At 62.1% G+C, this 57,671-nt stretch carries 49 protein-coding genes, 1 tRNA gene and 3 pseudogenes; 25 read left to right on the forward strand and 28 right to left on the reverse strand.

The annotated features are described in order from the left end of the window. Window positions 1-278 precede the first annotated feature (278 nt). A complete protein-coding gene (locus ACCO56_RS24895; RefSeq protein WP_433643585.1) occupies window positions 279-1,058 on the reverse strand; it encodes a transporter substrate-binding domain-containing protein in 780 nt (259 codons plus the stop codon). A 30-nt stretch (window positions 1,059-1,088) separates the two neighbouring features. Next, window positions 1,089-1,901, reverse strand: coding sequence for an ABC transporter ATP-binding protein (locus ACCO56_RS24900; RefSeq protein ID WP_433643586.1), 813 nt, complete (start codon window positions 1,899-1,901; stop codon window positions 1,089-1,091). 237 nt (window positions 1,902-2,138) lie between these two features. Between ACCO56_RS24900 and ACCO56_RS24905 the strand changes: the two genes are divergently transcribed. The 7 genes from ACCO56_RS24905 (at window position 2,139) to ACCO56_RS24935 (ending at window position 10,103) form a co-directional block, all read left to right on the forward strand. Next, window positions 2,139-2,987 carry a dimethylarginine dimethylaminohydrolase family protein gene (locus tag ACCO56_RS24905; protein WP_433643785.1) on the forward strand — a complete coding sequence of 283 codons (849 nt, stop codon included), beginning with the start codon at window positions 2,139-2,141 and terminating at the stop codon, window positions 2,985-2,987. Window positions 2,988-2,992: 5 nt separating this feature from the next. After that, entirely contained in the window at window positions 2,993-4,567 is a 1,575-nt protein-coding gene (locus tag ACCO56_RS24910) for a 5-guanidino-2-oxopentanoate decarboxylase (RefSeq protein ID WP_433643786.1), read from the forward strand. Between the two features lie 175 nt (window positions 4,568-4,742). Further along, a complete protein-coding gene (locus ACCO56_RS24915; RefSeq protein WP_433643587.1) occupies window positions 4,743-6,029 on the forward strand; it encodes a mechanosensitive ion channel family protein in 1,287 nt (428 codons plus the stop codon). Window positions 6,030-6,221: 192 nt separating this feature from the next. Continuing rightward, a complete protein-coding gene (locus ACCO56_RS24920; protein ID WP_433643588.1) occupies window positions 6,222-7,199 on the forward strand; it encodes a complex I NDUFA9 subunit family protein in 978 nt (325 codons plus the stop codon). Window positions 7,200-7,558: 359 nt separating this feature from the next. Beyond that, on the forward strand, window positions 7,559-8,638 hold the full coding sequence (locus ACCO56_RS24925) for a methionine ABC transporter ATP-binding protein (protein ID WP_433643589.1): 1,080 nt from the start codon (window positions 7,559-7,561) through the stop codon (window positions 8,636-8,638). Continuing rightward, complete coding sequence (locus ACCO56_RS24930) at window positions 8,628-9,293, forward strand: methionine ABC transporter permease (RefSeq protein WP_433643590.1); 666 nt, start codon at window positions 8,628-8,630, stop codon at window positions 9,291-9,293. Before ACCO56_RS24925 ends, ACCO56_RS24930 begins: the two co-directional genes overlap by 11 nt. Before the next feature lie 30 nt (window positions 9,294-9,323). Continuing rightward, window positions 9,324-10,103 carry a MetQ/NlpA family ABC transporter substrate-binding protein gene (locus ACCO56_RS24935; protein WP_433643591.1) on the forward strand — a complete coding sequence of 260 codons (780 nt, stop codon included), beginning with the start codon at window positions 9,324-9,326 and terminating at the stop codon, window positions 10,101-10,103. Between the two features lie 751 nt (window positions 10,104-10,854). Here ACCO56_RS24935 and ACCO56_RS24940 read toward each other — a convergent pair. Continuing rightward, window positions 10,855-11,661 (reverse strand): undecaprenyl-diphosphate phosphatase, encoded by an 807-nt coding sequence (locus ACCO56_RS24940; RefSeq protein WP_433643592.1) that lies wholly within the window; start codon window positions 11,659-11,661, stop codon window positions 10,855-10,857. A gap of 162 nt (window positions 11,662-11,823) precedes the next feature. On the opposite strand from ACCO56_RS24940, the gene ACCO56_RS24945 reads away from it, so the two are divergent. The 14 genes from ACCO56_RS24945 (at window position 11,824) to ACCO56_RS25010 (ending at window position 25,324) form a co-directional block, all read left to right on the forward strand. Continuing rightward, on the forward strand, window positions 11,824-12,516 hold the full coding sequence (locus ACCO56_RS24945) for a glutathione S-transferase family protein (RefSeq protein WP_433643593.1): 693 nt from the start codon (window positions 11,824-11,826) through the stop codon (window positions 12,514-12,516). Further along, on the forward strand, window positions 12,497-13,669 hold the full coding sequence (queG, locus tag ACCO56_RS24950) for a tRNA epoxyqueuosine(34) reductase QueG (protein ID WP_433643594.1): 1,173 nt from the start codon (window positions 12,497-12,499) through the stop codon (window positions 13,667-13,669). The genes ACCO56_RS24945 and queG overlap by 20 nt, the downstream gene beginning before the upstream one ends. Then, window positions 13,666-14,580, forward strand: a complete 915-nt coding sequence (locus ACCO56_RS24955) for an SDR family oxidoreductase (protein ID WP_433643595.1) — start codon at window positions 13,666-13,668, stop codon at window positions 14,578-14,580. Before queG ends, ACCO56_RS24955 begins: the two co-directional genes overlap by 4 nt. A 93-nt stretch (window positions 14,581-14,673) precedes the next feature. Further along, on the forward strand, window positions 14,674-15,729 hold the full coding sequence (mepA, locus tag ACCO56_RS24960) for a penicillin-insensitive murein endopeptidase (protein WP_433643597.1): 1,056 nt from the start codon (window positions 14,674-14,676) through the stop codon (window positions 15,727-15,729). A 117-nt stretch (window positions 15,730-15,846) separates the two neighbouring features. Next, on the forward strand, window positions 15,847-16,272 hold the full coding sequence (locus tag ACCO56_RS24965; RefSeq protein ID WP_433643598.1) for a methylglyoxal synthase: 426 nt from the start codon (window positions 15,847-15,849) through the stop codon (window positions 16,270-16,272). After that, on the forward strand, window positions 16,256-17,284 hold the full coding sequence (locus tag ACCO56_RS24970; RefSeq protein WP_433643599.1) for a glucokinase: 1,029 nt from the start codon (window positions 16,256-16,258) through the stop codon (window positions 17,282-17,284). The genes ACCO56_RS24965 and ACCO56_RS24970 overlap by 17 nt, the downstream gene beginning before the upstream one ends. 232 nt (window positions 17,285-17,516) lie before the next feature. Then, the gene (locus tag ACCO56_RS24975) at window positions 17,517-19,361 is read left to right on the forward strand and encodes an ABC transporter ATP-binding protein (protein WP_433643600.1); all 1,845 of its coding nucleotides are present in this window, start codon (window positions 17,517-17,519) and stop codon (window positions 19,359-19,361) included. A 5-nt stretch (window positions 19,362-19,366) separates the two neighbouring features. Further along, entirely contained in the window at window positions 19,367-20,170 is an 804-nt protein-coding gene (gene dapB, locus ACCO56_RS24980; RefSeq protein ID WP_433643787.1) for a 4-hydroxy-tetrahydrodipicolinate reductase, read from the forward strand. Between the two features lie 38 nt (window positions 20,171-20,208). Next, window positions 20,209-20,826 (forward strand): 2,3-bisphosphoglycerate-dependent phosphoglycerate mutase, encoded by a 618-nt coding sequence (locus ACCO56_RS24985; protein ID WP_433643601.1) that lies wholly within the window; start codon window positions 20,209-20,211, stop codon window positions 20,824-20,826. Window positions 20,827-20,922: 96 nt separating this feature from the next. Next, window positions 20,923-21,007: transfer RNA gene (locus tag ACCO56_RS24990), tRNA-Leu, on the forward strand. A 342-nt stretch (window positions 21,008-21,349) separates the two neighbouring features. Next, window positions 21,350-22,453 (forward strand): helix-turn-helix transcriptional regulator, encoded by a 1,104-nt coding sequence (locus tag ACCO56_RS24995; protein WP_433643602.1) that lies wholly within the window; start codon window positions 21,350-21,352, stop codon window positions 22,451-22,453. Between the two features lie 537 nt (window positions 22,454-22,990). Further along, a complete protein-coding gene (locus ACCO56_RS25000) occupies window positions 22,991-23,410 on the forward strand; it encodes a VOC family protein (protein ID WP_433643603.1) in 420 nt (139 codons plus the stop codon). Between the two features lie 86 nt (window positions 23,411-23,496). Beyond that, complete coding sequence (locus ACCO56_RS25005; protein WP_433643604.1) at window positions 23,497-24,699, forward strand: acyl-CoA dehydrogenase family protein; 1,203 nt, start codon at window positions 23,497-23,499, stop codon at window positions 24,697-24,699. A 274-nt stretch (window positions 24,700-24,973) separates the two neighbouring features. Next, window positions 24,974-25,324, forward strand: a complete 351-nt coding sequence (locus ACCO56_RS25010; protein ID WP_433643605.1) for a septal ring lytic transglycosylase RlpA family protein — start codon at window positions 24,974-24,976, stop codon at window positions 25,322-25,324. Window positions 25,325-25,327: 3 nt separating this feature from the next. Here the strand turns inward: ACCO56_RS25010 and ACCO56_RS25015 are convergent, their stop codons facing one another. The 4 genes from ACCO56_RS25015 to ACCO56_RS25030 all read right to left on the reverse strand — a co-directional run bounded on the left by ACCO56_RS25015 (window position 25,328) and on the right by ACCO56_RS25030 (window position 29,596). Then, window positions 25,328-26,383: a D-alanine:D-lactate ligase-like protein gene (locus ACCO56_RS25015; protein ID WP_433643606.1), complete on the reverse strand. Its 1,056-nt coding sequence runs from the start codon at window positions 26,381-26,383 to the stop codon at window positions 25,328-25,330. 9 nt (window positions 26,384-26,392) lie between these two features. Next, window positions 26,393-27,274 (reverse strand): SMP-30/gluconolactonase/LRE family protein, encoded by an 882-nt coding sequence (locus tag ACCO56_RS25020; protein WP_433643607.1) that lies wholly within the window; start codon window positions 27,272-27,274, stop codon window positions 26,393-26,395. After that, complete coding sequence (locus ACCO56_RS25025; RefSeq protein ID WP_433643608.1) at window positions 27,274-28,041, reverse strand: SDR family NAD(P)-dependent oxidoreductase; 768 nt, start codon at window positions 28,039-28,041, stop codon at window positions 27,274-27,276. Before ACCO56_RS25025 ends, ACCO56_RS25020 begins: the two co-directional genes overlap by 1 nt. Window positions 28,042-28,246: 205 nt before the next feature. Further along, a complete protein-coding gene (locus ACCO56_RS25030; protein WP_433643609.1) occupies window positions 28,247-29,596 on the reverse strand; it encodes a putative bifunctional diguanylate cyclase/phosphodiesterase in 1,350 nt (449 codons plus the stop codon). Window positions 29,597-29,869: 273 nt separating this feature from the next. On the opposite strand from ACCO56_RS25030, the gene gshB reads away from it, so the two are divergent. Beyond that, on the forward strand, window positions 29,870-30,811 hold the full coding sequence (gshB, locus tag ACCO56_RS25035; RefSeq protein ID WP_433643610.1) for a glutathione synthase: 942 nt from the start codon (window positions 29,870-29,872) through the stop codon (window positions 30,809-30,811). A 925-nt stretch (window positions 30,812-31,736) separates the two neighbouring features. Here the strand turns inward: gshB and ACCO56_RS25040 are convergent. From ACCO56_RS25040 to ACCO56_RS25070, 7 genes and pseudogenes are all read right to left on the reverse strand, one after another. After that, window positions 31,737-31,919, reverse strand: a pseudogene (locus ACCO56_RS25040) (IS6 family transposase); the annotation flags it as partial. Between the two features lie 100 nt (window positions 31,920-32,019). Next, on the reverse strand, window positions 32,020-32,895 hold the full coding sequence (locus tag ACCO56_RS25045) for a class I SAM-dependent methyltransferase (protein WP_433643611.1): 876 nt from the start codon (window positions 32,893-32,895) through the stop codon (window positions 32,020-32,022). Between the two features lie 10 nt (window positions 32,896-32,905). Then, window positions 32,906-34,111 (reverse strand): polysaccharide pyruvyl transferase family protein, encoded by a 1,206-nt coding sequence (locus tag ACCO56_RS25050; protein ID WP_433643612.1) that lies wholly within the window; start codon window positions 34,109-34,111, stop codon window positions 32,906-32,908. Continuing rightward, a complete protein-coding gene (locus ACCO56_RS25055) occupies window positions 34,108-34,836 on the reverse strand; it encodes a cytidylyltransferase domain-containing protein (RefSeq protein ID WP_433643613.1) in 729 nt (242 codons plus the stop codon). Before ACCO56_RS25055 ends, ACCO56_RS25050 begins: the two co-directional genes overlap by 4 nt. Next, window positions 34,833-37,106 carry an N-acetylneuraminate synthase family protein gene (locus ACCO56_RS25060; RefSeq protein WP_433643614.1) on the reverse strand — a complete coding sequence of 758 codons (2,274 nt, stop codon included), beginning with the start codon at window positions 37,104-37,106 and terminating at the stop codon, window positions 34,833-34,835. Before ACCO56_RS25060 ends, ACCO56_RS25055 begins: the two co-directional genes overlap by 4 nt. A 202-nt stretch (window positions 37,107-37,308) precedes the next feature. Beyond that, the gene (locus tag ACCO56_RS25065) at window positions 37,309-37,923 is read right to left on the reverse strand and encodes an N-acetylneuraminate synthase family protein (protein ID WP_433643615.1); all 615 of its coding nucleotides are present in this window, start codon (window positions 37,921-37,923) and stop codon (window positions 37,309-37,311) included. Next, on the reverse strand, window positions 37,904-39,853 hold the full coding sequence (locus ACCO56_RS25070) for a tetratricopeptide repeat protein (protein ID WP_433643616.1): 1,950 nt from the start codon (window positions 39,851-39,853) through the stop codon (window positions 37,904-37,906). The genes ACCO56_RS25065 and ACCO56_RS25070 overlap by 20 nt, the downstream gene beginning before the upstream one ends. Before the next feature lie 490 nt (window positions 39,854-40,343). Between ACCO56_RS25070 and ACCO56_RS25075 the strand changes: the two are divergent. Continuing rightward, a pseudogene (locus ACCO56_RS25075) lies at window positions 40,344-40,988 on the forward strand (magnesium chelatase domain-containing protein); the annotation flags it as partial. A 387-nt stretch (window positions 40,989-41,375) separates the two neighbouring features. On the opposite strand, the gene ACCO56_RS25080 reads toward ACCO56_RS25075, so the two are convergent. Beyond that, window positions 41,376-41,678, reverse strand: coding sequence for a hypothetical protein (locus tag ACCO56_RS25080; RefSeq protein WP_433643617.1), 303 nt, complete (start codon window positions 41,676-41,678; stop codon window positions 41,376-41,378). A 293-nt stretch (window positions 41,679-41,971) separates the two neighbouring features. Further along, window positions 41,972-42,205: a hypothetical protein gene (locus ACCO56_RS25085; protein ID WP_433643618.1), complete on the reverse strand. Its 234-nt coding sequence runs from the start codon at window positions 42,203-42,205 to the stop codon at window positions 41,972-41,974. Between the two features lie 220 nt (window positions 42,206-42,425). Between ACCO56_RS25085 and ACCO56_RS25090 the strand changes: the two genes are divergently transcribed. Beyond that, the gene (locus tag ACCO56_RS25090) at window positions 42,426-42,644 is read left to right on the forward strand and encodes a hypothetical protein (protein ID WP_433643619.1); all 219 of its coding nucleotides are present in this window, start codon (window positions 42,426-42,428) and stop codon (window positions 42,642-42,644) included. A 152-nt stretch (window positions 42,645-42,796) separates the two neighbouring features. On the opposite strand, the gene ACCO56_RS25095 is transcribed toward ACCO56_RS25090, so the two are convergent. The 4 genes from ACCO56_RS25095 to ACCO56_RS25110 all read right to left on the reverse strand — a co-directional run bounded on the left by ACCO56_RS25095 (window position 42,797) and on the right by ACCO56_RS25110 (window position 48,170). After that, window positions 42,797-43,219: a hypothetical protein gene (locus ACCO56_RS25095; protein WP_433643620.1), complete on the reverse strand. Its 423-nt coding sequence runs from the start codon at window positions 43,217-43,219 to the stop codon at window positions 42,797-42,799. Between the two features lie 508 nt (window positions 43,220-43,727). Continuing rightward, window positions 43,728-44,447, reverse strand: a complete 720-nt coding sequence (locus ACCO56_RS25100) for a hypothetical protein (protein WP_433643621.1) — start codon at window positions 44,445-44,447, stop codon at window positions 43,728-43,730. 793 nt (window positions 44,448-45,240) lie between these two features. Beyond that, entirely contained in the window at window positions 45,241-45,534 is a 294-nt protein-coding gene (locus ACCO56_RS25105; RefSeq protein WP_433643622.1) for a hypothetical protein, read from the reverse strand. Window positions 45,535-46,613: 1,079 nt separating this feature from the next. Continuing rightward, window positions 46,614-48,170, reverse strand: coding sequence for a recombinase family protein (locus ACCO56_RS25110; protein ID WP_433643623.1), 1,557 nt, complete (start codon window positions 48,168-48,170; stop codon window positions 46,614-46,616). Between the two features lie 47 nt (window positions 48,171-48,217). On the opposite strand from ACCO56_RS25110, the pseudogene ACCO56_RS25115 reads away from it, so the two are divergent. Further along, window positions 48,218-49,114, forward strand: a pseudogene (locus tag ACCO56_RS25115) (YifB family Mg chelatase-like AAA ATPase); the annotation flags it as partial. A gap of 34 nt (window positions 49,115-49,148) precedes the next feature. Here the strand turns inward: ACCO56_RS25115 and ACCO56_RS25120 are convergent. The 8 genes from ACCO56_RS25120 to dnaK form a co-directional block, all read right to left on the reverse strand. Further along, window positions 49,149-49,754, reverse strand: coding sequence for a transglutaminase-like cysteine peptidase (locus ACCO56_RS25120; RefSeq protein WP_433643624.1), 606 nt, complete (start codon window positions 49,752-49,754; stop codon window positions 49,149-49,151). Between the two features lie 536 nt (window positions 49,755-50,290). Then, window positions 50,291-51,571 carry a polyhydroxyalkanoate depolymerase gene (locus ACCO56_RS25125; protein WP_433643788.1) on the reverse strand — a complete coding sequence of 427 codons (1,281 nt, stop codon included), beginning with the start codon at window positions 51,569-51,571 and terminating at the stop codon, window positions 50,291-50,293. A gap of 217 nt (window positions 51,572-51,788) precedes the next feature. Then, window positions 51,789-52,082 carry a DUF1330 domain-containing protein gene (locus tag ACCO56_RS25130; RefSeq protein WP_433643625.1) on the reverse strand — a complete coding sequence of 98 codons (294 nt, stop codon included), beginning with the start codon at window positions 52,080-52,082 and terminating at the stop codon, window positions 51,789-51,791. Window positions 52,083-52,111: 29 nt separating this feature from the next. After that, window positions 52,112-52,810, reverse strand: a complete 699-nt coding sequence (gene pyrF, locus ACCO56_RS25135; RefSeq protein WP_433643626.1) for an orotidine-5'-phosphate decarboxylase — start codon at window positions 52,808-52,810, stop codon at window positions 52,112-52,114. Window positions 52,811-52,909: 99 nt separating this feature from the next. Continuing rightward, entirely contained in the window at window positions 52,910-53,503 is a 594-nt protein-coding gene (locus ACCO56_RS25140) for an NADPH-dependent FMN reductase (protein WP_433643628.1), read from the reverse strand. Window positions 53,504-53,566: 63 nt separating this feature from the next. Beyond that, window positions 53,567-54,184, reverse strand: a complete 618-nt coding sequence (pmtA, locus tag ACCO56_RS25145) for a phospholipid N-methyltransferase PmtA (RefSeq protein WP_433643629.1) — start codon at window positions 54,182-54,184, stop codon at window positions 53,567-53,569. 106 nt (window positions 54,185-54,290) lie between these two features. After that, window positions 54,291-55,418, reverse strand: a complete 1,128-nt coding sequence (gene dnaJ / locus ACCO56_RS25150) for a molecular chaperone DnaJ (RefSeq protein WP_433643630.1) — start codon at window positions 55,416-55,418, stop codon at window positions 54,291-54,293. 195 nt (window positions 55,419-55,613) lie between these two features. Continuing rightward, window positions 55,614-57,530 carry a molecular chaperone DnaK gene (gene dnaK / locus ACCO56_RS25155; protein WP_433643631.1) on the reverse strand — a complete coding sequence of 639 codons (1,917 nt, stop codon included), beginning with the start codon at window positions 57,528-57,530 and terminating at the stop codon, window positions 55,614-55,616. Between the last annotated feature and the right edge of the window lie 141 nt (window positions 57,531-57,671).

Raw genomic sequence — 57,671 nt, forward strand, 5'->3', positions numbered from 1 at the left:
GAGAGCGCTGCCGAGCGGGTATCGCCAGTCGCCAAGCATGGACGATTGGCGAAAGTGGAGATGCCAGCGGTCTTCGCCCCGCTTGCGGGGAGAAGTGGCCGGCAGGCCGATGAGGGGCTTGCAAAATTATCAACCCTTACGATCCCCGGTATAATTCGGGAGCGTCGGACCCGAAACGGGTCCCCCTTGCAGATCCGACGCTCCGGAGGGCCCAAGCCCTGCCCTCCTCCCCTCTTGACGGTGCTGCGCCGACGGCATCGAGACGAAAATCCGCAGCGTCAGCTTCCATAGATATCGAAGTCGAAATACTTCTTGGTGATCTCGTCATATGTGCCATTGGCGCGCAGCGCCTTGATCGCGGCGTTTATCTTCTCCTTGAGGGCTGTGTCCTCCTTGCGCAGACCGACGCCGATGCCCGGCCCCATGACTTCCACATCCTCAGCCACGACACCTTTCAGGTCGCAGCATTGCTTGCCCTGGTCGGACTTCAGAAAGGCGTCGAGCGCGATCGCGTCCGCCTGGACGGCATCGAGGCGGCCTGCGGCAAGATCCTGGTTGGCCTCGTCCTGGGTCTGATATTCCTTGATCTCGGCAGCATCCTTGAAGTGCTTCTTGGCGTAGGCCGAATGGATGGTCGAAACCTGAACGCCGACCACCTTGTCCTTGAGGTCTTCTGGTGTCGCCCCGAACGTCATGTCCTTGGGACCGATGATTGCAGCCGGCGTATTGTAGTACTTGTCGGAGAAGTCGATCGTCTTCTTGCGCTCCTCGGTGATCGACATGGAATTTATGATCACGTCGATCTTCTTGGTGGTCAGAGCCGGGATGATGCCGTCCCAGGCCGTGAAGGTGAGAGTGCATTCGAGCTTTGCTTCGGCGCAGAGCGCGTTGATGAAGTCGATTTCCCAGCCGACCCAGTTGCCGGAGGCGTCCGGCGCTTCGAACGGGGGATAGGGCTCCGGCGCCATGCCGACCTTGATCGGCTCGGCGCTCGCCGACGCGGCGCCCGCCAGGGCGATGACGACCGCTGCGATTGAGGTCTTCACGATCTTTCTCATTGTTCTCTCCCCTTGCATAAGCCCGACCCGTCAGTTCACGTTGCGCAGGAACTGTTTGAGCCGTTCCGACTTCGGCGCGCCGAAGACCGTTTCCGGCGGCCCCTCCTCCTCGACCAGGCCGTTGTAGAGATAGACCACATGGGTCGCGACTTCGCGTGCGAACTTCATTTCGTGGGTGACGAGGATCATGGTGCGCCCTTCGATGGCCAGGTCGGCGATCACCTTCAGGACCTCGCCGACCAGCTCGGGGTCGAGCGCCGATGTCGGCTCGTCGAAAAGCATGACCCGCGGCTTGATGGCCAGCGCCCTTGCGATCGCGCCGCGCTGCTGCTGCCCGCCCGAGAGGAAGGCGGGATAGACGTCACGCTTTTCCGAAAGACCGACCCGTTCGAGCAGTCTTTCGGCTTCGGCGATCGCCTCGGCACGCGGCACCCCCAGCACATGGACGGGCACCTCGACGACGTTTTCGATCAATGTCATGTGCGTCCAGAGATTGAAGCTCTGGAATACCATGCCGAGCCGCGAACGGATGCGCTCGATCTGCCGACGGTCGGCCGGCATGCTGTTGCCCTGGCTGTCGGCCTTCAGCCTGATCTCCTCGCCATTGACCCGGATGACACCGCTCGTCGGGTTCTCCAGGCAGTTGATGCAGCGCAACAGCGTGGACTTGCCCGAGCCCGAGCCGCCTATGATGGCTACGATGTCGCCGTCGCGTGCGAAAAGCGACACGCCTTTCAGCACGTGCAACTGACCGAACTTCTTATGGAGGTTCTCGATGTGGATCGCTTCGGCGGCGGCGCCCGACGCATCGCGCGTGGCTGGCAGGGCACCGGGAACCGTCATGCAGGGCCCGCCTGTCGAAGCCCGCGTTTGGCCATGATGGCCAGCGATTCGTGGAATTCTTTGCTCATGAACCTGCCATGCCTTGGAAATCCATTCGGCAGAATGAACCGCCGGATCGGCGGCCGTCAACCCTCGGTTCCGCCACTTGCGGCTGTTTCGCCGAAATGTTTAGAGATGTCAGACCATGAACGACGGGAGGTGTGCGTGGAGCCTGGCCGGACATTCGGTTCTCAATCCATGGCGGCGGCGCTGCGGCGCGTCTTCATGCGCTCGCCCAAAGGCGCCATGCTCGGCGCCGATCCCGAGAAATGGCACTACGGCGAGGGGTTCGACCCCGAACGCGCGACGCGCCAGCACGAGGCGCTGGCCGACCTCGTCCAAGCTTCCGGCGCCGAAATCGCGTGGCTTCCCGACGAAGAGGACGGGCTGTCGGATTCGGTCTTCACCCATGACCCCTCGATCGTAAGCGACCGCGGCGCCATCATCCTTTCGATGGGCAAGGCGCTGCGGCGCGAGGAACCCGCGTTGCACGAAGCCGCCTATCGGCGGCTCGGCGTTCCAATCGTCGGCCGTATCCAGCCGCCCGGCATGGTCGAAGGCGGCGACTGCGTCTGGATCGACAGCACGACGCTTGCAGTGGGGCGCGGCGTGCGCACCAACCAGGCCGGCATCCAGCAGCTCGCCAACATCTTGGGTCCCGATGGCATCGCCGTCTACGGCTTCGACCTGCCGCTCTGGCATGGCGAGGAGGCCTGCCTGCATCTCATGTCGGTGATCAGCCCGCTCGCCGAGGATCTGGCGCTGGTCCACATGCCGCTGCTGCCGACCGCCTTTTACCAGATGCTGAAATCGCGAGGCACCACACTGGTCGTCGGCGACACAGACGAGTTCCATTGGTCCAACGGCCTCAGCCTCAATGTGCTGCCGACTGCCCCGCGCCAGGTGATCGCCGTGGCCGGCTTCCCGAAGACCAAGGCCGCCATGGAAGCGGCCGGCTGTACGGTCAGGACCTTCGAGGCCGACGCGCTTTGCATCGCCTGCGAAGGCGGGCCGACATGCCTGACGCGTCCCATTCTGAGGCGCTGACGGACATGGCGACAGTCGGGGAAACGCTCATCTCCCTGCTCGAGGCCCATGGCGTCGATGTCGTCTTCGGCATTCCCGGCGTTCATACGGTCGAGCTCTATCGCGGGCTGGCGCGATCGCGCATTCGCCATGTGACGCCACGCCACGAGCAGGGCGCGGGCTTCATGGCCGACGGTTATGCTCGCGCGTCGGGAAAGCCCGGCGTTGCCTTCGTCATCACCGGCCCTGGTCTTACCAACGCCATCACGGCAATGGCCCAGGCCCGCGCCGACTCTGTCCCGATGCTGGTGATCTCGGGCGTCAATGCCTTGCCGACCCTCGGCAAGGGGCTCGGCTTCCTGCATGAGCTGCCCGACCAGCGCGGCATGATGGAGAAGGTGGCGCTCTTCTCGCATCGCATGGAAGATCCGGCCGAGCTGCCGGAAGTCCTCCACCGAGCCTTCACGATCTTCGCGGCGGAGCGTCCTGGCCCGATCCATATCGAGATCCCGCTCGACATGATGGGCAGGCATTGTCCTCCGCTCGCGGCGCGTCCCGTCGAGGAGATGCCTCCCTCCCCTGACGAGGCGCAGCTTTCCGAGATCGCGGCGCGAGCCGGAGAGGCCAGCCGCCCGCTGATCCTGGCGGGCGGCGGAGCGCGGCGCGCCGGTGCACAGCTCCTGCGCGTCACCGAGAAGCTGGATGCCCCCGTGGTGACCACGGCCAATGCGCGCGGCCTTCTCCACGACCATCCGCTCGGCGTCCATGCCAGCCCAAGCCTCTTCGCCGTTCGCGAATTGATGGCCGGTTCCGACTTCGTGCTCGCCGCCGGAACGGAGTTCGGCCCGACCGACTACGATATGTACGCCAATGGCGGCTTCGTCCTGCCCGCGAATCTCGCGCGCATCGACATCGACCAGGCACAGCTCGATCGCCGGCCGGCAGCGCTTTCGATCCGAGCCGACTGCGCGGCCGCTCTCGACCTGCTGGCGGAGAAGCTGCCCGCCAGCAATCATCGCGACGGGGCGGCGCGCGCGGCCGCCGCCCGCGCCGCTGCTTTCGCCGAGATCGGCGAGGAGATGCGGGGCCAGCTCGCAGCCGTGGAGATGATTCGCGACACCTTGCCCGGCGCGTTGATCGTCGGCGATTCCACCCAGCCGATCTACGCGGCCAACCTTTACTACGACCACGACCGCCCCGGCGGATGGTTCAACGCCGCCACGGGCTTCGGCGCGCTGGGCTTCGGACCGCCCGCGGCCATCGGGGCGGCCATTGCCGAGCCGGAAGCCACGGTCGTCTGCCTGTCCGGCGACGGCGGTTTCCAGTTCACCCTGACAGAGCTCGGCGCGGCGCTCGACGCCGGCGCCAGGGTGATCTTCGTCGTCTGGAACAATCACGGTTATCGCGAGATCGAGACCTCGATGCGCGAGGCCGGCGTGGAGCCTGTCGGCGTCTCCCCGGCGCCTCCGGATTTCATCGGTATCGCCGCTGCCTATCGCATGCCTGCCGAGCGGCTGACGAGGATCGATGGCCTGCCGGCGGCGTTGCGTCATGCCCACTCTACCGGCAGAGCCGCATTGATCGAGATCCTGGTTTCCTGAAAACTGCCCCGCCAGCCGCCCATATCGATCATCTTCATGTTCATCGCTGCATGAGCCGACACATCCGAGTCGGGAAACTTCAGGGAGGCAGACCCGGCCAGGGAAAGACCCGCAAACTGGACACATCTGCGCAGATTTCCTAGTTTCCGCGTTTTGCCGAAAATGGGAAAACGGTTTGTCGGAATTCTTCATCACATATCCATGGGCGGAAACATTGGTGGCCCTTGGCGGGCTTTGCCTCTCCGCCTTCGTCGCGAACTTCGTCGTCAAAGCCATTCTTCTCAGGGTTCTGGACAGGATTGTCGAGAAGACTGCGTTCGGACGGGATGAGGAACTGAAGCGTCATGGCGTGGTCGCGCGTCTGGCCAACATCGTGCCTGCGCTGGTCATCTCGTCCGGCATACTCGCCGTTCCCGGGCTTCCCGAAAGCGCTATCACCATAGTCAGAAACGTCGCCATCGCCTTCATCATCCTGACTCTGGCGCTGGCCGCCAATGCAGCCCTGAGCGTTGTCGATACGCTTTATCATCGACGCGCCGAAGCGCGTATCCGCCCCATAAAGGGTTATATTCAGGTCTCGAAGCTGGCGATCTATATCCTTGCCGCGGTTCTCATCATCGCCACGCTGCTCGACCGCTCCCCGCTCATTCTGCTGTCCGGTGTGGGCGCGATGGCCGCAGTCCTCATCCTGGTGTTTCAGGACACGTTGCTCTCCCTAGTCGCCAGCATGCAGATCGCCTCGTCCAACATGGTGCGCGTCGGCGACTGGATCGAAATGCCCAATCTCGACGCGAATGGAGATGTGGTCGAAATCGCACTCTACACCGTCAAGGTGCGGAATTTCGATAAGACCATTACGACCGTGCCGATCCGCAAGCTGATTTCGGAGCCGATGAAGAATTATCGCGGCATGCAGGAATCCGGCGGCAGGCGCATCAAGCGCGCACTCTTCATCGATCAAAATACCATCCATTTCGTGACGGCCGAAGAACACCGCCGCCTCTCCTCCATCGGCTTGCTGGCCGACTATCTCCCCAAAAAGGAAAAGGAAATCGCGGAATGGAACTCACGGCTGGGGGAGAGGGCCAACTATCCCGCCAATACCCGCCGCGTTACGAATATCGGCACGTTCAGGGCCTATGTGGAAACCTATCTGCGACAACATCCGGGCGTCCATCCCGGCATGACGCTCCTGGTGCGCCAGATGGACCCGACACCCAACGGATTGCCGCTTGAAATATATTGTTTCGCCAACACGACCGTCTGGGCGGCATACGAACAAATCCAGTCGGATATATTCGACCACCTTTACGCGATCCTGCCAGAGTTTGGCCTCCAGACTTTCCAGAATCCAAGCGGCAACGATTTCGGCAAGCTTACCGATATCGCAGCGGCGAAACTTGCATTGCGAGAACTTCGATCGCCGGAACAAACTCCTGCTCTGAAATCTCTGGCAACGTAATCGGACTCGGCTTGGATTGCTCGGTTCGGTCGGCCGGTGTCCGCGACCTGCCTTCACCACGTCGCACATGCGCTTCAGAAGGTGGATACGGCCGGTTCAGCCGCAAATACCGGGCGGGCTGGGGGCAGAAGCATTTGCCTTCCCCGCAAAACCGACTATGAAGCGGGCGACCAGCCCATTTCGGAGCCAGCCATGACAGAAATCCTCGAAACCCCGAAGCTCATCACGGTTTTCGGCGGCTCGGGTTTTGTCGGACGCCATGTCGTGCGCGCGCTTGCCAAGCGCGGCTACCGCATCCGCGTCGCCTGCCGCAGGCCCGATCTCGCCGGTCATGTCCAGCCGCTCGGCAATGTCGGCCAGATCCAGCCGGTCCAAGCCAATGTGCGGGTGCGCTGGTCGGTCGACCGGGCGGTCGAGGGCGCTAGTCATGTCGTCAATCTGGTCGCGATCCTGCATGAGGGGGGACGCCAGCGTTTCCCGACCGTTCACGAATTCGGTGCGCGCGCCGTCGCCGAGGCTGCTCGCGCGCAGGGTGCCGGCCTGACGCATGTTTCGGCGCTGGGCGCTTCGGCTAGTTCGTCCTCGCTTTATGCCCGCACCAAGGCAGCCGGCGAGAGAGCCGTGCTCGACACGGTTCCGGAAGCCGTCGTCTACCGTCCCTCGATCATCTTCGGCCCGGAGGACGCCTTCTACAATCGTTTCGCCAACATGGCCCGCTTCTCGCCCTTCCTTCCCCTGATCGGCGGCGGCACGACACGGTTCCAACCGGTCTATGTCGGAGACGTGGCCGAGGCGATCGCCCGGTCCGTTGACGGCGCCGTCAAGGGCGGCTCGATCTACGAGCTCGGCGGGCCGCAGGTGAAGACGTTCCGTGAATGCATGGAAGAAATGCTGGAGGTCATCGATCGCCGCCGCCTGCTCGTGTCGCTCCCGTGGTGGGCCGCCGAGCTGCAGGCATCGCTGCTGGGCATGCTGCCCAACCCGCCGCTCACGCGCGACCAGGTGGAGTTGCTAAAGGGTGACAACGTGGTTTCGCAGGAAGCGCAATCGGACGGTCGCACCTTCTCCGCGCTCGGCATCCAGCCGGAATCGACGGCTGCGATCCTGCCGACCTATCTGTGGGGCTATCGCCCGGCCGGCCAGTTCACGCGCATGGACAGCGCCGCCTGATCTCTGCTGTCAATCGGGCGGCATCGGCAAGTCGCGGCTCCGGCCGTGATCCGAGGAGACGATTTCCGATAAGAAGAGTAGAGTTTTACGCCGAAGCGCGCCGCTCGGAAAAAACATACCTGTGAAACCGGTAATCGACCCGCCATAAGAAGCGCGGATTGCGCGACATGGCGGAAATGGCGTCGAACCCGACCGGTTACCAGATGATAGAGAGCTGCTCCCTGTTCCGAGTGCGTTGTCGAATGTAGGTCCGACCAGACGCATGCCGTTCCCTCCATGATCGGGAACAGATTTCGAACAGCCGAGAGCACCATGTACCCATATACCGTCGTAACTCCTGGTCCAGGGGCGATCGCGCAATGACCGTCCCTCGTTCAGCATCTGCGAAAAATGATGCGTCCGTTGCCTTCGAAGGGGTTTCCAAGCATTTTGCCGCATCTGGCGAGAGCGCGACCTTCACCGCCCTGAACAATGTCAGCCTGACGGTCAGCCGTGGCTCGATCACCGGCATCATCGGGCGCTCCGGCGCCGGCAAGTCCACGCTGATCAGGCTGGTGAACGGCCTGGAAAAACCCTCGAGCGGCAAAGTGCTGGTCGACGGCATCGATGTCGGCTCGCTTGACGAGGCCGGGTTGCGGAGCCTCCGGCGCTCGGTCGGCATGATCTTTCAGCATTTCAATCTCCTTTCGTCGCGCACCGTCTTCGACAATGTGGCGCTGCCCCTCGAAATCGCCGGCATGGATCGCCACGCGATCGAAGCGCGCGTGCGGCCGCTCCTCGATCTCGTCGGTCTGAGCGAAAAGCGGGACCGCTATCCGGCGGAGCTGTCCGGCGGACAGAAACAACGCATCGGCATTGCCCGGGCACTCGCGACGGAACCGAAGCTGCTGCTTTCGGACGAGGCGACGTCGGCACTCGACCCTGAAACGACGCAGTCGATTCTCGAACTGCTGAAGCGGATCAACGCCGAATTGGGACTGACGGTCCTGCTCATCACCCATGAGATGGAAGTGGTGAAAGCCGTCACGACGGATGTCGCCGTGATCGACCGAGGCGAGATCGTCGAGCGTGGCCACACCTTCGACGTCTTTACCCATCCGCGCCACGAAACGACGCGGGCGCTCCTGTCCGGCCTGCCGGGTTCAAGGCTGCCCGATGCGGTGGCGAGGGCTCTGAAGCCCGGACCCGTCGCCGGTGGCCGCGCGGTCGTGCGGCTCACCTTTGTCGGCCCGACGGCGGAACGACCGCTGGTTTCCCAGCTCATCAAGTCGCTCGGCGCGGACGTCAACATCATTGCCGGTACGATCGACGAGATCGCCGGCAGGCCCTATGGCTCGCTCGTCGTCGCCTATGGCGCCGATGCCGAAACACTCGGGAAGGCCGAGCGCTTTTTCCGGGAAAACGGGCTGGTCACGGAGGTGCTCGGCTATGTCGCCTGATCTTCTGCTCCTCATCGGCAAGGCCACGCTCGATACCCTGCGCATGGTGGCGATTGCGGGCCTCATCGGCTCGCTGGTCGGCCTGCCGATCGGTGTTTTCCTCGCGACCAGCGGCAAGGGCGAACTCTTTCCCGCGCCCACCGCCAACCGCCTTGTCGGGCTCGTGGTGAATGCCGCTCGCTCGACTCCATTCATCATTCTCGTCGTCGCGATCATTCCGTTCACACGCCTCGTCACCGGCACGTCGATCGGAACGAAGGCGGCGATCGTTCCCTTGACCGTCGCCACCATTCCGTTCTTCGCGCGTCTGGTCGAAGCGGCGATCCGCGACATCGACAAGGGCTTGATCGAAGCGGCGCGCGCGATGGGCGCCACGCCGATGCAGATCGTCTTCAAGGTACTGCTCGCCGAAGCCCGGCCGGCGCTGACGCTGGCGCTCACCATGACCATCGTCAGCCTGATCGGCTATTCCGCAATGGTCGGCGCCGTCGGCGGCGGCGGTCTCGGCGACCTTGGCATCCGCTACGGCTATCAGCGCTTCATGCCCGACGTGATGCTCGTCGTCGTGGTGGTGCTCATCGTACTTGTGCAACTCGTGCAGGGCGCCGGCGACCGCCTGGCGCGACGGTTCGACAAGCGCAACCGCAAGACCTGAATTTTTCCTCCCGAGACCAAGGAGTCCCAAATGAAAAACATCCTATTCGCAGCGGCATTCGCAGCCCTCTCAGCGGCCGGCACGGCCCATGCCGAAACCATCAAGGTCGGCGTCACCCCCGGCCCGCATGCGCAGATCATGGAAAAGGTCAGGGAAGTGGCCGCCCCCAAGGGCCTCGAGATCGAGATCCTCGAATTCTCCGACTATGTGGTTCCCAACCAGGCGCTTGCCGATGGCGAGCTCAACGCCAACTCCTTCCAGCACAAGCCCTATCTCGACAATCAGGTCGCCGACCGAGGCTTCGACATCGTCAGCGTCGCCTATACGGTCAACTTCCCGATGGGCGTCTATTCGCGGAAGGCGAAGAGCCTGGACGAACTGCCGGAGGGCGCGACGGTGGCGATCCCGAACGACCCCACCAATGGCGGCCGGGCGCTGCTGATCCTCGCCGACAAGGGCCTGATCAAGCTCAAGGAGGGCGCCGGCCTCAAGGCCGGGCCGGCCGACGTCGCTGAAAATCCGAAGAACCTGACCTTCGCCGAGCTCGACGCCGCGCAGCTCCCGCGTTCGCTGGACGACGTGGATGCGGCGGTCATCAACACCAACTACGCGCTCGAAGCAGGTTTCGATCCCGCCACGGACCCGATCGCCCGCGAGGGCGAAAAGGCGCCTTATATCAACATCCTGGCAGTCAACAGCAAGGACAAGGACGCCGCCTGGACCAAGACGCTGGTCGAAGCCTATCACAGCGAAGCGGTCAAGGCATTCATTGACGAGACCTTCAAGGGCTCCGTCATTCCGGCCTGGTGAGGTCATGTCCCACCTGCGCGGACAGCGATTGACGGTTCGACAAGCCCCTCATCCGCCTGCCGGCACCTTCTCCCCGTAAAGAACGGGGAGAAGACCGATGTCGTCTCCGCTTTCGCCAATCGCCAACGGATGGCGACTGGCGAAACCAAAGCGGCCGTCGTATCTCTCCCCGCTCGCGGCTCTCGCATTCACACATCTTGGGAGGACACCTTGGTTGGTAAAATACATCGTGCAACCCATGGAAAGCTCAAAGAGCGGGATGGTGCCGGTGTCGATTCGGTCATTTCGTTCGTTCTGCACCGTTGGGTGGGTTGCTCAACCGTAACGGAATGGATCCTCGGATCAGCTCGCCCGCTGGCGCGGGCTCCCGTCCGAGGATGACGATTGCGTTGAAGGCCTGCCCCAAATCTCCAACATTGGCGATCGGCATCGCCATAGAAGCTTCGTCATCCTCGGGCCGGCGCCGAGCGAAGCGAAGGCGACGTGACCCGTGGATCCATTCCGTTACGGTTGGGCAACCCACCCAACGGTGCAGAACGAAGTGGCCGAACGGCAGTGACAGCAGCCATCATCCGATCCTACCGTACCGCCCGAGATGTGTGAATCCGATAGCCGTTTTTTACGGGGAGAGATGTCCGGCAGGACAGTGAGGGGCAACTCGCTGCTGCCAGCAGCCTAACCTTTTAGCTTCGCCGTCTTCTGGTCACGAAGCGGCGGGAGAAGGCATCAAGCGGGCAGCAGGCCGCCTTCCTCACCCCCAGATGTAAAGCGCGGCCAGACCCACCGCGCCGACGATGAGGCGCCACCAGCCGAACAGCGCGTAGCCGTGACGCGAGACGTAGTCGAGCAGATAGCGCACGACGATGACCGCCATGATGAAGGCCGCGATGAAGCCGGTCGTGATGATGGGCAGGTCGGCCGATGTCAGTACGGCGCGGTTCTTGAAGAGGTCGTAGGCGAATGCCCCGGCCATGGTCGGCATGGCGAGATAGAAGGAAAATTCCGCCGCCGAGCGTTTGTCGGCCCCGAAAAGCAGCCCTCCCACGATGGTCGAACCGGAGCGGGACGTACCGGGGATCATGGCAAGGCATTGGAAGAGGCCAATGCCGAGATAGACAGGCAGCGGGAAATCCATCACGTCGTGGTATTTCGGCTTGAGCGCCAACCGGTCGACCCAGAGGAGCACGATACCGCCGAGGATCAGCATGATGCAGATCAGTTTCGGCGTCTCGAACAGCACCGTCTTGATGAAATCATGCGCTAGGGCGCCGATCACGGCGGCGGGCAGAAAAGCGACGAGGATGCCGAGCACGAAACGCTGCGCCAGCCCGCTGCGCGGCAGGTCGGCCGCGAGCTTCAGAAGCTTCGACGCATAAACGCTGAGGATCGCCAGGATCGCGCCGAGCTGGATCAGCACCTCGAAGGCCTTGCCGGTCGATTGAAAGCCGAGAAAATGCCCGGCCAGCAATATATGCCCCGTCGAGGAGACCGGGATGAATTCGGTCAGTCCTTCGAGCAGGCCAAGCATGAGCGCGTCGACGATGGTCTGATTTTCCATTACTCACCCTGGAGAACACACCCTTGGGAAGGCGGAACGTTTGCTTGTCATGGCGACGAAGTGTCCCTATAGCTCGGAACGCCTCGACGGCTGGCGTGAATCGCGGCCAAGACTTACGGGCCCGGTCATCGATTGGCTAGAGCCCGTCGAAAATAACGGACCATGCTGACGCTTTTTCATCAACCCCTGTTCGCCTCCTGCCGTTTCGTACGCCTTTCCTTCGGCGAGTATGGCGAGGAGCTGGCGCTCATCGAGGAGAAGCCCTGGGCCAGGCGCAAGGAGTTCCTGACGCTCAACCCGGCCGGCACCTTGCCCGTGCTCCTGGCCGAAGGCGACGTGCCGATCGTCGGCGCTGGCGTGATCGCGGAATATCTGGACGAGACGCGCGGCGTGCTCAAGCGCGAGAGGCGGCTGCTCGCCGAGGATCCGATGGAGCGGGCCGAGATCCGCCGCATCGTCGACTGGTATCTGGTCAAGACGGAAAGCGAGGTCGCCCGGCACCTGGTGCGCGAGCGCGTGCTGAAGCCGCATATGCCCAACACGCAGGGCGGCGGCTCGCCCGATTCAGGCGCGATCCGCGCCGCGCGCTCCAACATCCGCCAGCATATGAAATACACGAACTGGCTGGCCGGCACGCGCAACTGGCTGGCCGGTCCGCGCCTGACCTATGCCGACCTCGCCGCCGCCGCCAGCCTCTCCGTCCTCGACTATCTCGGTGAGATCGACTGGACCGACTATCGCGCCGCGCGCGACTGGTACACGCGTATCAAGTCGCGGCCTTCGTTCCGGCCGCTGCTCGCCGACAGGGTGCGCGGCCTTTCCCCGGTGTCCCACTATGCGGACCTCGATTTCTGACGACAGGAATCGTCGCGGGAAGCTCCGCGATTTCATCGCGTCGGAAGCGCGACGCGCCGGCTTCGACGCGATCGCGGTCACACGGCCGGATTCCATCCCCCGGGCGCCGGCCCGCCTCAAGGAATTCGTCGCGAACGGACAGCACGGCTCCATGAGCTGGATCGCCGAGACTCTGGAACGGCGCGCCAAACCCTCGGTGCTCTGGCCGGAGGTGCGTTCGATCGTCGTGCTCGCCATGAACTACGGCCCCGGCCTCGATCCTCGCGCCCTCCAGTCCAGACGCGATCGCGCCGCCATTTCCGTCTATGCGCGCAATCGCGACTATCACGACGTGATCAAGGGCCGGCTCAAGGAGATCGCCGGCAAGATCGTCGCCCGCGCCGGCGGCGACGTGAAGGTCTTCGTCGACACCGCCCCCGTCATGGAAAAGCCGCTGGCCGAGGCCGCCGGGCTCGGCTGGCAAGGCAAGCACACCAACCTCGTCAATCGCGATTTCGGGTCCTGGCTTTTCCTCGGCACGATCTTCACCACGGCCGAGCTCGAGCCGGATGACCCCGAGCCTGACCGCTGCGGCTCCTGCCGCGCCTGCTTGGACGCCTGCCCGACCAGCGCCTTCCCCGCGCCCTACCGGCTCGATGCGCGCCGCTGCATCTCCTACCTGACCATCGAGAACAAGGGGCCTATTCCCGTCGAGTTCCGCGAGGCGATCGGCAACCGCATCTATGGCTGCGACGATTGTCTCGCCGCCTGTCCATGGAACAAGTTCGCCAAGGCCGCGTCGGAAGCGAAGCTCGCCGCGCGAGAAGACCTCAAGGCACCTGGGATCGCCGACCTCCTGGTGCTCGACGACGCGGCGTTCCGGGCGCTCTTTTCCGGCTCGCCTGTCAAGCGCATCGGCCGCGACCGCTTCATCCGCAATGTCCTGATCGCGGCGGCAAATTCCGGCGATGCTTCGCTCGCCGCGCGCTGCGAAGCGCTGATTGAGGACCAGGCGCCGCTGGTGCGTGGGGCAGCCGTCTGGGCGCTATCCAGGCTCGTGCCGGAAGACAGGCTGACTGCCGTCGCCGCGCGACGGCTGCCGGACGAGACCGACGCCGGCGTTCGCGGCGAATGGGAGATCGTGCTGAGAAGAAAGGCACCGGAACCGGCATGACGAAGAACATCTTCATTTTCGGCGCCGGTTATTCCGGCCGGGCCTTCGGAGCGATGAAGCCGGCTGAGACGGCGATCGCCGGCACCACGCGCTCCCCTGCCCGCTTCGAGACCCTGCGCCGATCCGGCATCGCGCCCCACCTCTTCGACGGCAAGTCGCTAACGCCGGAGGTCGCCGACGCGCTGGCCGAGGTGACGCATCTCGTCGTTTCCGCCGCCCCCGACGACAACGGCGACCCGGTCCTCGCAGCGGCGGCGGAAGCGATCCGGACCGGAATGCCCAATGTCGAATGGATCGGCTATCTCTCGACGGTCGGCGTTTATGGCGACCATGGCGGAGCCTGGGTCGACGAGACAAGCGAGTGCCGGCCTGTTTCCGGGCGATCTCGGGCAAGGCTCGCAGCGGAGAATGCTTGGGCCGCGCTGGGCGCGGAGACCGGCCTGCCTGTCGCCGTGCTTCGCCTTTCCGGCATTTACGGCCCTGGCCGCAACGCCTTCGTCAATCTGGAGGAAGGCTCGGCCAAGCGCCTGATCAAGGCAGAACAAGTCTTCAACCGTATCCATGTCGAGGATATAGCGGGCGTCTTGTGGCACCTGATCGGGGCCGACAGAGGCGGCGTGTTCAACGTCACCGACGATGAGCCGGCTCCGCCGCAGGATGTCGTGACATACGCCGCGGAACTGATGGGCGCCGAACCGCCGCCTGAGATTCCTTTCGAGACCGCCCAACTTTCGCCCATGGCGCGGTCATTCTATGGCGAGAACAAACGCGTCTCGAACGCCAGGATCAAGGCCGCGGGGTACCGGTTCCGCTTTCCCCATTATCGTGCGGCCTTCGAAATCATGTGGCGCGAGTCGCGCTGGAAAGGCGAAGGGGCGGCCGACGCGCGCAGCCCCATTCGTCGGGGGTAAGCCTGCCTCTCCTCGGCCGGCCTTAACCTTTAGGTAACCAGCAGGCGGGAGACTCTCCTCGCCTGTCGCGCCGGCGGAGAACGGGGAATGATCATGCTGCAGAAAATCCGGCGATTCGCGGCCTACGCCTTCGTCGCCCTTGGCGCGACCATCCTTGTGCCGGCCGAATCCACCGCGGAAGAACTCGCAAAGAACCTGTTCGGTAGCCAGAAGCTGCCGGCCGCCACGGCCGCCCGCTCCTACGGCTTCTACAGCAAGGGTTGTTTTTCCGGCGGTGTCGCCATTGCAACGGACGGCCCGACCTGGCAGGCGATGCGCCTCTCGCGCAATCGCCGCTGGGGCCATCCCGTCATGATCAACCTCATCGAGAAACTGTCGCGCGAGGCGACCGCGGATGGCTGGCCCGGCCTGCTCGTCGGCGACATCTCGCAGCCCCGCGGCGGCCCGATGCTTACCGGCCACGCCTCGCACCAGATCGGCCTCGACGCCGATATCTGGCTGACCCCGATGCCCGACCGCCGCTTGTCGGCCAGTCAACGCGAGAATATGAGCGCGACCTCGATGATCCGGAAAGGCGGGCTGACGGTCGACGAGCGTGTCTGGACATCCGCTCATGCGCGGCTCCTGAAACGCGCAGCGAGCTATCCCGAGGTGGAGCGCATCCTCGTCCATCCCGGCATCAAGAAGAAGCTCTGCGATACTGTGAAGGGCGACCGCTCCTGGCTGCGCAAGGTCCGTCCCTTCTGGGGGCACGATTATCATTTCCATATCCGCATCGGCTGCCAGCCGGGATCGTCCGGCTGCAAGACGCAGGCGACCGTTCCACCGGGCGACGGCTGCGACAAGTCGCTCGCCTGGTGGTTCACCGAGGAGCCATGGCGTCCCAACAAGAATCCGGACGCGCCAAAGGCGCGCGACCTCATGACGATGGCGAGCCTGCCCAGGGAATGCCGCGCGGTGCTGGGGGCTCCAGAGCCCGTCTCGGAAGCGGCGGTGACTGTCGGCGGCAGCGGCACGGCGGTCGCCACGGCTCCGACGACGAATGACGGAGCCGGTCTGATCGATCCGTCGGCACCCCCCATTTCCGCCAGTGCCTATGCGGCGACGCCCGACACCGGCATCCCGCTGCCGAGGCCCCGCCCGAATTGATCGGGCGGCATCGGCCGGATGCTCGGTCCGATGCCGCGCGTCGATCCCCGGGGACTTTCCTTGCAAGAGCGGCTTGGTTATAGGCTTCAACCGATTTAATCGGTTCAGCATCTCGGCATGGCCCATCGCTTTCGCCTCGCATTGATCGCACATGACGAAAAGAAGGACGACATGGTGGCCTTCGCGGTGGCCCATGCCGCTTTCCTCGAGGGCTGCGACATCGTCCCCACCGGGACGACCGGCGCTCGCGTTGCGGAAGCCTGCCCGCGCCTTTCGGTCAAGCGCCTGAAAAGCGGGCCTCTCGGCGGGGACCAGCAGATCGGGGCGCTGATTGCCGAGGGCGAGGTGGACGCCCTGATTTTCTTCGTCGATCCCTTGACGCCGATGCCTCATGACGTTGATGTCAAGGCCTTGATGCGACTGGCAATCGTTTACAATGTGCCGACCGCCCTCAATCGGGCGACGGCGGAACTGATTTTGGCAGAAGCGGCCGAAACCACCGGCCGTTCGAAAGGAACCGGCAAGAATGCCGAGCGCACATGACGACGAAACGACCCTGAAGTTCCCGATCCTGATCGGCGATATCGGCGGTACCAATGCGCGCTTCGCCATATTGGTCGATTCCTATGCGGAGCCCAAGGAATTCCCGATCGTGCGGACGGCCGACTTCGCCACGATCGACGACGCCATCCAGGCATCGATCCTCGATCGCACCTCGGTGCAGCCGCGTACGGCCGTGCTGGCCGTGGCGGGGCCGGTGGATGGGGACGAAATCGCACTCACCAACTGCGACTGGGTCGTGCGCCCGAAAGTGATGTTCGAGACGCTCGGCCTGAGCGACATCATCGTGCTCAACGATTTCGAGGCCCAGGCGCTCGCCGTGGTAGCGCTTGGCGACGAGCACATGGAGAAGATCGGCCCCGGCGAGCCCGAGGCCTCGGGCAGCCGCGTGGTGCTCGGCCCCGGCACGGGCCTTGGCGTGGCCGGGCTGATTCACGCCTGCCACCGCTGGATCCCCGTTCCCGGCGAAGGCGGACACATGGACATCGGCCCGCGCACGCCGCGTGATCATCAGATCTTCCCGCACATCGAGCCGATCGAGGGCCGCATCTCGGGCGAGCAGATCCTGTGCGGGCGCGGCCTTGTCAATGTCTACAACGCCATCGCCAAGGTCGAGAGCCAGACGCCCCGCTTCACCGCCCCGGCGGAGATCACCGGCGCCGCGCTGGAGCGCTCGGACCGGCTGGCTGAGGAGTCTCTCGAATTCTTCGTCACCTGCCTCGGCCGGACGGCGGGCGACCTGGCGCTGGTGTTCAAGAGCCGCGGCGGCGTCTATCTCACCGGCGGCATCGCCCAGAAGATCGTTCCTGCCCTGAAGGCCGGGAATTTCCGGGCAGCTTTCGAGGACAAAGCCCCGCACCGCGAGTTGCTCCGCTCCATGCCGGTCTATGTCATCACCCACCCGCTCGCCGCGCTCGCCGGCCTTGCCGCCTATGCGCGCACCCCTTCCCGTTTCGGGGTCGAAACGCACGGCCGGCGGTGGACGAAGGCATAATTCGGTGCGCCTGGCCCGGGGCTTCGATGATTGACCGTTTGCGCCGCAGACAGCCGCGGCCGATGCCGTCCATGCCAAGATCGTTGGTGTAAAGGATCGAGCGACATTTGGCATAAGCCCATTTTCCCACCACGATTGTTGTCTTCATGCCATAGGCAACCGGCCCCGATGACGTTAAGAGGTGCCGGACATTGGCGGGGCTCCCGTCGAGAGGCAGAGTGACGGCAAAGAGTTGAGTTCCATCGATAGCAAGGGCAAGCGGTCAGAGCCCGGCGAGATCGTCGCCGTCATCCGGCGCGTGCTGTCGGAAAACGGCCGCGACTATCTTCGCGACTACGTGCTGGCCATTTTTTTCCTGCTGGCGATCGCCGCGACCACGGCCTTCAGCGCCTGGATCATGCGCGACGTGATCGACGAGCTGTTCTATCGCCAGCGCTTCTATCTCATCCCGGTGATCTGCGGCGCCATCATCGTCGCCTTTACGATCCGCGGCCTGGCCACCTACGGCCAGGCCGTCATCCTGGCCAAGATTGGCAACAATCTGGTCGCCCGTTATCAGCGCCGCATCTTCGACCACCTGATGAAGCTCGGCATCAATTTCTTCACCGATACGCGCTCCGGCCAGCTCGCCGCCCAAATCAACCAGAACGTCTCCGGCATCCGCGACCTGCTCAGCATGACGCTGACCGCGATCGCCCGCGACGCCGTTTCACTGGTTGGCCTCGTCGCCGTGATGATCATGCAGGACCCCGTTCTGTCACTCGCGGCGTTGATCATCGCCCCACCGCTCATCTATTCGGTCAATTACATCATGCGCCGGCTGCGCCGGGTGACCCGCGAATCCGTCGAGATCAATTCGCGGCTGATCGGTGCCATGCAGGAGGCGACGCAGGGCATCGCCATCGTGAAGGCCTTCACGATGGAGGAGCAGCTCTCCAGGAAGATCGCCGACCTGGTGGAAAGCGCCGAGGGGCGGGCCAACAAGATCGCCCGCGTCTCGGAGCGCGTCAGCCCGATCGCCGAGGTCCTGGCCGGCTTCGCCATCGCCGGCGTCATTGCCTATGCCGGCTATCGCGCGGCCTACGCACAGCAGCCGCCTGGCGCCGTCTTCGCTTTCATCACTGCCCTGCTCCTGGCTTATGATCCGGCCAGGCGGCTGGCGCGCGTGCAGGTCAATCTCGAGCGCTCGCTGGTCAATGCCCGCATGATCTACGAGATCCTCGACATCGAGCCGCGACAGCGCGACAGGCTCGACGCCACGGAACTCGTGGTCGAAAGGGGCGACATACGTTTCGAAGACGTGACCTTCGGCTACAACAAGGGCCTGCCGGTGCTGCACAAGGTCAGTTTCCTGGCCGAGGCCGGCAAGACGACGGCAATCGTCGGAGGCTCGGGCGCCGGCAAATCCACACTGGTGGCGCTGCTCCAGCGCTTCTACGACGTCGACGACGGCCGCATCGCCATCGACGGCCAGGACATCGCGATGGTCACCAAGCGGTCGCTGCGTCGCTCGATCGCCTATGTCTCCCAGCAGCCCTACCTGTTCGAAGGCACAATCCGCGACAATATCCGTTACGGCCGGGCCGACGCCACCGACGAGGAGATCGAGGCCGCGGCAAAGCTCGCCCAGGCCGACGGCTTCATACGTCAGCAGCCGCACGGCTACGACACTCTGGTCGGCGAAAACGGGGTGACCCTCTCGGGCGGGCAGAGGCAGCGCCTGTCGATCGCGCGCGCCATCGTGCGCCAGGCGCCGATCCTGCTGCTCGACGAGGCGACATCGGCGCTCGACAACGAATCGGAGGCCCTCGTCCAGGAAGCGTTGACCGAGGTGATGAAGGGCCGCACGACGATCGTCATCGCGCACCGCCTTTCCACCGTCATCAACGCCGATCATATCGTGGTGCTGGAACACGGCAGGCTTGTCGAGGAAGGCACGCACCGCTCGCTGCTGGCGGATCGGCACAGCGTCTATGCCCGTTTCCACCGGCTACAGGGTGAGACCGGGCTGAGCCTCGTCGACGACGTCAAGCAGTTGCAGTCCGAAAAGAAACACCATGTCGGGAGCAAGTCATGAGCAGCATGGGTCTTGTCGTGGTCGGGGCCGCCGGGCGCATGGGTCAGGCGCTGATCCGCGCCATCCATGAAACGACCGGCGCCCATCTCGCCGGCGCGATCGAGCGGCAGGGTTCCCCGCATATGGGCAAGGATGCCGGGATGCTCGCCGGCGTCGGGCCGCTCGACGTGGCGATTTCCGACGACCCGCTTCCGGTCTTCGCCAAGGCTGACGGCGTGCTCGATTTCACCGCGCCGGCGGCGAGCGTGGAGTTCGCCGGCTATGCCGCGCAGGCCCATATCGTGCATGTCATCGGGACGACCGGCTGTTCCGCCGAGGACGACACCAGGATCGCGGCGGCGGCTCGCCATGCCAGGATCGTCAAGTCCGGCAATATGAGCCTGGGCGTCAATCTCCTTGCGGTTCTGGTCGAGCAGGCGGCGCGGGCGCTGGGGCCGGAGGACTTCGACATCGAGATCCTCGAGATGCATCACAAGCACAAGGTCGACGCGCCCTCCGGCACGGCCATCCTGCTCGGCGAGGCCGCCGCGGCGGGCCGAGAGATCGACTTGGCGCCTCATAGCGTGCGCGTGCGCGACGGCCATACCGGGCCAAGGCCGGCCGGCGCCATTGGTGTCGCCACGCTGCGCGGCGGCAGCGTCGTCGGTGATCACTCGGTCATCCTGGCCGGCCCCGGCGAACGCATCGTGCTGTCGCATCATGCCGAGGATCGCTCGCTCTTCGCGCGCGGCGCCGTCAAGGCCGCGCTGTGGGCCTGGGACAAGAAGTCGGGCCTCTATTCGATGCGCGACGTGCTCGGTCTTTCCTGACCTCACCCAGCTTCATCGCCACACCCGAAAGGAAGAAAATGTCCGGAACACTCGTGCTTGTCCGCCACGGTCAGAGCGACTGGAACCTGAAGAACCTTTTCACCGGCTGGCGTGACGTCGACCTTACCGAACAGGGCCATGCCGAGGCGAAGGCTGCCGGCGCGAAGCTGAAGGCGAAGGAACTGAAATTCGACATCGCCTTCACCTCGGCGCTGATCCGGGCCCAGAAGACCTGCCAGCATATCCTCGACGCCGTCGGCCAGAGCGATCTGAAGACCGTCCGCAACATAGCGCTCAACGAACGTGACTATGGCGACCTCTCCGGTCTCAACAAGGACGACGCCCGGGCGAAATGGGGCGAGGAACAGGTCCATGTCTGGCGCCGTTCCTACGATGTGCCGCCTCCCGGCGGCGAAAGCTTGAAGGACACCGGCGCGCGTGTGTGGCCCTATTACCTCCACGACATGCAGCCGCATGTGCTGCGCGGCGAGACGGTGCTGGTCGCCGCCCACGGCAATTCGCTGCGCGCGCTGATCATGGCGCTCGACGGGCTCACCGGCGAGGAGGTCGTGAAGCTCGAACTCGGCACGGGCGTTCCGATCATCTATCGGCTCAATGCCGACTCCACGGTCGCCTCGAAGGAAATTCTCGCCTGACAGGCGGCCGCGGCGAAGTGTCGGGCGACAAAGGTGAAAAGCGAGAAAAAAGCGCGTTGACACTTGTCGCCCGCCCGCTTACATCAGCGGCCACCAGCCCAGATGGCGGAATTGGTAGACGCGCACGGTTCAGGTCCGTGTTCCGCAAGGAGTGGAGGTTCGAGTCCTCTTCTGGGCACCATTCCCTTCAGCGCATCAGCGAAGTTGGTTTGCTGATCGCGCATTCTCACCTCACTGAAGCAGCGCTAACCCGACAGAAAGCGCCTCCGACAAAATTAGGCCGCCTGTAGCGCATCGATTGTCGCAAGCTCTTCCTTGTGGCGACCACCGCCATCTTGATATCGTTCCGGCCTGCATGTTCGTCCGGAATTCGAGCGTCGGGCCGCATAACTTGGATAGATGCAGGGGGAGCGGCTTGCTTCAGCCATGGCGCGATTGAGGGTTCGGAGGCTACTATGGACCGGGGTGAACTCATTCTCGAGGCCATTCGAAAGCTTTACGATGTAGTTCTCGAGCCGGACGGGTGGGAAAAATCCTGCCCACGGTGGTCTCCACGGTTGGCGGCAACAGCACACTCTTTCTTGATCAGGATTTGCGCACCGGATGCGTTAAGTCCGCGACCGGTTGCGGTCTTGCACCGGAACTCCATGCCGCGTTCGCGCCGGCGTGCGAAGCTGGCATGTTGGCGCCTTGGATGGATAACCTCGGGTCTGGCATCGCTCGGCGAAGCTCCGCCGTGATCTCCGACCGCGCTTTTGCGAGCAGTGATTTCTACGAAAAAACCGTTCGCCCGACAGGCACGTTCCATAGCGCGACGGCAGCATTGGATTATGCGGCAAGCCATCGTGGTTTCATCGCCATCGGCAGGCGGTTGGGCAGTGACGACTACGATTCCCAAAGCATCGAGGTACTGCAGGTGTTGGTGCCGCATCTCGTCACCGCCTTGCGTGTGCGCCACCAACTTGGCGATGCCGAGTTGCAAACCCGCAGCGCCTACGCGATGTTGGATCGCCTCGATGCCGGCATTGTCCTGACTGACGCGTCCGCACGCCCGCGATTCGTCAATGCGCGCGCCGGGGCCATTGCTGCCGAGGGCGATGGATTCTGTCTCGGCTCGCGCGGAATTGCCGCGGCGTTGCCGACAGAAACCCGCGCACTTCGACGCGCCATCGCAGCCGCGGCAACCATCACCACGAAGTTGACCCAGAGCGACACAACCGACACAATCGTCCAGTCCGCTACATCGGCCATGCAGACGACGTTGCCCCTGTCGCGCCCCTCCTTGCGCCCCCCGCTCACCGCGTTCGTGATGCCGTTGAGCGAAGCAATGCTTGAGGGCACAACAGGGGCTCTAAGCCAAGTCGCCGTGTTCCTGATCGAGCCAGACCGTCCGCCCGAGATTGACACCCGCGCCTTGGGCGAGACCTATCGTCTGGCGCCGCGCGAAATACAGGTCGCCACGCTGTTGGCGCAAGGGCGCACCCTCGCGGAAATCGCATGCCAACTCGGGATCGGTCTTGGCACGGTGCGCGAGCACCTGAAGCGTGTCCTCGCCAAGACCGAAACCCGTCGTCAAGCCAACCTTGTCAGGCTCCTTTTGCGCGCGTTCGTGAAACCTGTACGCTAAAGCATGTCGCGCGAATTGGGATTCCCCCGACATGCTTTAGCTGTTGTTTTTGCATGTCCTTTGCCCAAAACCGCTGCACACTTTTGGGCGACATGCATTCGAACATTCTGCAGTCAGGTGTAATCACCTGACGCCGCACAAATAGGGCAGAAACAAATAGATGGAGCGGTCGCGCGAACGCATGCCGCTGTAATGAATCCCGCATGGCTCCCAAATGGGAGCCGCGCGCCTGTCTTCTTATGGGCAGAATGACCTCCTGCGGACGTGATCGAAGATGTCCGGTACGGAGTGGCAGGCCATGAAATCCCTATCGTAGGCGCCGGGATCGGCGGTTTCACGACAGCTCTGGCGTCGCATGATCCCGGCATCGAGTCCGAAATGACCCCGGTGCCGGCGTCACGGTGCTGACGCATGCCACCAAAGAGCCGATCTCGATTCGACTGCTTCCGGAACTCGATCGCGTGGGTACCCGCACCACGAGCAGACTTACGGCAACCGCTTATCAACGCATCGAAACGAATGAAAAGGAGAACAGCAATGTCCAGAATGATTTTCGTAAACCTGCCTGTAAAGGATCTGGCTGCCGCGACCCATTTCTATAAGGCGATCGGATGTGAGAAGAACGAACAGTTCAGCGATGAGAACGCAGCCTCGATGGTCTGGTCAGATACCATCACCTTCCAGCTGCTGACACAGGATTATTTCGCGACCTTTACGCCGAACCCGATCGCCGACGCGCAGAAGACGACCGAAGTGCTGATTGCACTCTCATGTAACAGCCGCAAAGAGGTCGACTCCTTGACCGAAGCTGCGGCAGCTGCCGGCGGCAAGGTAGATGTCCGCGAACGCCTGGACATGGGCTTTATGTACAACCGCGCCTTTGCAGATCCGGACGGCCACATATTCGAGTCCGTGTGGATGGATTTCCAGGCTTCATCCGCCGCACCGGACCAATAGCACGCCAAGGCTCAGGTCCGGTGCCATCGCGACAAGGTCGGCGTCATGCGCCGAGCACCTCCGCCCAGCATGGGGATGAAGCGACCGTGAGCACACGACCGAGGATGGACAGCGGGATCGAAGGCGATACGGCCGCAGCGCGGTCGGTCGCGGCGGCGATGTTGGCGGAAATCATCGATCTCGCCGACCGGCACAAGGCCGAGGGCGACCGGCTGCGGCAACTGCCGCCGGCGCTCGCCGAGGCCTTTCATCGCCACGACGTTTACAGGCTGATCCTGCCGCGCGACCTCGGCGGCGGGGATGTGGATCCGCTCGACTATCTCGATCTCGTGGAGAGGGTCGCCCGCGTCGACGGATCGACCGCCTGGAACCTCGCCATTGGGGCCGGCAGCGGACTTTATGTCGGTTATCTCCCGGTCGAGCGAAGCCGCCCGATGTTCGCCGACACGCGCTCTTGCATCGCCGGCGCCTATGCGCCTTTCGGACGTGGCGAGATCGTTGAAGGCGGTTATCGGGTCAGCGGACACTGGGGCTGGGCAAGCGGAGTGGCCCAGGCGCGCTGGATGGTCTTCGGCTTCCGCGTCGTTGCGAAGGACGGGGTGGATGGGGCGGACGAGAAGCCGCTCGAGGTGCGTCAGGCGCTGGCTCCGCGCGGGGCGTTCCGCGTGCTCGACACCTGGAATGTGAGCGGCATGCGTGGCACCGGCAGCACCGAATACGAGGTCGACGACCTCTTCGTGCCCTCCGACATGACCTTCCGGCTATTCCTCGACGAGCCGAAACACCCCGCACCGGTCTTCCGGCTTCCGGGCGCGTTCTTCGGCTCGGCCGTCGCGAGCGTCGCGCTTGGTATCGGTCAGGGCGCAACCGAGGGCCTGAAGCAGCTTGCGGCGGTTAAAGACGGGTTTCTGGGCCGCAACCTGCTTCGGGAGCAGGCCTACGCGCAGTATGCCGTAGCCAAGGCCGAGGCGCTCGTCGAGTCGGCCAACCTCTACCTGCGCGACGCGATAGCCGATATCTGGCACAGCACCCTGGCCGGGCGCGAGATCGATCCGGCGCACCGCAGGCGTGCTCGGCGCGCCTGCGTGCAGGCGGCCGAAGCGAGTGCCGAAGCTGTCGACCTGTGCTGCCGCGCCGCCGGCGGGCACGCACTGTTCCAATCGCAACCCTTCGAGCGCGCCTTGCGCGACGTCCGTGCCGCCATTGCCCAGATCACTCTGCAACGCGCCGCCATGGAAGATGCGGGCCGCACCGCCTTCGGTCTGAAGCCACTTTCGCCGGTCTTCTGAGAGGGATGTGGGAATCAAAGGAACGCCTGCCGTTACCGGACCGTGGCCCTAACATCTGGGGATAATCGCGAGTGTCTAGTTCGCATGGCAGTTGAGCATAGTAGTTTCAGCAGGAAGCGATTCGCTCCTGAATCATTATTGCCCTGACATACTGTTTCCCCCTGATTCGAAACGTGTTGGAACGCCACATTGTGGCCGGGCAATTGCCACATTTGCTGCCCTAATTCTTACCTACGCCCTCATCAGAATGATCAAGTGAGGGACTTCTTTAACGATGTCGAAAACTTTAGCGGCCGGCGCCGTCCTGGCGACCGGAGTGTTCTTTGTCGCCTCGACGCTTCCCGCCTCCGCCCAGTGCGGCCGTGCTTCCTGGTATGCCCTGACATCCAAGACGGCTTCCGGCGAACGCATGAACCCTTCGGGCATGACGGCCGCGCATCGCAGCCTCCCCTTCGGGACCAAGCTCAAGGTCACCAATAAACGCAACGGCAAGAGCGTCGTCGTGCGGATCAACGATCGGGGGCCTTTCATCAAGGGTCGCATGCTCGACCTCTCGAAGGGCGCGGCCGGCAAGCTCGGCTTCATCGGCGCCGGACATACGGCCGTCTGCATCGAACAGATCTGAGGTCTACCCGGTTCTGCTCAGGCGGTTAGCCGCCGTCCCCGCGATGGCTTCCGCAAGGCTCATGCCCCAGTGGCGGCGGCAATAGGCCCTGAAGTCGAAGCAGGGCAAGCCGGGACAGACCTCGAACTCGATCAGGTGGATCGCGCCGTTCTCCTCGACCCTCAGATCGATGGAAAAGACGTCGCGCAGCCCCAGCGCACTCATCAACCTTCCGGCAATCGCCCGGATCGCCCGGTCGGCTTCAGGCTGAAGGTCGAAGACGGCGACGAGCTCGGGCTCGACATAGCGGCCTTGCGACCGGGCGGCGGCACCGGTTTTCCCATAGAGTGCCAAGCTGTCGGCCATAGTCTGGAAGTCACCACCGGACTCGACGAAATAGACTCCGAGCGCCTCCGGGCCGGCATCGGGCTCCACGGCCAGGAAGCTCGCCCGCACGTTGCGGCCGGCGACATAAGGCTGAACGAGCGCATCGTCCCGGTAGGCGTCGAATACCCGTCGGCTCAACGCCAGCGCCTCCATCTCCGTCGCAGCACGCGAATCGTCCCAAATGCCGATCTTTGCTCCGAGACGATTCGGCTTGACGAAGTGGCCGACAGCGCTGGCCGGAGGCGGGACGATCCATTCGCCATTGCGGGCGATCCCAGCCTCTGGCGCCGGCAAGCCGAGCGCGCGCAGCACCGCGCCGGAGCGGAACTTGTCCTGGCAGAGCGCGAAAAGCGTGTCGTCCGAACCGATCGCAGGCAGGCCGCAAAGCCGTGCCAGGGCTGGCGCGGCGCCGCCACGGAAATAGGCGGTGCCGTCGGTCAGGGTCCATATCAGCGCATCCGATCCCAGCGTGGCGAGATGCGCCGCTGCCTTGTCTAGCTCGACCGGCGTAAACGTCAGGCCATGGATCGCGCACGCTTCGCGGATGGCATCGAACTCAGCGGCGAGGTCGGTGGATTGCGCGAGATAGGAACTTATCTCGAGCGCGCGTTCTTCCGCGTGCCCGGCGGCGAGGAGACGTGCGCGACAGGCCTCCTCCGGCTCATGGACGAGGACGAGTTCGGCCCGCGACACGGAGAACCCCTACAGCAGAACAGGTGGCTCGAACCGCCCCTTCACCGGGAGATCGAGCACGAACGTCCAGCCGGCTTGCGGGTCAGCGGCGCGTGCGGCTTCGTCCATGTCCGCCCAGGCCGAGGTGACGACGATCTTTCCGCCATCGGGACCAACGAAGGCCGGGCAGGAGCTTTGGCGGGCGGGTATAGCCAGGCTCCGCACCATGGTGCCGTCCGGTGCGTAGGCGTCGAGCGAGCCCGCGCCCCAGCGCGCATTCCAGACAATGCCGTCGGCATCAACCACCGCGCCGTCCAGCACGCCCGGCCGGCCACGGCAATCGACGAAGACCTTGGGATCGCCCTGGGGCAGGCCGGTCGCCGGGTCGCAATCGACGCGGAAAAGAACGTTCTCCACGGTGCCGGTAAAATAGGCGGCGCGTCCGTCCGGCGAAAAGCAGATGGCGTTGGGGACGGTCACGTCCGTGACGATCCTGCGCAACTCGCCTTTGCGGAACCAGTAGATTGCACCCGCCGCGGCCGCGGCGTCCCTGGCCATCGTGCCGATCCAGAAAGCGCCGGACGGATGGGTGCGGGAATCGTTCGACCGGGTCGCCGGTTTGTCGGCCTCGAGGGCGGTATGCAGCGTCAGCTCGCCGGTCTTGCGATCGCGCACGTAAAGACCGGTTTCGGTGACGACGAGCTGGCGGCCGCCATCGATGGTGGCGATCGCGCTGGCCATCTCCGGCAGATCATGGATGATCGTCGCGCCGCCGGAGCATTTCTTCTCGAGCAGCTTCCTGCCCAATATGTCGAACCAGAACAGCGTGTCCGTCGCGGGGTCGTAGCTCGGCCCCTCGCCGAGCTGACAGGCGATGTCGCAAAAGACCGGGACGCTCCCTGCGCCAGACATCACAGATACCCGCCATCAACGATCAGCGTCTGCGCCGTCAGCATACGCGAGGCGTCGGAGGCCAGGAAAAGGCAGGGCCCGACGATATCGTCCGGCCGCATCGCTTCCTTGATGCTCTGCCTGGCAATGTGGGCGGCGAGCGTCTCGCCCGTCACCCAGAGCTTCTGCTGGCGCTCGGTGATGACCCAGCCCGGCGCGATCGCATTGACGCGGATCCCATCCTGGCCGAGCCGGCCCGCCAATCCCTTTGTGAGGCCGATGATGCCGGCCTTCGCCGCCGTATAGGACGGCATGTCGGGATGATTGATCAGGAAGGAGGTCGAGGTGAAATTGATGATTGAGCCCCCGCCCGCGGCCTTCATGCCGGGAGCCACGGCTTGCGCGGTGAAGAAGTGCGGCCGCAGGTTGATCGCCTGGTTGTTGTCCCAGTAGTCGACGGTGACGTCCTCCACCGCGTGGCGATCGTCCAACGCCGCATTGTTGACCAGCACCGTCGCCGGTCCATGAACCGTTGCGGCGCTGCCGACCGCGGCGCGAAGCGCTTCGATATCGCGCAGGTCGGCCTTCAGGAAGAGCGGACGCCGGCCGGCCTCCCTTTCGATTTGATCGCAAAGCGCGATGCTCGCCTCCTCCGCGATGTCGATGAAGGCGACCCGCGCGCGCTGGCGCACGAACCCTTCCACCACCGCAGCGCCGATGCCCGACCCCCCGCCGGTGATGAGGACGGAGGTCCCTTCAAGATCGTGGAACTCGGCCGAAGGCATCATCGTAGCAATCCCTGTCTTTAAGCGATTTGCCGATTTGTCCGACAAATCGAGGGCAGCCGTCAACCACCGCGATGGTTTTCAGCCTCAGGTGCGGCGCGCATCCGCGGGCTCCGCTTGCCCGCTATCGGGCACGACGGGTGCTAGCCCCTACCGCCTTCGGCGATGCCGAAAGCGGTTCCGTCCAGGAGACCGGCCGTCCGTCCGCTCAAGCCGCGCCGGCCCGGCGCACGCCGCGCAGGTTGTCGCGCAAAAAAGCCAGCGTCGCATCGGCATCGGCCGGCTTGCCGAACATGTAGCCCTGGCCTCCGGCGCAGCCGAAGGCGATCAGCCTCTCGGCCTGCGCTTCCTCCTCGATGCCTTCCGCGACGACATCCATGCCGAGCCCCTCGCACATGGCGAGGATCGCCCGGATGATGTGTTCGGAGGGCCGATCCCGGAGGATGGAGGAGACGAAGCTGCGATCGATCTTGAGCTTGTCGAACTGGAATTCGCGCAGCCGCCCGAGCGAGGACTGACCCGTGCCGAAATCATCCAGCGAGACCCGGATGCCGCAGCGACGCAAGTCGTTGACGATCTTCTCCGCGGAAGCCGGATCGCTCATCAGGCCGGTCTCGGTGATTTCGATCTCGAGGCGGCGCGGATCGAAGCCCGTGCGCTCCAGGATCGCCAATATATGCAGGCCGGTGTTCTGGTCGACGAGTTGCGACGGGGAAAGATTGAACGAGAGGAACAGGTCGGCAGGCCAGCTTCGCGCCGCTTCCGTGGCCTTGCGCAATACCAGCTGAGAGAGCGGGCCGATGAAGCCGCGCTCTTCCGCTATGGGGATGAAGGTGGCGGGCGAGACCGGGCCGAGATCGCGGTCCGTCCAGCGCGCCAGCGCCTCGAAACCGATGGTCCGGCGGGTCCTCAAATCGACGATCGGCTGGAAATAGGGTGCAACCTCGCTGGCCGAAATTGCGCGACGCAGCGCCTGCTCGATGCGCGTGACGCGCTTGGCGGCCTCCTCCATCTCGCGTGAATAGACCATGACCCTGCCGCGCCCGGAGCGCTTGGCATTGTAAAGGGCCGTCTCGGCCTTCTGCAGCAGGATCTCGGTGGTTTCGTCGCCGGAAAAGAACAGAGAGCAGCCCACCGAAGCCGATAGACGCGCGGTGCGCTCGCCGACATCGTAGGGCGCCGACAGGATTTCGATCAGCATCCGAGCCTTTTCGGCCGCGGCCTCTTCGCTGAAAACCATCGGCAGCAGGAAGGCGAATTCGTCGGGGCCGATGCGCGTCACCGCCGAATGGCCGTCCATGGCCGCGCGCAGCCGCAAGGCCACCTGGATGAGGATGTCATCCCCCGCCCTATGTCCGAAGAGGTCGTTTATCGGCTTGAAGCCGTCGAGGTCGAGGATGCCGACCGTGAAAGGCGCTGGATCCTCGGCGCGATCGCCGATGAGCCGGTCGACCTTGTCGATGAACCGCCGATGGTTGCCGAGCCCGGTCAGCGGATCCGTGAATGCGAGATCCGTGTTCTCGGCTCTCGGCTGGGCTGCGCCGAACAACGCCTGCATCGGAGACCCCTCATGCCCTCTGTCCGGAGCTCTTTCCCGCGTTACGCAGGAAAGTGCCCCCATTTTGTCGTTTTCGCCGCATCCGTTCGACGCCAGGCGATCGGCCCGGCTGCAAAATGCCCCACCCGGCCAATATGACGGCAAAGCGTTTAGGAAAAGTATGCGGCGCCATCGCCGCCGCTGCCGTTGGTCGATGATTGGCAGAAGCCCGCCAAAACTGTAAACGCTGTCGGATCTAGTCCCAACGAATGCGGGCCCGCCGCCGGAGATCCCATGCCGCTCAGCATCGCCATCCAGATGGACCACGTCTCGACGATCAGCATCGCCGGCGACACCAGCTTCGCTCTTGCGCTCGAGGCGGAACGGCGCGGGCACAAGCTCTACCACTACACGCCCGACCGGCTGTCGATGCGCGACGGCAAGGTGTTCGCTCGCGTCGAGGAGCTTTCCGTCCGCGACGAGAAGGGCAATCATTTCACACTGGGCGAGCCGGTGCGCACCGATCTCAGCGAAATGGACGTCGTGCTCTTGCGCCAGGATCCCCCTTTCGACATGAACTACATCACGACCACGCATATGCTCGAGCGCATCCATCCGCGCACGCTGGTGGTCAACGATCCGGCCTGGGTGCGCAACAGCCCCGAGAAGATCTTCGTGATGGATTTTCCCGACCTCATGCCGGCGACGCTGGTCACGAAGGACCCGGCCGAGGTAGACGCCTTCCGCAAGGAGCATGGCGACATCATCGTCAAGCCGCTCTATGGCAATGGCGGCGCGGGCATCTTCCATCTGCACGAAGCCGATCGCAACCTGGCCTCTCTGCTCGAGATGTTCGGACAGATGTTTCGCGAACCCTTCATCGTGCAACGCTACCTGAAAGAGGTGCGGGCCGGCGACAAGCGCATCATCCTCATCGACGGCGAGCCGGTCGGCGCGATCAACCGTGTGCCGGCGGAGCATGATTCTCGCTCCAACATGCATGTCGGCGGACGCGCCGAGAAGACCGAACTGACGGAGCGGGAACGCGAGATCTGCGCGCGCATCGGACCCTCGCTCAGGGAGCGGGGTTTTATCCTGGTCGGCATCGATGTGATCGGGGATTATCTGACCGAGATCAACGTGACCTCGCCGACCGGCATCCGGGAGGTCAAGAGATTCGGCGGCGCCGACATCGCCGCACTGTTCTGGGACGCGGTGGAGGCAAAGCGGCCCTGAGCAGCGCCCGGAGGCCACCCGCCAATCCGCACGCCGTCACCATGCCCCCGAAACCGGAGATGGCGACGGCGTAAGCGCCCCCTGTCAACCGCGGACGTAGGCACCAACGGTCAAACTTCCGGGCCGGCGGATAGGCACCGGCCGTTTCGTCATTCGTATTCAACTGCCCAAGCCAGCGCTTCATGACCGGTTCGAAGGCAGCGCGCTTCGCGGCGGCGTTTGCAACGGCTTCCGCCGCACCGGCCGAAAAACCGGCGCCGCCTTGAAGGGCCCGCTCCGCACAGCAGGTCGGCGAATCCCGGTTTGGAACCGTCGGTGAGCCGATCCGTCTGGCCGAGCCCGGTATAGAGGTTCTCGATCTGCAGATAGCAGCGAAGCCCCAGGACCTGGCGCCCGGGGGCCATCGAACAAACGTTCGAGTGAAATCGCATTCCCATGATCGGCCGACCGGTAGAGCGCGAAGGCCTGCCCGGGCGGCATCGTCACCGCTGCCGAACGGGGCTACGGCCAGCCGGGTCCGTCGCAAGCGGTCGCCCAGGTGGCCGATCACCTCCGAAACGATCGACAGGTCACTGAAGATGTGCGGGACCAGGTAGAACTCCGTTCGCGGATCGCGTTCGGCCAGGCGTTCGATCACCGCCGCCATCTCCCGGGTAAACTCCGCCCGGCCTCCGAATCCGGCAAATCGGATATGGCCCATGTCGCAGGCGATGTTGATGACGATCCGCCTGGCATCGCGTCTTGGCGGAAGCAAAACCGGAGGGGTCTCCTGGGGATGCGGGAGAAAGAAGCCGCGATGTGGGAGGTCATGCACGCGCCCGGCATACTGCTCTCCGATATGCCGCTTCAGATTGTTCCATTGCGCCGTCGTTGCGGACGCTCACCAGATATTGTTCGGATGTCGTGAGCTTATCGAGACATGCCGCCCGCACTTCTCCGCCCAATTCCGAACGGTCTGATGCGTAACGATGATGCCGCGCGCTGCCAGCATGTCCTCGACCATGCTCAAGCTGAGCGGAAAGCGGAAATACAGCCATATCGCATGAGCGGTGATCTCGGCGGGAAAGCGGTGGCGACGATAGAGCGGATCGCGAGCAACTTCTGACATGCCTCACGTTCGCAGACCTTCATCAGCCGTCCGTTAACTTTACGGTGCCTTCCTTACTTATACTCTATGAAACAACAAGCATCACGCGCTCCGGCCATTTCTATCGGTGGACACAGACCGAGACCAAGGTGTCCGTTCTGTCCACCTTCGCAAGCGACGCCGCATACTCTGCGTCAAGAGCCGGAGAAGCCAGGAACCGCCATTCATTGTGCCCTCCCGGCTTGCCTTTCGACAGCCAGTATTGATGATTGGCCAGTGGATAGCGTTGCTGTGCCATCGTTTCAACGGCCTCGTATCCCACGTGCCGCAGCAGGGCTTGCAAGCTCCGGCGCGTGTGGAGGACCAGATGCTCGCTCCAGAACGTGAACCGCTTGAATGCCTCGCAATCGTATAGGGTAAACAGAGCGTCTCGTGCATGGGGGACTTCAACGAGTAGCGTTCCGCCTGGCCGCAGTACGCGGCGAACTGCCTCCAGAATCGCAACGGGTTCCGTGAGGTGCTCCAACACGTGAAACATCGTTACCACATCGATGGACCCCTCCTCCAAACTGCTGAGCCCGCCAATAACGTTATGACCCCTGCCACGAACAATCGCCGCGCGTTCCTTGTTCGGCTCCAGACCGGCCGCCCAGGACGCCTCGGAAGCCAATTCATCCAGCATGCCGCCCAATCCGCAGCCGAAATCGAGCCAACGTTTATCGCGAATATAACCACCAAACTCAGCGGCACGGCGAGTGTTGTCCTCCAGCCTAGGCGTTACGATTTCCGCGCCATGAATGCTGTAGCTGTGCTTTTCTTCGCGCTCCGTGTAGTATTCTTCGGACATGTGATCGGAGCGAGAGAGTACAATTACCTCAGTGACAGGGTCACGAAGAACAGCAACATCGTCGCGGTCCCTTACTCTCGGATAATATTCCTCGAGACGGGCCCCGGAAAGTACGCCAATACTTTCAAGCTTTGCAATTAGGTTGGACATTCCGATTCCCTCAGGCGGGATTTACACGGTCTGTCTTGTTAGACAGTACTTGTCCGATTTTGCCCATATTGGACACCGTTTCTTCCCAAACAAGGGCTTGAGCGACGGCGATATCGGCATGCACCTTTTGCCGATCGGATTCGACCGCGGCCAAAGCGGCATCCAGTAGATTCGACAAATCCGGTGAATCTACCTCGACGCCCCAGGTCGGCTGTTCAATATCGTCGAGCAAGAATCTCATCTTGTCATGACTGATGATCGACATTATCGGCCGGCGCAGCCCGAACGGGATCATTTGCGCATGTCCCCGCATGCCAAAGGCGAAGTCCACCTGTGCATAGAATGTCATTATCTCCCTAGGTCCGGCGTCTGTCAGATCTACCGTATCGTAGTCAATGCCCGCCGCATCCAGATAAGGTTCGATCTGCCTGTCCATAGTCTTATGGGCAGCAAGAACGATCTTCCAGCCACGCCGATGTGCCTTGCAAACCGCGCCAGCCACATTGGCCAGAACGCGCCCTGCATCCTTTCCAAATCTCAAATTTGCGCGATCGAAAGCGGCATTGAAAGCAAGGACACGATCCATTTTGGTGTCGTGAGCCTCCGCCAGTTTCCGATATTCCGGATATAGTTGCCACAACACATTGGTCGGGCAGAGCTGTCGGCGCAAAGTGCCCGCCTGGTCGAATTCCAGATACTGCTTCAGCGCACGAATTGAGCCGGTGTTTCGCAGCGCGAAAAAATTCGCCTTTGCGGCCAACGCACCTATGTGCTCGCGAAAAACCGGATCGAAGTCATCTTGGCCCCGGAAGCGATTGTATCCAATCGCGAAAACGATCAACGGGATGTCAATTGCATGCACGGCCTCCACCGTGCTGTTCCATTGCCAGCCGCTGTTAGAAACGTCGCTACCTGCCTGATCGCGCAAGAGCAGTCCCCCACCGCCGATCACTATGCCGTCAAACTCGCGATTAATGCGTAGCGCGTCCTCGACGGAGAATTCCGTCCAAGCCTGGCGCAGCTCCCATTCATGGCGTCCCAGAAGCGTATCGAAAGTCTTGCGGACGACCGGAAACAGCAGCGTATCACCAGCATTGCGGTTCGCTGAGTTGTGCACGCCGATGTGAAGGATACGTTTGGTTCCGACAGGATTTGTGGCTGTCGGTTCGGGACCGACTTCTTCCGAACCGCAGCTGATCAATGAGCGTAATGTCATTGCGGAACTTCTTTACGTGAATTCCAGGGGTGCAGTCCCTCACTGATTTGTCTCGCTAGACGCAAATCCTCGAAGGAATTGATATCAATCGAGTTGAAGGTGGCCATTTCATAGCCGAGCGCGCCTTCGACGTGGAACGTGCCGCTCTCTCTCAACAGGCCCGGTCTTGCCAGAAAGATTGAGCCATTCACACTATACAATTTCCTGAGCCCCTGCCGCTGGGCATTGGGATTTTCTTCAGACGCCACGCGTTCGAGCGCCATCCCGTCAAGATAACGTAGATTGGTCATGTATTTACCCAAATCAACCACACTCACCACCGCCGGAGCTCCTGTTTCGCGGAACAAATCCGCTGCGCCTCGAACGTCTTCGGCAAGGCGTAGAGGGCTTGTCGGCAACAACATCATCACGCCGGCAGGTACGTATCCTTCCTGTTGCTCAAGCCAATCGAGAGCGTGCAGCGCGACATGAACGGCGTGGATATCATCGCTCGCTAAGGGCGCGGGCCGCGTGAACGGCACTTCCGCCCCCCAATGATGGGCCACATCGGCAATTTCGGCGCTATCGGTTGAAACGATCACGCGATCAACAGCCCCGGACTCCAATGCGGCCAAAATCGACCATGCCAGCAACGGCTTGCCATTGAGGTCCGCAAGGTTCTTGCCGGGAATCCCCTTGGATCCACCACGCGCCGGTATTACGGAAATTACTTCATCGTGCGTCACGTTCTTTGCTTTCTTTGCACGTCATGAGGCGCGAAGGCTTTCTCCAATCTGTCCAGCGCGAGCCAGAAGCCTTCTCCGCCATTCTTGTGACCCTGCCAAATCTCAGGAACGAAAGGCACCTTCGGCGCCCGTTCACGCAGACTATTTCCGACATGTTCAAAATCAATTTCTCCATCCCCGATCTGGAGTCCCTCGTCATGATGCCCGCGCGCATCGACAACATGGAGATGGGCGATATAGGAACCTACGTCTTGCATAAAGTTCTGCATGGACCAGCCGAAAAAATTGCAGGCCAGCTTGGAATGAGAAACGTCAAAGCAAATGCGGGTGCCGTGAGCCTCGCAGAAGTCCACAATTTCCTTTGGGTCCATGAATAAGTTGTGGTAGCGCTGCCCGCCGAAATGCCAAGGGAACGGCGGCATCGTCTGTGGAATAATCTCCACGCCTTCGGCCTCCACTTTAGCGAGGGACGATGCAACCCGGTCATAGTGTTCCTGCCTGCGGTCGACGGGCATAAAATAATCAGACGTAAAGCCGCCCGCATTGATGACGATCAGCGGCTTTGACGTCTCCGGAAAATAGCGCTTAAGTTCACGTGTGCGGTCAACGACGCGCTGGAGTTCATGAATAGAACGAGAGCGATAGCCTTGATCACGTGAGGACAAATCCATCACGTGGTCGCCCGAAAACAGTTCGGGGCTATGGACTACAAGCCCTAGCCTGGTTGGCGCGTCGAAGTAATCTGACGGCTCGTGGTCAAGGTCCCGATAGCTGAAGTGAATTTCCACGAAATTGAGAGGCACATTTTTCGTCAGTGCACTGAAATCGTGATAACGCACGGGAATGCCCCACGGGCGATCAAAATGATACTTCCTGGGTGCCACGCTTTCTCCCAGGATGTCACTCTCGAAGAACACCTCACCTGCGCGCAGGTCGCGCCGAGCCGGCGTGCCGATCAAATCTTTTAGACGGGAGGGCTGCAGGCCTCGCCCTGGGCTTCGCGCATCGATCATTATTTGGTCGAGGGTCTCACCCTTCCGGATATCCCGGGCCGCGACCAACGATTTTGCCAATACTTCGCGATTAAGTCGCTCCCCTTGACTTATAGTACGCTCAGAACCGCTGCCGATCGCCTCTTCGACGTTACGTATGGCCCGCACCATAGAAGCGAACTCGTCCGGCAAGAGACTCACGCGATGGTCATTTCCTTCCATGTTCCGATCAAGGGTGAAGTGTTTCTCGATAATCCGCGCGCCACGCGCGACGGCCGCGATGCAAACCTCGTAGCCGCGCTCGTGTCCTGAATAGCCGACGACACCTTGAGATATTTCTTTGAGCCGGTGCATGTACGCGAGATTGATATCCCGCATCGGCGCTGGATAGGTCGAGTTGCACTGCAAGAGGGCAAAGGAGGCGCCCAGTCTTCTCAACAGGCCGACGCTTTCCTGTATTTCATGCTCCAATGACATTCCCGTCGATATGAGCAGAGGCCGACTGGTCCTAGCTGCGGCCTGAAGGAGATCATGGTTTGTCAAATCTGCAGAAGCGATTTTGAACCCTTCAAGCCCATAGTCGTTGAGAAGGCTCAGACTTTCTAGGTCCCAAGGGGTGCATAGCGGGACCATGCCGCACTGCCTAGTGTAATCCAAGGCTAGGAACATCTCGTCAGCAGTCAGCTGAAATCTACGCAAGAGATCTAGTGTGTATTCTGCCCCCAGATCCTCGCTACCGACATCTCCACCGTTCACATAGATGCTATTCATGTCGCGCATCTGGAACTTCGCGCAGTCAGCACCGGCTTCCGCCGCTTCTTCAATCAAACGTTTTGCCAACTCGAGGCTGCCGTTATGATTATTGCCGATCTCAGCGATTAAAAACGCAGGTTTGTCATCGCCAATTTCCTTGTCTCCGAAGCGCATCGTTTGCTGCTCTCGCCAAGCGATGGCTGAAAGACGCCCCGCCTCATCGATGATCGGAATTGACGTAATCTTGGAATTGAAGAGAGCCTCGATATGTTGTGGATTGTCGTCAAGGCGGGCGCGCACGAAGTTTGTGTTTGCGATTTCCCGGACAGGCTTCTGGAGATCGATTTCATGAACATTGACGACCCACCTGCGGAAGTCCCCATCGGTTACTATACCCTCCAAAGTTCCGGAATCGGACAAGCAATAAACAAGCCTTCTGGTGTTCTTGTTTATTTTCTGCAGCGCAAACTGGATAGAGTCTTCGTAATAAACAGTATAAGCCGCTATTTGCTTGCTAATATGCAATGCGATTCCCCTTTAGAATACGTCGTCTCTTCGCTCGCGGCCGACGCGGCGAGTGGAAATTCGACAACAAGTGTCTAGCCGCTATCGTTCGAGCGTCGTCGCCCGTTCCCGGAGCACCTACCGCGCGAGCGCGTCGTGATCGCCGCTCCCGAGATCTGCGCTTGCTGCGGCTCGACCAGGCTGTCGAAGCTGGGTGAGGACATCACCGAACGCGCGAAACGATAGACTGCATCCTCCGGTCCGGTCCGCTGCTTCGGATTGTGCAGGGCGCGATGGATCTCGCGCGAGCGATCGACCAGGAAACGCGGATGAGCGGCAGATGATCGGCTTCGCCCGATCCGATCTTGAACGCAGGCACGTCGATGCTGTTCAGGAAATCCGCCGCCTTCCGCGAAAACGGCGTGGAGATGTAGATCAGGCCGAGCTTCTCGGCGAAGGCCTTCAGCTCGATCTCATCCTGCTGCGTCAACGCGCAGCGCTGCATGACTTCATAGATGGAGATGTCTGCGTTGGGCGGGAACACGGACTTCGCTTCATCCGTCATCTCGTCTTCGACGAAATGCGTCTGGTGCTTGATGCATTCCGCCCCGGCCTGCGCCGCCAGGCGAACCATGTCTTTCGCAACCTCGAGATCGCCACCGTGGTTGATCCCTATTTCCGCGATCACCAGCGGTGGGTATTCCGGACCGATTTCACGATGAGCGATCTTCATCCTCGGATTTCCGTTGGAGCCGCCGACTGTGACGAGGTCCCCCATGGGCTGGTGCCTTGCGGGCACGCTTCGCATCCCGTCGCCCTCAGTTGGCAGAGTGTTCATAAACGAGGTCCAGGCTCACGGCCTTGGACGATGCCGGCCGACCAGAATGCTCCGAGCGCCGGCGTGGCCGGGCTGTTGGAGCGCTTCTTGCCCAGTCGACGATCGAAGGCCACTCGTTCACGATTTTCTTTATGACCTCGTCGCCGCGGTTCGCCTTCATCGGGAATGGCTTCGCGGCCGGGAACCAGGGAACATGATCGGTCCCGAGATAAACTTCCGAATCGTGGCGGGTCATGTAGACGGTGGGAACGCCGAGACCGCCGGTCATATCCGCGACGGCACTGCCGATCGTGACTACAAGATCGCAGGCCCCGAGCAAGGCGCTGGCGCTGACGAGATCATCCTTCTGGTCGACATTCGTGTAGTGATGGAGAGGCATGCCGAGATTGCGGATCGTTTCGACCTCATCCGCAGTGGCGTCATACTGGACGTTGAGCCATTTCACGTTCGGCAGGTGCTTCAACGGCTCCAACTGCTCTGCATCGAAGAAGTACCGGTTTCGCGAGGCGGCGCGGTTCGACGACCGCCAGCAGACACCGACCAGTATTTCGTCTGGGCCTAGATCGAACTGCTCGCGAACACGGTTTTCCGCTTCGGGGAAGCGAGCGAGCCAAGGCGCCTGCCTTTCGTGAAAGGCGGCGATGTCCGGTCGAAACATCCTGCCCAGCGAGCCGACCGGGATCTGATAGTCGAATTCGGCATAGGCTTCTTCGCCACGACACTCGAGAGGGCCCTCGCGTCGAATTTTCGCCCAGGGAAAGGAGTGCTCGAACAGCGGCGCCAGTTTCGGCGAACATTCGAAGGTCACCGATCCGCCAAGATCCTTCAGTTCCGGAAGCAGCGAGGCAAACCGCACCTCGTCGCCGATACCCTGTTCGCGCCATACCAACAGCTTCTTGCCGTCAAGCGGCTCGCCTTCCCATCGCGGCGCGCTGAAGCAGCGGCGACTGGTGGTGAATTCGCGCCATTGCCAGCGCGCCTCGTAATTGACGAAGCCTTCGCTCAGCTCACTTTTTCTGAACTGGAGCCTCGCCAGGTTGTAGCGCCCCCCGACGTGATCGGGGTGCCGCCGCAGCAGATCCTCGTGAACGGAGATCGCGTCATCCAGCCGCCCGACAGCGGCGTAGAACAAGCCGAGTTGGGTTTGAAGCTGGGTTTTGTGCACTGTTTCCTTGGCCATCCAGCCCTCGAGGACGGCGATGCCTTCCTCATGCCGGTTTTCTATCTCCAGGCAGTGCACCCAGATATTGTCCAGCTCCGCCCTCTCGTCCTGGCTGAAACTCTCGAGATCGGCGCTTTCCCGATGTTTCCTGACGTAAGCAATATCCTGAAGACGCGCCGCCACATGCAACCGCTTCAGCTGAAGCTTGGGCGTGATGTCGGCCTGCTTCTCGAGCAGCCTTTCTGCGAATTCCTCGGCGCGCTGGTACAAGCGCAGTTCTATCAGAATGTCGACAAGGTTCAGGAGCGGATCGATCTGGCCGGGATCGATATGATGCGCGCAGGTGAATGCGAGATTGGCTGCCTCATAGCGTTCTGCCCGCTTCAGCGCTATTCCGAGGTTCAGCCAGCCGCCATAATATCTTTGATCGATGTTCGTCGCTCGCTTGAACAGCTCGATGGCTGTTTCAACGTCGTTCATCTGCAGGAATATGGCGCCCATGGAGTTCAGGATGCCCACGTCGTGAGGCTTCTGCTCATGAGCGGCATGTATCGCGACCAGCGCAGCGGGCAGGTCGTCGCAGCCACGCAGGACCAATCCGTAAAGGTGCAGAAAATCCGGGTTGTCGAAACCCTGACTGATCAGCCGCTCGCAGAGAATCCTGCTTTCGCGGAATCTTCCGAGGTTCTGCAGGGCGTAAATCTGCTTCAGCACTTTCTTGGGAGGCGCATTCTTCCCGATTTGCTTGAGAGCAGATTTCGTCGACATTTCTGGTCCTTCAAAACTGCGGGCACGCAGCAGGCAGCCGCGCTCCGCACTTCGACCGATGATCCAAACCGGCAGATCACACCGCTCAGCTGCTGGTCATGCGTATCGGGCCTAGCTTGTGCGTGGCTTGTCCATCAGATGATGGATAACGGCCTTCTGGATGGAAGCCGCATTCGGGACTCCGACGCATGACGCCGGGCAGTCTACCCTGTGTCCTCACGGCATTTGGCGACGCCAGGTTGTTCTACCTGGTTGGAAGCTGCCGTGTGCCACGCCCCCGGCGGATAGCCTGCCGCCTTCGTGCGGGGAGACGGGCTAAACCATCCTTTTGATCCTCAAATGTTCCTACGACTTATGGGCGACAAGCTCACCCGTTTGATTTATATGTTCCGGCAATGTTCTTGATTTGCCCCGCATTCCATGCTTTTTTCTAATGGAAGGTCCTTTGCGGCCTGATCTTTCTTGGGCGCGGCCGAAGCGGGAGGGGAGCATGGTTTCGCGGGTGCGCACTGTCGCGTTCCAAGGCATCGAAGCAGTGCCGGTCGACGTCCAGGTCATGGTCGCGCCGGGCAAGATGAACATCCATATCGTCGGCCTTCCCGACAAGGCCGTGGCGGAGAGCCGGGAACGCGTGCAGGCGGCGCTGCATGCTTCGGGCCTGTCGATGCCCCCCAAGAAAGTCACGGTGAACCTCGCGCCCGCCGACCTCCCGAAGGAAGGCAGCCACTACGATCTCCCCATTGCGCTCGGCCTGATGGCGGCGCTCGGCGCGGTCCAGGGCGACGCTCTTGCCGATTATGTCGTGCTCGGCGAGCTGTCCCTCGACGGCACGATCGCACCGGTCAATGGCGCGCTCCCTGCCGCGATCGGAGCCAATGCGATGGGCAAGGGGCTGATCTGTCCTTCAGGCTCGGGGCCGGAGGCAGCCTGGGCCGGAAGCGACATCGACATATTGGCGCCGCGCAGCCTGATCGCCATCGCCAATCATTTTCGCGGCACCCAGGTCCTTTCCCGTCCCGAGGCGGCAATCCAGCCGAGGTCCGGCGACTTGCCCGATCTCGCCGACATCAAGGGCCAGGAAAGCGCCAAGCGGGCGCTCGAAGTGGCGGCCGCAGGCGGGCATAATCTCCTCATGTCAATTGCATAGGACCCTACCACGAACGCCGTTGAGAGTGCTTCGCGGTATTTGGGAGCGTGGCAGGCCGAGGGTACCCCACCGGGGGGTATAAGGACTCAGGTGTATGGGGAAATGGCTTCACAGAGTTTTTGGAATTTTAGTCGCGACTGGTGCGTCTTCGCCCACGGGGTGCCGTCTTATCCTCCCTATTAGGATAACGGGCTGGTGTCCAAAACCAGTTCGCTGATCGGGGTCCAAACCTGATCAATCCCCCCTTCTAACAGGGCGCGTCAGTCACGTACTCGGAACGGCAGTGCGTCAACTCGACCTACCCCTACCAAGGGCGGGCGTTTTGGTTGACATCGGGGCCTAAGTGCCCCGACGTCGGCTGTAGGTCCGATTAGATCAGGCGGGCAGGGGAACGTAGATCGGGCCCCGGACAAAAACTTGCTGCAGGGCGACAAGATCGCCAACCGGAAGGTTGCTCACATAGGCGTTCCGCGCGTCGATCACGGCGAGCTTGTCGCTGTCATCCATAGCTAGGCGAACGAAATCATGCGCTGCCTTCATATCCATGTCGGTCTGGACATAGTAGAAGGAGTCCTGGAGCTTGTACCAGCGCCCGAGATGCATGATTTGCGTCTGGACGGCGTGGTAATTCTGTCCCGGGTGGATCAAATCATAGGCGAGGAAGAGGTTCGTTGGCATTAAAGGGTCTTTCTTAGATGGACCCTTGGACGACTTGACAGACAACCTTGAAGCGACGCATGGTCGCCTTGTCATCTCGATTGCGCCACCCGCCCAAGGGTAGTTGCAGTTGTTCGACACGAGCCGGGGGGTCCATCCCCGGCTTTGTCGTGTCCAGAATCGGACCATTCCGATTCTAGGGAAATCTGAGCGGTTCGCCTCAGACGAGTCAACGGCTCGAATCCCGCGGCAGACATTGTCCGATCACGTTTTGTTCATCATAAAGCTAGCAAAGCGGGGCGATTTGACCCTTTCTAGTCCCTTTGCTCACCTACGAATCTGAGGGAGGGGCCTGCCGCACCTTCAGGATTCTCCCAAGGATCAACAGCAGCACGCCAACCGCCAATCCCCAAATAGAAGTTCTGGCTGTCTTCAAAGCTACTCGGCTTCCACCTTGCCTGGAGTATAGCAACGACCATTGCCGATGTGATGATCAACCCGAACAGGTTGACGAAGTCGGGAAGGTCCGTAAGAAATTTCCGTTTCATTTTCCCCTCCACCCGTTTGTAGCCCGTCGCCACCATAACGTTAGTTTGGTTCGTGAAGCAACTTCCGTCACAACACACGGACGTCCAAGAAGTATTCGGGAAAATCTCTACGATAGTGAGGTGCCTGCACTAACCGCGTCTCTGCGGTAGTCGGGCTTTTTATTCCACTTGATCTGTGAATATTGGGCGTCGGCAATGTCGCCACTCAGGAGCAAGACAGATGACCGACTACGCTATCACCTATCTCAACGATGCCATGGAGACGGTGGAAACCCGCGAGGTCACCGCGGGGGACCACTGGGAAGCCTGCGAGCTTGGCCACGCGGGTTATCCCGAAGGCGCTACGGACTTTCAGGTTACCGAGAAACAACAGGCTCCCTTGTCGGATATCGATTGGCTAATCGAGAACGGGCTTGTCGAGGCGGTGGAGGCTAAGTGACGGAGGGAAAAATGAGGCCCCCCGAGGTTTTCCCCGGGAGGTCTCTTGGCGACGTGCCCCGGACAAGGGCACGGGTGCGTTGCAAGGTAGGAGTGACAGGCACAGTCACCATCAGGAACCCAGTCGCTCCTACATGCTGTCGCGGAACAACGTCAGTCGGAGACAGCGGCCAGCTTGGACGGCCCCGACAATTCCGGAAAGAGGGCCGCAAGCTTGGCCGGGGTGTTGACCCTCTCGGCCTGAACCTGGGTCACACTCTTGGTCACCGGGGGAGCCGCAGCGATGCGAGCCTTATTAGCGGCAAGCTCGGCCTCGACCTTTGACGAGACTCCGTAGGTACGGACGGCTCGATCGGCGGCAGGACGTACCAGCATGTGAACTTCCTTCAGGATGCTCTCCAACTCATTTGCCTTGGATACGGCAGCATTCTGGCCTTTAACGGCGGCGTCCAGTTGGGCCTTGAGGGAGGCTATCTCGGCCTCTAGGGTCTTGATCGTGTCGGCCTCTTCGAGGGCGGCGAGTTGGGCTTGGAGGTCCTCACGGGACATAGGTTTCTTGGACAAGGTGTTGGTCATCCTTTCGGGGGCAAGGCAACGATGGGGTGGACAGGGGTGCTGTCCTTTCGGCTCCACTCAGCGGCTGTGCGAGGCTGGGCAGAACGGAGGACACGACCGGCAATCGCCCGGAGACGATTGGCCTCAGAGGAGAAGGAGGGGCCGGTCATCAGATCGGCGGCACGGCGGAGACACGCGGCAGCCTCTTGGGCCTGGTTGAGATTCATAAAGGGTTCCCTTTCGCTAGGTGTTGACCGAAGGGACGCCCGAGGGGGTCACCTGTTGTTTCGTGCCAGTGATCCCGAGGCCGTTCTCGGACCTATATTTTTTGGTACCAAGGGCGAGGGTATTCGCTTTGTTCGAGGCCGATTTCTTATCAGGTGCGGCCTGGTTTAGGACTTCCGGCGGGGGAGTTGGTTGAATGGCGGGGCTATCAGAACCGAAGCACACAGGCGGTATTCCTCAGATAGGCAGATAGGCAGCCGCGAGGACCACCAAGAGGGCGCAAGAGTAGGCGAGTGCCGGACCGTTAAGCATCGGGGAGGCTTTCCCACCAAAGCTTATAAGCGGCGGACAGCTTCCGGCCCGGGAGTTTTCCCGTGGTGACATCCGTCACAATCCTTCGGGCAAGCGGGTCCTCCGTGGAGGACGCTGCATAGACAAGCGCGTCCCACCGGGATGCACCGATTGTGCCGTGTGCGACCCGCTCTCCAGCTTCCATTACTGCCGTTTGAATGGCAGAAGACGCGGTTACATGGTCGAGGCCGGTTGCCTCGGCAATCTTGTCTAGGCTGTCCATGGCATCGTCGCTGTTGACGATGAATTCGGCAGTCTCTTTGAAGACCGCCTCGGGGACGTGTTGGGCCAGCTCCTGGAGGGTCTCCGAGGGGAGCGGATATTCCTTGCGGGACTGGAGGTCTTCAAGTTCTGCCTCGGTCTCCTCCATTTCCTCGGCGGTCGGTTCGAGCAAATCGCTCTCTACGCCATAGCGGTTGAAAGCTGACTCGGCAGCGTCCGGCTCATCGAAGTCGACCGAGAAGGAGACGCCTTGCTCGTCTGCCTCGGCTTCCATCCCGAGGCCCATGCTCTCGGCAATGTCGACGTCAACAAATGAATTCAGGGCAGGCGACCATATGGTGCCCGGGGGGCTCTCCATGGGAGCGCGGCCTACTGCATAGGCGGGGGAGGCGTCACGTGAATAGACGCTGAGGAGGTTGTCCCCCTCATCGAAGTTATTCCAATTGTTCAATGTACTTCCTTTTCGATTGGGTATGACGCACAGCTAACCAAGTAGGTCAGCGTTGCGGAGTGCGGCCTTGGCGAAAGACAACAGGGTCATTTCGCTGCCGTCTGGGCCGGACATTTTTACCGGCTGGTCCCACCACCCTTGGGGAGACCCGAAGATTTCCCGGGTGTGGCGGAGGAGGTCGGAGCCTATGAGGCGTTGACCGGTTCGGGAGTGAGCGGAGGAACCCTTGAGGGTCCCAAGGGGCTTGCCCGCTTGGGTCTCTAGGAACCGCTCCCGGTTCTCGGGGAGACCGGAATAGAACAAGGCGACCCAGCCCATAAGGGCAAGCGTCCGGTATAGGAGTGACGCATAGGCCTTAGGTTTGCGGGCCTTCTGTCCTGCCCTTTCGGGAGTGCCGTTAACGTAGTTGGCCAGTAGACCACGCCCCCGGGCGACGGCAGGCATTCTTTTGTGAGTGTCCCCGGGGAGCAGTCTGTGAGACGGCGGGTGTCCGTTCGACACGCGGCGCTCCAGGTTTCGGAGGTCCTCAGAGACACGCTCGGCAATCTCGGGGTGCCCCTCCAGGTACAAGCGGGTAGCCGTCTCCAATACCTTTAGCTCGGCAGCCTTCGGCAGTCGGGACAAAGGGTCACCGGTCCGTCGAAAGCGGGCACGGTGGGTTTCACAATAGGGGCTGATCTTGGAACGGAGCCGGGAACACCCCGGGCAGGAACACGGATACTGCTCATTCAAGAGCGATCGTTTGCGGATTGAGGCACGGGTGGCGGGAGTGGCGTCCTGCCCCACAAACCACTCAGACGGGCGGCCCCTCATTTTGGGTTTGGCCATCGGCGGAACCCTTCTTATCGGTGATAGCGTGGCGCAAGGCCTGTAGCGTGAGAGAGCGGATTAGCTCGGGGTGAACATCAAGCGCTCGGGCCTCCCTCAGGGTGTCCCTCATCGAGCGGATAGTCTCGATGCTGAGACGGTAGCGTGAGGCAATCTCATCGAGGGAGAGAGGCTCAGACCCCCTCAGGGTGTCCAAGGCGTGACGCTCTCTGTAGACCCGGTGGTCAGGGTATAGGTGATCGAAGTCGGTAATGGGCATGAAGCATTTCCAGCGAAGTGAATGAGTGCACCCGATCTATATCCGACCAAGCTATAAAAAGATCGTATCCAGGAGGGTACTGGGAGTGCACAGATAGTTTCACCCAATGTGAATATACTTCTTCCTCACTCTTATTATTACTACTAGCTAACATTAGAAGGACACTAAGAGTGTACTAAGAGTATCTCTTTTCTATACTCTCCCCTCCGTATGGTCGGGTAATTTTTAGTTGTGATCAGCGAGGCTGATACAACCTTGTCTTAATAAGGCCGTCAGGCTGCTAGTCCCCTCGGTCGTGTGGCCGCATCCAGGATGTTGCCCCAGATGGCTAAGGGAATCCGGGCAGGTGCAAGCCAAGGTGCTTCAAGGGATCGAACCTCGACCCTGCCCCCTTCCTCCACCGCCTCTACATTCCGATAGCCGCACCCTATCGAGGGGCATTCATCGTGTAGGAAAACGAAGCCCCGATAGGCTGCCTCGGGATTGCCCCGCCTTGACGCAGCGGGCGGCCTAGGAGTCGATGTCACACTTATTCCGGGGTGCGTATCGGAATTATCTGTGACACGCCTTCTGGAGGCTCTCTTTCGACACGCTGGGGAGCAGTGCTTGGCATCGGTTCGGAGGGCAGCGAAACCCTCCCCGCAACACTGACATGTTGCGTGAATACGCTTCTTCATTGATGGGGGTCCTTCTCTTTCGAAGAGCAGGCGCACCGGAGAGCCTAGGGGCGATGTCACACTTAGCCGGGATCGCTACCGGGATTATCTGTGACACGGGCTGTAGACAGCCTCCCCGAGGTGCTCTGATGGGAAAGAAGGGGGACACCCACGCACCGAGGCTAAGGCGCGTTGGTTGAGGTCAAATAGGTTGAACCTGGGTGCCCCCAAGAGGGATATTTTGGAGTGCGTCCCTCTGGTCCAAAAAAGGAAACCGAGGGGAGGAAAGATGGAAGGTGACAAGCCCCGAGGTGCTCAACCGGAACCCTCCCGGGAAAGGAAGGACAAACCGGTCAGGTCCCGGGAGCCACACTCGGGGCGAAGTTTTGATGTCATTCTATATGGTCGGTATATTTCGGTAACTTACCCCTCGACTGGCAAATCATAAGAGATCGAGGTCGGTTCTCCGCCCTGCTTCCAGTAGAAATCCAGGGTGCCCTGCCGGTGGTCGACAATGACATGAGTGAAGGCGTCGCGTAGGGCGGTGTTGACGTTGGTCACGGTGCTCTTCGGGTTCCCGAAAGCTTCCTCTAGACCCTTCACCACTCGGGCAATCGCTCGCTTGTTTCCCCGGCTGGCAAGTCTGTTTAGCTCTTCCTGTCGTGCCTCCACCTCGGCAAGGGCGTGCTCATATTCGGACAGGCTGCGACGAAGGGCAGGCGATTTGTTTCCTGCCGCTATCTCTTCGGTAATGTTCGCAATCGCTCCGGTGATCCCGTCCCAGTCGCGTTGGGCCTCAAGGATGCGCCGGTCTATGTCCGTGTCCCCACTGGGGACCACATGGACCAATTCACGAGTTCCCGCGTGTCTAATGGCTGCTTCCACTAGGCCAAGCTTCACCTGCTTATATTCGCACCTTGCCCCGCTCTTGGCCTTGGTGCAAACGAGATAGGGCGTGCCGCCTTTCCGGCCTTTGTTAACGCGGGTCATCGTGGAGCCACATAGGGGGCACTTGGCTAGGCCAGCAAGGACGTTTGAGACCTCCTCCCTGTCAGCTCTCATCCTTGGCGCATTACGTCCCTGTTGGCGCACTTGGATGCGATCGAAGAGCGCCTGGGGAACTATCGGAGGAAAGTAGTCCGGTATAGGAGCCAAGGCGTCCCGCACCTTCTTCCCGCTTACCTCTCGGGTCTCATGGGGCGTGAAGGTTCCTATCACTGCCGGATTGCTCAACAGCTTGCTGACATAGGAGCGGTGCCAGAAGGCTGCCTTTCGGCTTCCATCCCCAAACGGCTCTACACCCTCGGCATTGAGGCGTTGGGCAATGGCGTGCTGTCCAATCCCCTTGTCGGCATCCTTGAAGATACGGAGGATGACAGAAGCGCGGTCCCCTAGCACTTCATACGTGCTGTCCCGGAGGGTTAACCAAGCGGGGGTGCGGCGGGTGATAGGCAGCTTGTCATCACGTGCCCGGACTTTCTTCCTGCCCCAAGCCTCCCTCACCCGCTTGGACTTGGTCTCGCTCTCTTCGTTGGCACGAATGGCGACCATGAATGCCCACATGAAGGACATAGGGTCAGCGTCCAGCGTCTCCGACGTGTACTCTTTGCTGTCCGCGAGGGTCACAAGGGTGATTCCGCCCTCGCAAATGTCCTCTAGCAGTCGGACAGCCTTTCGAGGCTTCTCACGGCTTAGGCGGTCCATGCTCTCGACAAGGAGATATGACCCCTTCTCCACGACACCATCCTCCACCGCCTGGAGGAAGTCAGCAAGCGCACCATCATTCTTGTTCCGGCCGCGATACGCGGATATGCCTTGATCCATGTAGGCATCGTCTACCAAGTCCAGGCCGTGGCTCCGGGCGTAATCCTCCGCCTTGGTCAACTGCCGCCTTAAGCTGTCACCCCTCGCCTGCTCCGGTGTGGAAAAGCGGACATAGCTAAAGGCTTTTGGTCTATCGAATGTAGGCATCTCTTCCATGAACCTCTTGTTATCACAGGGAACATGGGAGGTCCTATCGAAATATCTTGCTGATGGTCGGGCCGCCCGGCTCGGGCAAGTCGATGCTGGCGCAGCGGCTGCCCTCCATCCTGCCGCCACTGTCGCCCAAGGAATTGCTCGAAGTGTCGATGGTCGCATCGATCGCCGGCGAGATCGCGGGCGGAAAGCTCACCGACCGGCGACCGTTCCGCGCGCCACATCATTCGGCCTCCATGGCGGCGATGGTCGGAGGCGGCCACCGCGTCAGGCCGGGCGAGGCATCGCTCTCTCATCACGGCGTGCTGTTCCTCGATGAGTTGCCGGAATTCGCGCCGGCGGTGCTCGATTCGCTGCGCCAGCCGCTGGAGACGGGCGAATGCGTGATCGCGCGCGCCAACCACCGCGTCGCCTATCCCGCCCGAATTCAACTCGTCGCCGCCATGAACCCTTGCCGCTGCGGCATGGCCGGCGAGCCCGGCTATCGCTGCGCGCGCGGACCGCGCTGCCAGACGGACTACCAAGCCCGTGTCTCGGGCCCCCTGCTCGACCGGATCGACCTCAGGGTCGACGTGCCGGCGGTCTCGGCCGCCGACCTTATCCGTCCGGCCCGGGCCGAACCCAGCGCCGTGGTCGCCGAGCGGGTGGCGCGGGCGCGCGCCATCCAGCGGGAACGGTTCGAACGCCTGGGCGCCGCGTCGATCACGACCAATGCCCATTGCCCGACCGCGCTGGTCGAGGAGGTCGCGGCCCCCGACGCAGCCGGGCTCGCTCTGTTGCGCGACGCCAGCGAGAAGATGAACTTCTCCGCCCGCGCCTACCACCGCGTGCTCAAGGTAGCGCGCACGCTGGCCGATCTCGAAGGCGCCGATAACGTCGGTCGCCTCCATCTGGCGGAAGCGATTTCCTATCGCATGATCGGGGAGCGGATGGCTCAAGCGGCGTGAGGCGGCACGCCCGAGGCATTGGATGGCTCGGGTTTCAGCGCACCGAGCCGACCATGGTGGTCAAGCCTTCGCGGATCGACACCCAGCGCCCGGTGTTCACCGACGATTGGCGCTTCAGGTAACGATAGTCGGTCTCGCTCCAGATCTTCACGCTGTCGCTCAGATTGTCGAGGATGAAATCGCCCTTGTCGGTTCTGACGGTGAGCACGGCATGCCCTTCGCCATCGGGCTTGCGCACGACGGTGATCAGCAGGTTCGACAGCGAGATGCCCTTGGCGGCAAGCTCGCGTCGCTTTTCAAGCACATAGTCCTCGCAGTCGCCGGCGCCGTCCGGGTAGGACCAGACCTCGTCCTTCCCATACATGTCGAGGTCGTTCATCGGCTTGACGGCCTGATTGACCGCCAGGTTGATCGCGTCGAGCTCCTGCCAGAGATCGCCGGTCATGTGCTCCGGCCCATTGTCCTGGAGCCTTATGCTGCATTCCGCGGGATTGGTCCTGCAGAACTCGAAATGGCCGATGGGCTGTGAGGTCAGCCCGCCTGTCGTCATCGGCGCGGCGGCGGCCGAGGCTGCTCCAGCGACCAGCCCCAGAACGATGGCGCACAACTTTCTCGTGATGCTCTTCGGTGAGGAGAACATACCCCAGCCCCGTAGGCCCCTGTTACCTTTGTTAATAAAACGTTAAGAACGTTCCGGCCGGCCTGTCAATTCTCGTAATGTCGCAGATTGGCAGCATGGTTACCGTTGGGAGCGGACCGCGACGATTCTGCAACAGGGCAGCCACCATGTCGGCCCGCTGCGGAAGGGGTCATCCCAACTCCTTCGGCGTAGTCGGCCGGCCAATGAGGACAACCATGGCGCGATCTCCAAGCCCATGCATCCGCTCACATCGGTGGTAGGCAGGTCAACGTCACTACATCCGCCAGTGGCGTCGGCTCCCGGTCTTTCATGAAAAAGGAGGATGGCCGCCGGCAGAACGCCGGAGCCTGAATGGAAAAATGTAGCGCGAGCTCGAAAAGCGAAACCGTTTTTCGGACAATGAAGACGCTACAGCTGCTCAAACCGCTGGAACACGGTTGGGCAACATGCATATCGAGCGATCAAACGCCTTGCGGCCAGCCGGGTACGCGGCGCTTTTGAGCCCCGAGAGATCAATCCAGCCGAAATGGGTGCCGTCAGTTCTCAGCCAGCCTGACGATGCGCGGCTCGATGGCTATGCGGCCTTCCCTGCCGTAGCTGGTGATGAAGTCGACGATGCGCGGCACGATCTCGGCACGGAAGCGCGAGCCGTTGAACACGCCGTAGTGGCCGACGGCCGGCTGCAGGTAGTGAGCGCGCATGTCGGCGGGAATGTTGACGCACAGATCCTGGGCGGCCTGCGTCTGGCCCACCCCCGAAATGTCGTCGTTCTCGCCCTCGACGGTGAACAGGGCGACGTTGCGGATGGCGCCGGGGTCCACGAGCTCGCCGCGATGCTTCATCTGCCCTTTGGGCAGGTCGTGGCGCACGAAGACGGTTTCGACCGTCTGGAGATAGAATTCCGCAGTCAGATCCATGACCGCCAGATACTCGTCATAGAAATCGCGGTGCTTCTCGGCACTGTCACCGTCATTCTTCACAAGGTGCATGAAGAAGTCCTTGTGAGCGATGATGTGGCGGTCGAGATTCATGCTCATGAACCCCGAAAGCTGCAGGAAACCCGGATAGACCGAGCGGCCGAAGCCGGGCTCGGGCCAGGGAGCCTGCATGATGACATTGTCGCGGAACCAGTCGATGCCCTTCTCCTCGGCAAGCAGGTTGACCGCAGTAGGGTTGCGGCGCGTGTCGATCGGGCCGCCCATCAGCGTCATCGTCGACGGCGCGTAGCGATCGCCGCGCACCTCCATGATCGCGACGGCCGCCAGCACCGGCACGGATGGCTGGCACACCGCCATCACATGTGTGTCGGGCCCCAGCGCGTGAATCATGTCGATGACGTAATCGATATAGTCGTCGAGGTCGAAGCGACCCTCGGCGACCGGCACCATGCGCGCGTCCACCCAGTCGGTGATGTAGACCTCCGCGTAGGGCATCAACGCTTCCACCGTGCCGCGCAACAGGGTTGCATAATGCCCCGACATCGGCGCCACGATCAGCAGCTTCGGATCCTTCTTGCGCCGGCCGGCCGGCAAGGCGCGTTCGAAATGGATCAGGTTGCAGAAGGGGCGCGACCAGGCGACCCTCTCGGCCACCGTCACCGTTTTCCAGTCGACGACCGTGGTCGGGAGATTGAAGCTCGGCTTGCCGTAGCGGCGTGTCGTACGCTCGAACAGCTCAGCCATCGCCGCGGCCATGCGGCCCCAAGGCGTCTGCGAAAACGGGTTGAGCGGGTTGGAATAAAACAGCCTGACGGCGTCGGCATAGGCCCGGAATGGCTGCATCGCCGCGTGGTTGAGTTCATAAAGCTGATAGAACATAGCAATCCAGTCGCCATGCCGGCATAGAAAGCCGGTCACGGCTCATATTGTTATGCAGCAAAATTAACATCGGATTGCTGCAATGCAATATGCAGTCACGGAATTGTCACGTCGTGCTTTGGTCCACCCGAGCGCCTTTCGCTGAGCGTGTGTCGGAAAAGGTGTTCAACGCCGTCCGGCCCAATCTGCGGCACGAGAAGCAGCTAAGCAGCGACGTTCAGCCTTCGTAGCCCTCGACGATGATCATCTCGGCCTCGGCATGTCTTTGACGGATCGCCTTGGCGGCCTGATATTCCGGCGAATTGTAGCAGTTCTTCGCCGCTTCCAAGGATGGGAACTCGATCACCACGTTGCGCCCGCGCCCGCGGCCCTCCATCGCCTCATAGGCGCCGCCCCGCGCCAGGAACTTCGCCCCATACTTCTCGAAGGCCGGTTTCGCCGTCGCCACATAGTCCTTGTATCCCTCGGGATCACGGACATCGACATGCGCGATCCAATACGCCTTGGCCATTCTTCTCTCCCTTGTCGCGTGCGGCCGCCTCAGGCGGCGGCCATCTCCTCGAGGATTGCCTGGGCGGCCCGCCGCCTGTCAACAGCCGCGACGATCGGCCGTGCAACGACGAGATGGCTGGCGCCGGCGCGGATGGCATCGGCTGGCGTCATCACCCGCTTCTGGTCGCCGGCATCGCCGCCGGCCGGGCGGATGCCGGGCGTGACGACGGCCATGCCGGGGCCGATCACGCCACGCACCGCCGCGGCCTCGGCGGCCGAACAGACGATCCCGCCCATGCCGGCGCCGCGCGCCTGTTCCGCACGCTTCAGAACCAGCGTGTTCGGATCGTCCCGATAACCGGCATCGGCGAGGTCTCGCTCATCCATGGAGGTGAGCACGGTGACCCCGAGAAGACAAAGAGGGCTGCCCCGCGCCGCGTCCACCGCCGCGCGCATAGCCTTAGGATAGGCATGGAGCGTCAGCATCGTGACGCCCATCTTGACGATGTTCTCGACACCCTTCGCCACGGTATTATCGATGTCGAGCAGCTTCATGTCGAGGAAGACCTTGGTGCCGCCGGATGCCAAGTCCCGGGCGAAATCCAGGCCGCCGGCGAAGGCGAGCTGATAGCCAATCTTGTAGAAAGCCACCATCCCCTCAAGATCCCGCACCACCTTTTCGGCTTCGGCCAATGTCGGCACGTCGAGTCCGACGATCAGGCGGTCGCGCATGGAATCAGGCTGCATCTCCGGCTCCTTCAAATCTCGCACGTCTGCCATGGTGCGTCCTTCGAGGCCCGCTTGGGAAGCCGAATGCGAAGCTTTTTCCGTTTTGGACCAGCTTGATCACCGCTCCAACCCGAAGGAGAACATTCGCGCCCGCTCGATGAGCGTGCGAACCACCGTCTGCATGGCCAGGCGCACGCGCTCTTCCCGGATCTCGCCTTCCTCGTCGAAAGCTTCGTGGGCGCGTCCGATCGCGCATTGCGGCGTGATTACCTCGACCCCGCAAGCCATCAGCACGGCGCGCAGGTGGTAGAGACCGCGAGCACCGGCGAAGTTGCCTTCCGACGACGAGCAGAGCCCGGCGACCCTGCCCTCGAAGGGCTTAAACGTGCGGCCGTTGTCGCGACGGATGCGACTTACCCAGTCGAGCGTGTTCTTGAGCAGCGGCGGGATGGACGCATTGTATTCCGGGCTGGCGATCAGCATCCCGTGATGGGCGGCGATCATGCGTCCGAGGCGGTAGGCGTTTTCGGGGACGCCCTTCTCGCGCTCCAGGTCCTGATCCATGATCGGCATGGTATAGTCGGCCAGCGAGATGCGCGTCACCTCTGCGCCCTCCAGCGCGAGTTCCCGGGTGGCGGCATCGGCCGTGCGACCGCTATAGGCGCCGGTGCGGATCGACCCGGCGAAAACCAGTATCTTGGGTGCAGGCACGGATAAGCCTCTCTGTCTTCACGCTCCGGCCGCCGCCCTACGGCGCCTCGCTGCTTGGCACCGTCAATGGGCTCGGCCGAAACCGGGTCGGCGATAGATCCAGAGCTGGGTCGGCGGGATGTTGCGCAGCACGAAATCGAAATGCTCGACCGTGTAGTCGCCCTTGCCCGCAGGCACCGGAGAGAGCGGGCCGTAGGTGAGCTGGACGATGGGCCGGCCCTCCGGGATGCGCGCAAGCAGGTTCTCGATGTAGCGGATGCGCCGGGCCACGGGGAAATTGAGCAGCGGCACGCCCGAGACCACGGCATCGAACATCAGGCCGCGCTTGTCGCCCAGCGTGGTGTCGAGATCGAAAGCGTCGCCATGGATGATGTTTACCCGGTGGAACTGCTTTTTCAGATGCCGGACGAAATCTTCGGAATATTCGACCGTATAGAGGTCCTCTGGATTCACGCCATGCGCGAGAATGGCCTTTGTGATGACGCCGGTGCCGGGTCCGAGCTCAAGAACGGGCAAGCCCGATTCGGTATCGATGACAGAGGCCATGCGCCGGGCTGTGACGGAACTGGTGGGGATGATCGAGCCGACCGCCTTGGGCTTGTCGATCCAGCCCTTGAAAAAGCGAAGCTCGTCGTCGAACTTTTCGGCGAAGGCTTTGCGAAGCCCGGGACCGCGTGCCATGACCGTTCTCCTCAACCCCGCCGCATCGATTCTTAGCGGCAATGCACCCTCAGGCAAGATATGTCCAGAACCAACGCTGTGGACAGAGCAGCGTTTCCTCGCGCGTTCAGCGCTCGCCGAAGGATTCGAAGAAATCCTTCATGCGCGAGAAGAAGCCGCTCGACTGCGGAGAATTGTCGTGTGACGACAGCTTCTCGAACTCTTCGAGCAGTTCGCGCTGGCGCCGTGTCAGGTTCTGCGGCGTCTCGACCGCGACCTGGATGAAGAGGTCGCCCACCGCCGGCTGGCGCAGCACCGGCATCCCCTTGCCCTTGAGGCGGAACTGACGACCATTCTGCGATCCCTCGGGCACTTTTACCCGGGTCTGGGTTCCGTCCAGCGTGGCGACTTCGAACGAGCCGCCGAGCGCGGCCGTGGTCATCGAGATCGGCACCTTGCAATAAAGATCGGCGCCGTCACGCTGGAAGAGTTCGTGGGGCTTGACCGACAGGAAGATGTAGAGGTCTCCCGACGGTCCGCCTCGCAGGCCTGCCTCGCCCTCGCCGGCGAGCCGAATACGCGTGCCGTCCTCTATTCCGGCGGGAATGTTGACCGAAAGCGAACGTTCCTCGACCACGCGCCCCTGACCCGAACATTTCGAGCAGGGGTCCTTGATCATCTGGCCACGGCCCTGGCACTGCGGGCAGGTGCGCTCGATGGAGAAGAAGCCCTGGCTGGCGCGAACGCGACCGGAGCCGGAGCACATGGTGCAGGTGACGGGCTGGGTGCCGGGCTTGGCTCCCGATCCCGAGCATTCGACACAGGAAACCGATACAGGCACGCGTATCTGGGCCGTCTTGCCGGAGAACGCCTCCTCCAGCGTGATTTCCATATTGTAGCGAAGGTCGGCGCCGCGCTCGCGGCCGTTGGCGGAGCGGCGCTGCCGGCCGCCCATCATGTCGCCGAAAATATCCTCGAAGATGTCCGCGAAACCGCCGCCGGCAAAGCCGTTCGCGCCGAAACCTCCGCCATTCTCGAAGGCGGCATGGCCGAACCGGTCGTAGGCCGCGCGCTTCTGCGGATCCTTGAGCGTTTCATAGGCCTCGTTGATTTCCTTGAAACGGTGCTCGCAGGTCGCGTCGCCGGGATTGCGGTCCGGGTGAAACTGCATGGCCAGCTTTCGGAATGCGGACTTGAGCTCCTTCTCGTCCGCGCCCTTGTGGACGCCGAGCGTCTCGTAGAAATCAGCCTTCATCTTGTCCCGTCGTCCGGATGTTCAATGTCTTTGCGCATTGTCGACCGTGTTTCTCCGGCACCGGCCCTCTCCGATTTAGTGAACCGCGCGCTGCGATACCAGTACTGCCGCGGCTTCGGCCGGAATTTTCTTCCTTCGGCTGTAAAAAGGCCCGGCTTGAAGCCGGGCCTGGCTTTACCGCCGCCTTTCGCCTCGTCAGGCGGACTTCTTCTTGTCGTCGTTCTCGTCGATCTCCTCGAAGTCGGCGTCCACGACATCGCCTTCCCCAGCGGCATCCGCCTTCGCATCGGCTTCCGCCGCCTCCTTCTGGGAGGCCTCATACATCGCTTGGCCGAGCTTCATGGAAGCTTCGGCGAGCGCCTGGCTCTTGGCGTTGATCTCCTCCACGTCGTCGCCCTCGATTGCCGTCTTCAGCGCGGCGATAGCGTCGGAGATCGCGGTGCGATCGGCTTCCGTGACCTTGTCGCCATACTCGTTCAGGGACTTCTCCGAAGAATGGACGAGCGACTCGGCCTGGTTGCGTGCTTCGACCAGGGCGCGACGCTTCTTGTCGCTGTCGGCGTTGGCTTCCGCCTCCTTGACCATCTTCTCGATGTCGGCGTCGGACAGACCGCCCGAAGCCTGGATGCGGATCTGATGCTCCTTGCCGGTGCCCTTGTCCTTGGCCGACACGTTGACGATGCCGTTGGCGTCGATGTCGAAGGTGACTTCGATCTGCGGCACGCCGCGCGGCGCCGGCGGGATACCGACCAGGTCGAACTGGCCGAGCAGCTTGTTGTCCGCGGCCATCTCGCGCTCGCCCTGGAAGACCCGGATGGTGACGGCCGACTGTGAATCCTCGGCGGTCGAGAAGACCTGGCTCTTCTTGGTCGGAATGGTCGTGTTGCGGTCGATCAGACGGGTGAAGACACCGCCCAGCGTCTCGATGCCGAGCGACAGCGGAGTCACGTCGAGCAGCAGCACGTCCTTGACGTCACCTTGCAGGACGCCCGCCTGGATGGCCGCGCCGATGGCGACGACCTCGTCCGGGTTGACGCCCTTGTGCGGCTCCTTGCCGAAGAACTGCTTCACCACTTCCTGGACCTTGGGCATGCGCGTCATGCCGCCGACCAGAACCACCTCGTCGATCTCGCCCGCCTTGAGGCCGGCATCCTTGAGGGCGGCCTTGCAAGGCTCGATGGTGCGCTGGACGAGGTCCTCGACCAGCGACTCGAACTTGGCGCGGGTGAGCTTCATCGTCAGGTGCTTCGGCCCGGTGGCGTCGGCGGTAATGAAGGGCAGGTTGATTTCGGTCTGAGAAGCGGACGACAGCTCGATCTTGGCCTTTTCCGCCGCCTCCTTGAGGCGCTGCAGGGCCAGCTTGTCGTTTTTCAGGTCGATGCCCTGCTCCTTCTTGAACTCGGCCGCCAGATACTCGACCAGCCGCATGTCGAAGTCCTCGCCGCCGAGGAAGGTGTCGCCATTGGTCGACTTCACCTCGAACACGCCGTCGCCGATCTCCAACACGGAGATGTCGAAGGTGCCGCCGCCGAGATCATAGACGGCTATCGTCTTGCCCTCGCGCTTGTCGAGGCCGTAGGCCAGCGCGGCCGCGGTCGGCTCATTGATGATGCGCAGCACTTCGAGGCCGGCGATGCGGCCCGCGTCCTTGGTGGCCTGGCGCTGGGCGTCGTTGAAATAGGCGGGAACGGTGATGACCGCCTTCTCGACCTTTTCGCCGAGATAGGCTTCCGCCGTTTCCTTCATCTTCTGCAGGATCATCGCAGAAATCTGCGATGGCGACTGCTTCTTGCCGGCCGCTTCGACCCAGGCGTCGCCATTGTCGCCCTTCACGATCTTATAGGGGACGAGCTTCTTGTCCTTTTCGGTCACCGGATCGTCATAGCGACGGCCGATCAGGCGCTTCACCGCGAAAATCGTGTTCTCTGGATTGGTGACCGCCTGGCGTTTGGCCGGCTGGCCAACGAGCCGCTCGTCACTGTCGGTAAAGGCGACGATGGAGGGCGTCGTGCGCGCGCCTTCCGCGTTCTCGATGACCTTCGCGTCCTTGCCGTCCATCACGGCGACGCAGGAATTTGTCGTTCCGAGGTCTATTCCGATGACTTTTGCCATTTTGACTTCTCTCCGCTGAGCAGGCTGCCAGGACCCATGAGGCGTTCCGGCGGCAGCCCCTATTCACAAGATTTACCGTCCGACCGGGCCATTCCGGTCGAGCGGCATTGCGGCGTATATAAGAAGAGCCTTTACGACGCG

Origin of the sequence: Mesorhizobium sp. 1B3 (genome assembly GCF_050958605.1) — a bacterium.
Taxonomy (GTDB): domain Bacteria; phylum Pseudomonadota; class Alphaproteobacteria; order Rhizobiales; family Rhizobiaceae.

Coding starts and splice junctions, on each gene's coding strand:
- ACCO56_RS25085 (WP_433643618.1), bottom strand. CDS start 42,205: ATGAAACGGAAATTTCTTACGGACCTTCCCGACTTCGTCAACCTGTTC.
- ACCO56_RS25020 (WP_433643607.1), bottom strand. CDS start 27,274: ATGTCTGGCGCAGGGAGCGTCCCGGTCTTTTGCGACATCGCCTGTCAG.
- ACCO56_RS24965 (WP_433643598.1), top strand. CDS start 15,847: ATGGCCCATCGCTTTCGCCTCGCATTGATCGCACATGACGAAAAGAAG.
- pmtA (WP_433643629.1), bottom strand. CDS start 54,184: ATGGCACGCGGTCCCGGGCTTCGCAAAGCCTTCGCCGAAAAGTTCGAC.
- ACCO56_RS24940 (WP_433643592.1), bottom strand. CDS start 11,661: ATGGAAAATCAGACCATCGTCGACGCGCTCATGCTTGGCCTGCTCGAA.
- ACCO56_RS25065 (WP_433643615.1), bottom strand. CDS start 37,923: ATGAACACTCTGCCAACTGAGGGCGACGGGATGCGAAGCGTGCCCGCA.
- dnaJ (WP_433643630.1), bottom strand. CDS start 55,418: ATGAAGGCTGATTTCTACGAGACGCTCGGCGTCCACAAGGGCGCGGAC.
- ACCO56_RS24985 (WP_433643601.1), top strand. CDS start 20,209: ATGTCCGGAACACTCGTGCTTGTCCGCCACGGTCAGAGCGACTGGAAC.
- ACCO56_RS25095 (WP_433643620.1), bottom strand. CDS start 43,219: ATGACCAACACCTTGTCCAAGAAACCTATGTCCCGTGAGGACCTCCAA.
- gshB (WP_433643610.1), top strand. CDS start 29,870: ATGCCGCTCAGCATCGCCATCCAGATGGACCACGTCTCGACGATCAGC.
- ACCO56_RS25045 (WP_433643611.1), bottom strand. CDS start 32,895: ATGTCCAACCTAATTGCAAAGCTTGAAAGTATTGGCGTACTTTCCGGG.
- ACCO56_RS25080 (WP_433643617.1), bottom strand. CDS start 41,678: ATGCCAACGAACCTCTTCCTCGCCTATGATTTGATCCACCCGGGACAG.
- ACCO56_RS24955 (WP_433643595.1), top strand. CDS start 13,666: ATGACGAAGAACATCTTCATTTTCGGCGCCGGTTATTCCGGCCGGGCC.
- ACCO56_RS24925 (WP_433643589.1), top strand. CDS start 7,559: ATGACCGTCCCTCGTTCAGCATCTGCGAAAAATGATGCGTCCGTTGCC.
- ACCO56_RS25120 (WP_433643624.1), bottom strand. CDS start 49,754: ATGTTCTCCTCACCGAAGAGCATCACGAGAAAGTTGTGCGCCATCGTT.
- ACCO56_RS24900 (WP_433643586.1), bottom strand. CDS start 1,901: ATGACGGTTCCCGGTGCCCTGCCAGCCACGCGCGATGCGTCGGGCGCC.
- ACCO56_RS25130 (WP_433643625.1), bottom strand. CDS start 52,082: ATGGCCAAGGCGTATTGGATCGCGCATGTCGATGTCCGTGATCCCGAG.
- ACCO56_RS24970 (WP_433643599.1), top strand. CDS start 16,256: ATGCCGAGCGCACATGACGACGAAACGACCCTGAAGTTCCCGATCCTG.
- dapB (WP_433643787.1), top strand. CDS start 19,367: ATGGGTCTTGTCGTGGTCGGGGCCGCCGGGCGCATGGGTCAGGCGCTG.
- ACCO56_RS24930 (WP_433643590.1), top strand. CDS start 8,628: ATGTCGCCTGATCTTCTGCTCCTCATCGGCAAGGCCACGCTCGATACC.
- queG (WP_433643594.1), top strand. CDS start 12,497: ATGCGGACCTCGATTTCTGACGACAGGAATCGTCGCGGGAAGCTCCGC.
- pyrF (WP_433643626.1), bottom strand. CDS start 52,810: ATGCAGCCTGATTCCATGCGCGACCGCCTGATCGTCGGACTCGACGTG.
- ACCO56_RS25125 (WP_433643788.1), bottom strand. CDS start 51,571: ATGTTCTATCAGCTTTATGAACTCAACCACGCGGCGATGCAGCCATTC.
- ACCO56_RS25070 (WP_433643616.1), bottom strand. CDS start 39,853: ATGTCGACGAAATCTGCTCTCAAGCAAATCGGGAAGAATGCGCCTCCC.
- ACCO56_RS25010 (WP_433643605.1), top strand. CDS start 24,974: ATGTCGAAAACTTTAGCGGCCGGCGCCGTCCTGGCGACCGGAGTGTTC.
- ACCO56_RS25000 (WP_433643603.1), top strand. CDS start 22,991: ATGTCCAGAATGATTTTCGTAAACCTGCCTGTAAAGGATCTGGCTGCC.
- ACCO56_RS24920 (WP_433643588.1), top strand. CDS start 6,222: ATGACAGAAATCCTCGAAACCCCGAAGCTCATCACGGTTTTCGGCGGC.
- dnaK (WP_433643631.1), bottom strand. CDS start 57,530: ATGGCAAAAGTCATCGGAATAGACCTCGGAACGACAAATTCCTGCGTC.
- ACCO56_RS25030 (WP_433643609.1), bottom strand. CDS start 29,596: ATGCAGGCGTTGTTCGGCGCAGCCCAGCCGAGAGCCGAGAACACGGAT.
- ACCO56_RS24905 (WP_433643785.1), top strand. CDS start 2,139: ATGGCGGCGGCGCTGCGGCGCGTCTTCATGCGCTCGCCCAAAGGCGCC.
- ACCO56_RS25105 (WP_433643622.1), bottom strand. CDS start 45,534: ATGCCCATTACCGACTTCGATCACCTATACCCTGACCACCGGGTCTAC.
- ACCO56_RS24895 (WP_433643585.1), bottom strand. CDS start 1,058: ATGAGAAAGATCGTGAAGACCTCAATCGCAGCGGTCGTCATCGCCCTG.
- ACCO56_RS24910 (WP_433643786.1), top strand. CDS start 2,993: ATGGCGACAGTCGGGGAAACGCTCATCTCCCTGCTCGAGGCCCATGGC.
- ACCO56_RS25110 (WP_433643623.1), bottom strand. CDS start 48,170: ATGGAAGAGATGCCTACATTCGATAGACCAAAAGCCTTTAGCTATGTC.
- ACCO56_RS25050 (WP_433643612.1), bottom strand. CDS start 34,111: ATGACATTACGCTCATTGATCAGCTGCGGTTCGGAAGAAGTCGGTCCC.
- mepA (WP_433643597.1), top strand. CDS start 14,674: ATGCTGCAGAAAATCCGGCGATTCGCGGCCTACGCCTTCGTCGCCCTT.
- ACCO56_RS24945 (WP_433643593.1), top strand. CDS start 11,824: ATGCTGACGCTTTTTCATCAACCCCTGTTCGCCTCCTGCCGTTTCGTA.
- ACCO56_RS25025 (WP_433643608.1), bottom strand. CDS start 28,041: ATGATGCCTTCGGCCGAGTTCCACGATCTTGAAGGGACCTCCGTCCTC.
- ACCO56_RS24935 (WP_433643591.1), top strand. CDS start 9,324: ATGAAAAACATCCTATTCGCAGCGGCATTCGCAGCCCTCTCAGCGGCC.
- ACCO56_RS25090 (WP_433643619.1), top strand. CDS start 42,426: ATGACCGACTACGCTATCACCTATCTCAACGATGCCATGGAGACGGTG.